The organism is Microbacterium mangrovi, assembly GCF_000802305.1.
GTDB lineage: Bacteria > Actinomycetota > Actinomycetes > Actinomycetales > Microbacteriaceae > Microbacterium > Microbacterium mangrovi.
Map to the genome: position 1 here is coordinate 1 of NZ_JTDK01000018.1, position 55903 is coordinate 55903.

Annotated in this window: 60 protein-coding genes (1 of these 60 cut by a window edge); 44 read left to right on the forward strand and 16 right to left on the reverse strand. The window is 71.1% G+C overall.

The features are described 5' to 3' along the window. Positions 1-149 precede the first annotated feature (149 nt). From LK09_RS17300 to LK09_RS17310, 3 genes are read left to right on the forward strand one after another with little or no spacing between them, the layout of a single operon-like run. Positions 150-1397 (forward strand): alpha/beta fold hydrolase, encoded by a 1248-nt coding sequence (locus LK09_RS17300; protein WP_039402409.1) that lies wholly within the window; start codon positions 150-152, stop codon positions 1395-1397. 1 nt (position 1398) lies between these two features. Next, the gene (locus LK09_RS17305) at positions 1399-2025 is read left to right on the forward strand and encodes a class I SAM-dependent methyltransferase (protein WP_039402411.1); all 627 of its coding nucleotides are present in this window, start codon (positions 1399-1401) and stop codon (positions 2023-2025) included. 43 nt (positions 2026-2068) lie between these two features. Further along, a complete protein-coding gene (locus tag LK09_RS17310; RefSeq protein WP_039402413.1) occupies positions 2069-3091 on the forward strand; it encodes a zinc-dependent alcohol dehydrogenase family protein in 1023 nt (340 codons plus the stop codon). Positions 3092-3263: 172 nt separating this feature from the next. Here LK09_RS17310 and LK09_RS17315 read toward each other — a convergent pair whose 3' ends face one another. Genes LK09_RS17315 through LK09_RS17325 form a run of 3 tightly spaced genes read right to left on the reverse strand, consistent with a single transcriptional unit; the run spans position 3264 to position 5585 of the window. Continuing rightward, on the reverse strand, positions 3264-4646 hold the full coding sequence (locus LK09_RS17315; protein ID WP_231563132.1) for an FAD-binding oxidoreductase: 1383 nt from the start codon (positions 4644-4646) through the stop codon (positions 3264-3266). Between the two features lie 29 nt (positions 4647-4675). Continuing rightward, positions 4676-4918 carry a hypothetical protein gene (locus LK09_RS17320; RefSeq protein WP_156138881.1) on the reverse strand — a complete coding sequence of 81 codons (243 nt, stop codon included), beginning with the start codon at positions 4916-4918 and terminating at the stop codon, positions 4676-4678. Between the two features lie 52 nt (positions 4919-4970). Further along, positions 4971-5585, reverse strand: a complete 615-nt coding sequence (locus LK09_RS17325; protein WP_039402418.1) for a DnaJ family domain-containing protein — start codon at positions 5583-5585, stop codon at positions 4971-4973. Positions 5586-5659: 74 nt separating this feature from the next. Between LK09_RS17325 and LK09_RS17330 the strand changes: the two genes are divergently transcribed. Beyond that, positions 5660-6385: an alpha/beta fold hydrolase gene (locus LK09_RS17330; RefSeq protein ID WP_052226946.1), complete on the forward strand. Its 726-nt coding sequence runs from the start codon at positions 5660-5662 to the stop codon at positions 6383-6385. 317 nt (positions 6386-6702) lie between these two features. On the opposite strand, the gene LK09_RS17335 is transcribed toward LK09_RS17330, so the two are convergent. Beyond that, positions 6703-9033: an ATP-binding cassette domain-containing protein gene (locus LK09_RS17335; RefSeq protein ID WP_231563133.1), complete on the reverse strand. Its 2331-nt coding sequence runs from the start codon at positions 9031-9033 to the stop codon at positions 6703-6705. A gap of 134 nt (positions 9034-9167) precedes the next feature. Here LK09_RS17335 and LK09_RS17340 point away from each other — a divergent pair, with 134 nt between their 5' ends. Next, positions 9168-9845, forward strand: a complete 678-nt coding sequence (locus LK09_RS17340) for a hypothetical protein (RefSeq protein ID WP_039402422.1) — start codon at positions 9168-9170, stop codon at positions 9843-9845. Further along, complete coding sequence (locus tag LK09_RS17345) at positions 9842-10255, forward strand: hypothetical protein (RefSeq protein ID WP_052226947.1); 414 nt, start codon at positions 9842-9844, stop codon at positions 10253-10255. Before LK09_RS17340 ends, LK09_RS17345 begins: the two co-directional genes overlap by 4 nt. 56 nt (positions 10256-10311) lie before the next feature. Here LK09_RS17345 and purB read toward each other — a convergent pair whose 3' ends face one another. Next, positions 10312-11691 carry an adenylosuccinate lyase gene (gene purB, locus LK09_RS17350; RefSeq protein WP_039402423.1) on the reverse strand — a complete coding sequence of 460 codons (1380 nt, stop codon included), beginning with the start codon at positions 11689-11691 and terminating at the stop codon, positions 10312-10314. Further along, positions 11688-12236 carry a low molecular weight protein-tyrosine-phosphatase gene (locus LK09_RS17355; protein ID WP_052226948.1) on the reverse strand — a complete coding sequence of 183 codons (549 nt, stop codon included), beginning with the start codon at positions 12234-12236 and terminating at the stop codon, positions 11688-11690. Before LK09_RS17355 ends, purB begins: the two co-directional genes overlap by 4 nt. A gap of 160 nt (positions 12237-12396) precedes the next feature. Between LK09_RS17355 and LK09_RS17360 the strand changes: the two genes are divergently transcribed. Together LK09_RS17360 and LK09_RS17365 are read left to right on the forward strand one after the other, a co-directional pair. Continuing rightward, a complete protein-coding gene (locus tag LK09_RS17360; protein WP_039402425.1) occupies positions 12397-12711 on the forward strand; it encodes a hypothetical protein in 315 nt (104 codons plus the stop codon). After that, entirely contained in the window at positions 12708-14069 is a 1362-nt protein-coding gene (locus tag LK09_RS17365; protein ID WP_039402427.1) for a lipase family protein, read from the forward strand. Before LK09_RS17360 ends, LK09_RS17365 begins: the two co-directional genes overlap by 4 nt. A gap of 1 nt (position 14070) precedes the next feature. Here LK09_RS17365 and LK09_RS17370 read toward each other — a convergent pair whose 3' ends face one another. Then, a complete protein-coding gene (locus tag LK09_RS17370) occupies positions 14071-14460 on the reverse strand; it encodes a phage holin family protein (RefSeq protein WP_039402429.1) in 390 nt (129 codons plus the stop codon). A gap of 81 nt (positions 14461-14541) precedes the next feature. Here LK09_RS17370 and LK09_RS17375 point away from each other — a divergent pair, with 81 nt between their 5' ends. The 6 genes from LK09_RS17375 to LK09_RS17400 are packed head-to-tail and all read left to right on the forward strand — an operon-like array spanning position 14542 to position 19838. Then, a complete protein-coding gene (locus tag LK09_RS17375; protein WP_231563135.1) occupies positions 14542-14748 on the forward strand; it encodes a ribbon-helix-helix protein, CopG family in 207 nt (68 codons plus the stop codon). Next, positions 14745-15119: a type II toxin-antitoxin system death-on-curing family toxin gene (locus tag LK09_RS17380; protein ID WP_039402431.1), complete on the forward strand. Its 375-nt coding sequence runs from the start codon at positions 14745-14747 to the stop codon at positions 15117-15119. Before LK09_RS17375 ends, LK09_RS17380 begins: the two co-directional genes overlap by 4 nt. Before the next feature lie 56 nt (positions 15120-15175). Continuing rightward, on the forward strand, positions 15176-16282 hold the full coding sequence (locus LK09_RS17385) for a histidinol-phosphate transaminase (protein ID WP_039402433.1): 1107 nt from the start codon (positions 15176-15178) through the stop codon (positions 16280-16282). A 4-nt stretch (positions 16283-16286) separates the two neighbouring features. Beyond that, positions 16287-17417, forward strand: coding sequence for a thiamine pyrophosphate-dependent dehydrogenase E1 component subunit alpha (locus LK09_RS17390; RefSeq protein ID WP_039402435.1), 1131 nt, complete (start codon positions 16287-16289; stop codon positions 17415-17417). Beyond that, on the forward strand, positions 17414-18421 hold the full coding sequence (locus LK09_RS17395; protein WP_231563136.1) for an alpha-ketoacid dehydrogenase subunit beta: 1008 nt from the start codon (positions 17414-17416) through the stop codon (positions 18419-18421). The genes LK09_RS17390 and LK09_RS17395 overlap by 4 nt, the downstream gene beginning before the upstream one ends. Before the next feature lie 37 nt (positions 18422-18458). After that, a complete protein-coding gene (locus LK09_RS17400; RefSeq protein WP_039402438.1) occupies positions 18459-19838 on the forward strand; it encodes a dihydrolipoamide acetyltransferase family protein in 1380 nt (459 codons plus the stop codon). A 132-nt stretch (positions 19839-19970) separates the two neighbouring features. Here the strand turns inward: LK09_RS17400 and LK09_RS17405 are convergent, their stop codons facing one another. Both LK09_RS17405 and LK09_RS17410 read right to left on the reverse strand, forming a co-directional pair. Then, positions 19971-21143, reverse strand: a complete 1173-nt coding sequence (locus LK09_RS17405) for a serine hydrolase domain-containing protein (protein WP_039402440.1) — start codon at positions 21141-21143, stop codon at positions 19971-19973. 105 nt (positions 21144-21248) lie between these two features. After that, positions 21249-22688 carry a purine-cytosine permease family protein gene (locus LK09_RS17410; protein WP_052226949.1) on the reverse strand — a complete coding sequence of 480 codons (1440 nt, stop codon included), beginning with the start codon at positions 22686-22688 and terminating at the stop codon, positions 21249-21251. An 86-nt stretch (positions 22689-22774) separates the two neighbouring features. Here LK09_RS17410 and LK09_RS17415 point away from each other — a divergent pair, with 86 nt between their 5' ends. The 15 genes from LK09_RS17415 (at position 22775) to LK09_RS17485 (ending at position 35798) form a co-directional block, all read left to right on the forward strand. Further along, positions 22775-23416: a TetR/AcrR family transcriptional regulator gene (locus LK09_RS17415; protein WP_231563137.1), complete on the forward strand. Its 642-nt coding sequence runs from the start codon at positions 22775-22777 to the stop codon at positions 23414-23416. A 113-nt stretch (positions 23417-23529) separates the two neighbouring features. Further along, positions 23530-24444, forward strand: coding sequence for a metal ABC transporter solute-binding protein, Zn/Mn family (locus LK09_RS17420; RefSeq protein ID WP_039402444.1), 915 nt, complete (start codon positions 23530-23532; stop codon positions 24442-24444). After that, complete coding sequence (locus tag LK09_RS17425; RefSeq protein WP_039402447.1) at positions 24441-25250, forward strand: metal ABC transporter ATP-binding protein; 810 nt, start codon at positions 24441-24443, stop codon at positions 25248-25250. The genes LK09_RS17420 and LK09_RS17425 overlap by 4 nt, the downstream gene beginning before the upstream one ends. Then, complete coding sequence (locus LK09_RS17430) at positions 25247-26110, forward strand: metal ABC transporter permease (protein ID WP_039402449.1); 864 nt, start codon at positions 25247-25249, stop codon at positions 26108-26110. Before LK09_RS17425 ends, LK09_RS17430 begins: the two co-directional genes overlap by 4 nt. A 46-nt stretch (positions 26111-26156) precedes the next feature. Further along, positions 26157-26588, forward strand: coding sequence for a Fur family transcriptional regulator (locus LK09_RS17435; RefSeq protein WP_039402451.1), 432 nt, complete (start codon positions 26157-26159; stop codon positions 26586-26588). Positions 26589-26775: 187 nt separating this feature from the next. Then, a complete protein-coding gene (locus LK09_RS17440) occupies positions 26776-27708 on the forward strand; it encodes a permease (RefSeq protein WP_082008374.1) in 933 nt (310 codons plus the stop codon). After that, positions 27701-28522, forward strand: coding sequence for a TIGR03943 family putative permease subunit (locus tag LK09_RS17445; protein WP_231563140.1), 822 nt, complete (start codon positions 27701-27703; stop codon positions 28520-28522). Before LK09_RS17440 ends, LK09_RS17445 begins: the two co-directional genes overlap by 8 nt. Beyond that, positions 28512-29960, forward strand: coding sequence for a hypothetical protein (locus LK09_RS17450; RefSeq protein WP_039402453.1), 1449 nt, complete (start codon positions 28512-28514; stop codon positions 29958-29960). Before LK09_RS17445 ends, LK09_RS17450 begins: the two co-directional genes overlap by 11 nt. Then, positions 29960-30625: a DNA-3-methyladenine glycosylase gene (locus LK09_RS17455; protein ID WP_156138901.1), complete on the forward strand. Its 666-nt coding sequence runs from the start codon at positions 29960-29962 to the stop codon at positions 30623-30625. Before LK09_RS17450 ends, LK09_RS17455 begins: the two co-directional genes overlap by 1 nt. Before the next feature lie 177 nt (positions 30626-30802). Then, entirely contained in the window at positions 30803-31039 is a 237-nt protein-coding gene (rpmB, locus tag LK09_RS17460) for a 50S ribosomal protein L28 (protein WP_039402457.1), read from the forward strand. Further along, a complete protein-coding gene (gene rpmG / locus LK09_RS17465; protein ID WP_039402458.1) occupies positions 31039-31209 on the forward strand; it encodes a 50S ribosomal protein L33 in 171 nt (56 codons plus the stop codon). Before rpmB ends, rpmG begins: the two co-directional genes overlap by 1 nt. A 3-nt stretch (positions 31210-31212) precedes the next feature. Next, positions 31213-31518, forward strand: a complete 306-nt coding sequence (gene rpsN, locus LK09_RS17470; protein ID WP_039402460.1) for a 30S ribosomal protein S14 — start codon at positions 31213-31215, stop codon at positions 31516-31518. A gap of 107 nt (positions 31519-31625) precedes the next feature. Further along, positions 31626-32768: an alpha/beta hydrolase gene (locus tag LK09_RS17475; protein WP_039402463.1), complete on the forward strand. Its 1143-nt coding sequence runs from the start codon at positions 31626-31628 to the stop codon at positions 32766-32768. A gap of 208 nt (positions 32769-32976) precedes the next feature. Then, entirely contained in the window at positions 32977-33264 is a 288-nt protein-coding gene (locus tag LK09_RS17480; RefSeq protein ID WP_039402651.1) for an HU family DNA-binding protein, read from the forward strand. A 560-nt stretch (positions 33265-33824) separates the two neighbouring features. Continuing rightward, positions 33825-35798, forward strand: coding sequence for a cytochrome c oxidase assembly protein (locus LK09_RS17485; protein WP_039402464.1), 1974 nt, complete (start codon positions 33825-33827; stop codon positions 35796-35798). A 113-nt stretch (positions 35799-35911) separates the two neighbouring features. Here the strand turns inward: LK09_RS17485 and LK09_RS17490 are convergent, their stop codons facing one another. The 3 genes from LK09_RS17490 to LK09_RS17500 form a co-directional block, all read right to left on the reverse strand. Continuing rightward, entirely contained in the window at positions 35912-36961 is a 1050-nt protein-coding gene (locus LK09_RS17490) for a hypothetical protein (RefSeq protein WP_052226950.1), read from the reverse strand. 62 nt (positions 36962-37023) lie between these two features. Continuing rightward, entirely contained in the window at positions 37024-37437 is a 414-nt protein-coding gene (locus tag LK09_RS17495) for a type II toxin-antitoxin system VapC family toxin (protein ID WP_039402466.1), read from the reverse strand. Further along, on the reverse strand, positions 37434-37667 hold the full coding sequence (locus LK09_RS17500; RefSeq protein ID WP_039402469.1) for a FitA-like ribbon-helix-helix domain-containing protein: 234 nt from the start codon (positions 37665-37667) through the stop codon (positions 37434-37436). The genes LK09_RS17495 and LK09_RS17500 overlap by 4 nt, the downstream gene beginning before the upstream one ends. Before the next feature lie 301 nt (positions 37668-37968). Between LK09_RS17500 and LK09_RS17505 the strand changes: the two genes are divergently transcribed. From LK09_RS17505 to crcB (LK09_RS17525), 5 genes are all read left to right on the forward strand, one after another. Next, entirely contained in the window at positions 37969-39381 is a 1413-nt protein-coding gene (locus tag LK09_RS17505) for an ATP-dependent DNA helicase (protein ID WP_039402471.1), read from the forward strand. Between the two features lie 188 nt (positions 39382-39569). Then, positions 39570-40853 (forward strand): serine hydrolase domain-containing protein, encoded by a 1284-nt coding sequence (locus LK09_RS17510; RefSeq protein ID WP_052226951.1) that lies wholly within the window; start codon positions 39570-39572, stop codon positions 40851-40853. Between the two features lie 40 nt (positions 40854-40893). Further along, complete coding sequence (locus LK09_RS17515) at positions 40894-41391, forward strand: universal stress protein (RefSeq protein ID WP_039402473.1); 498 nt, start codon at positions 40894-40896, stop codon at positions 41389-41391. Beyond that, complete coding sequence (crcB, locus tag LK09_RS17520; RefSeq protein ID WP_039402475.1) at positions 41388-41819, forward strand: fluoride efflux transporter CrcB; 432 nt, start codon at positions 41388-41390, stop codon at positions 41817-41819. The genes LK09_RS17515 and crcB (LK09_RS17520) overlap by 4 nt, the downstream gene beginning before the upstream one ends. Beyond that, complete coding sequence (gene crcB / locus LK09_RS17525) at positions 41819-42202, forward strand: fluoride efflux transporter CrcB (protein ID WP_039402477.1); 384 nt, start codon at positions 41819-41821, stop codon at positions 42200-42202. The genes crcB (LK09_RS17520) and crcB (LK09_RS17525) overlap by 1 nt, the downstream gene beginning before the upstream one ends. A gap of 16 nt (positions 42203-42218) precedes the next feature. On the opposite strand, the gene LK09_RS17530 is transcribed toward crcB (LK09_RS17525), so the two are convergent. After that, positions 42219-43154 carry an Lrp/AsnC family transcriptional regulator gene (locus tag LK09_RS17530; RefSeq protein ID WP_039402479.1) on the reverse strand — a complete coding sequence of 312 codons (936 nt, stop codon included), beginning with the start codon at positions 43152-43154 and terminating at the stop codon, positions 42219-42221. 146 nt (positions 43155-43300) lie between these two features. On the opposite strand from LK09_RS17530, the gene LK09_RS17535 reads away from it, so the two are divergent. Genes LK09_RS17535 through LK09_RS17560 form a run of 6 tightly spaced genes read left to right on the forward strand, consistent with a single transcriptional unit; the run spans position 43301 to position 50135 of the window. Continuing rightward, positions 43301-44164: a transporter substrate-binding domain-containing protein gene (locus LK09_RS17535; protein ID WP_039402481.1), complete on the forward strand. Its 864-nt coding sequence runs from the start codon at positions 43301-43303 to the stop codon at positions 44162-44164. A 33-nt stretch (positions 44165-44197) separates the two neighbouring features. Beyond that, the gene (locus LK09_RS17540; RefSeq protein WP_039402483.1) at positions 44198-44968 is read left to right on the forward strand and encodes an amino acid ABC transporter permease; all 771 of its coding nucleotides are present in this window, start codon (positions 44198-44200) and stop codon (positions 44966-44968) included. Further along, positions 44965-45747: an amino acid ABC transporter ATP-binding protein gene (locus LK09_RS17545; RefSeq protein WP_039402485.1), complete on the forward strand. Its 783-nt coding sequence runs from the start codon at positions 44965-44967 to the stop codon at positions 45745-45747. Before LK09_RS17540 ends, LK09_RS17545 begins: the two co-directional genes overlap by 4 nt. Further along, positions 45737-46747 carry a C-terminal binding protein gene (locus LK09_RS17550; RefSeq protein WP_039402488.1) on the forward strand — a complete coding sequence of 337 codons (1011 nt, stop codon included), beginning with the start codon at positions 45737-45739 and terminating at the stop codon, positions 46745-46747. The genes LK09_RS17545 and LK09_RS17550 overlap by 11 nt, the downstream gene beginning before the upstream one ends. Before the next feature lie 14 nt (positions 46748-46761). Beyond that, positions 46762-48456, forward strand: coding sequence for an amidohydrolase (locus LK09_RS17555; protein ID WP_039402490.1), 1695 nt, complete (start codon positions 46762-46764; stop codon positions 48454-48456). 2 nt (positions 48457-48458) lie between these two features. After that, positions 48459-50135 (forward strand): thiamine pyrophosphate-binding protein, encoded by a 1677-nt coding sequence (locus tag LK09_RS17560; protein ID WP_052226952.1) that lies wholly within the window; start codon positions 48459-48461, stop codon positions 50133-50135. A gap of 247 nt (positions 50136-50382) precedes the next feature. Here LK09_RS17560 and LK09_RS17565 read toward each other — a convergent pair whose 3' ends face one another. Continuing rightward, positions 50383-51348 (reverse strand): nucleoside hydrolase, encoded by a 966-nt coding sequence (locus tag LK09_RS17565; RefSeq protein WP_039402492.1) that lies wholly within the window; start codon positions 51346-51348, stop codon positions 50383-50385. Between the two features lie 33 nt (positions 51349-51381). Between LK09_RS17565 and LK09_RS17570 the strand changes: the two genes are divergently transcribed. The 4 genes from LK09_RS17570 (at position 51382) to LK09_RS17585 (ending at position 55045) form a co-directional block, all read left to right on the forward strand. Beyond that, a complete protein-coding gene (locus LK09_RS17570; RefSeq protein ID WP_039402493.1) occupies positions 51382-52218 on the forward strand; it encodes a ribokinase in 837 nt (278 codons plus the stop codon). A 228-nt stretch (positions 52219-52446) separates the two neighbouring features. After that, positions 52447-53217, forward strand: coding sequence for an ABC transporter ATP-binding protein (locus LK09_RS17575; protein WP_039402495.1), 771 nt, complete (start codon positions 52447-52449; stop codon positions 53215-53217). Next, complete coding sequence (locus LK09_RS17580) at positions 53199-54779, forward strand: hypothetical protein (protein WP_039402497.1); 1581 nt, start codon at positions 53199-53201, stop codon at positions 54777-54779. Before LK09_RS17575 ends, LK09_RS17580 begins: the two co-directional genes overlap by 19 nt. A 38-nt stretch (positions 54780-54817) precedes the next feature. Continuing rightward, positions 54818-55045 carry an RNA-binding S4 domain-containing protein gene (locus LK09_RS17585; RefSeq protein ID WP_039402499.1) on the forward strand — a complete coding sequence of 76 codons (228 nt, stop codon included), beginning with the start codon at positions 54818-54820 and terminating at the stop codon, positions 55043-55045. A gap of 80 nt (positions 55046-55125) precedes the next feature. Here LK09_RS17585 and LK09_RS21630 read toward each other — a convergent pair whose 3' ends face one another. Next, on the reverse strand, positions 55126-55296 hold the full coding sequence (locus tag LK09_RS21630; RefSeq protein ID WP_156138883.1) for a hypothetical protein: 171 nt from the start codon (positions 55294-55296) through the stop codon (positions 55126-55128). A gap of 24 nt (positions 55297-55320) precedes the next feature. Beyond that, a protein-coding gene (locus LK09_RS17590; RefSeq protein ID WP_156138884.1) for a hypothetical protein crosses the window boundary here: on the reverse strand, positions 55321-55903 show its 3' portion. Its footprint extends 131 nt past the window's final position; only the last 583 of its 714 coding nucleotides appear in the window; its start codon lies off the right edge, out of view — the gene reads right to left on this strand; it ends in the stop codon at positions 55321-55323.

A 55903-nucleotide genomic window follows, 5' to 3' on the forward strand; every position in this document is an offset into this window, starting at 1 on the left:
TGTGGGAGAGTAGGACACCGCCGGACTTCTTTTATAAAAGAGGCCACCCAATGCTGGGTGGCCTCTTTTGCGTTGGCGCGCCAATTCTGCGGCGCCGTCTTCGTCCGAGCCGACAGACACGGCATGCGTTCGCGTCCTAGGCTCGGATCATGACAGTCGTTGTGCGCCACCTGCAGGATCTCATCGTCGAAGAGCACACCATTCCGGTGCCCCTGGACTGGAAGAACCCCGCCGACGGCCGCACCATCGAACTCTTCGCGTCGGTCGTCAGCCGCGACGGCGGCGAAGGTCTGCCGTTCCTCGTCTTCCTGCAGGGCGGCCCGGGGCACGAAGCGCCCCGGGCGCTGCGCGCGCCGACCTCGCCCAGCTGGCTGGATGCCGCCCTCAGCGAGTACCGCGTCGTGATGCTCGACCAGCGCGGCACCGGCCGGTCGACGCCGCTCGGCGACCAGGATCTCGAGCGCGGCACCGAAGCGATCGTCGAATACATCCCGCACCTGCGGGCCGACTCCATCGTGCGCGACTGCGAAGCGATGCGCGAGCACCTCGGGGCGGAGAAGTGGAGTGTGCTCGGCCAGTCGTTCGGCGGGTTCACGGCCCTCGCGTACCTGTCGACGGACGCGGCATCCCTGTCCGAGGTGTACTTCACCGGCGGCCTCAGCGCCGTGGGCCGGCATCCCGACGACGTCTACGCGCTCACCTACGACAAGCTGCGCGACGCCTCCGAGCGCTACTACCGGCGCTTCCCCGCGCACCGCAACGCGTTCCGCCGGCTGGCCGACCTGGCCGCCGCCGGCGACCTGGTGCTGCCGGACGGCGAGGTCGTCTCGGTCTCGCGGCTGCGCTCCCTCGGCTTCCTGCTCGGCTCCAACGACGGCTGGCAGTCGCTCTGGCAGCTGCTCGAGACGGATCCCGGCACCAACGCCTTCCGGTGGGACCTCGCCGCCCACATGCCGTACGACGCCCGCAACCCGCTCTACTACGTGTTCCACGAGTCCAGCTACGCCGACGGCTTCGCGACGCGCTGGTCGGCGGAGCGCACGGAGCCCCAGGACTTCCGCGACGACGTGACGCTCCTCACCGGCGAACACGTCCGCCGCGAATGGGCCGACACGGTGCCGGGGCTCCGGCCGTGGCGCGAGGTGACGCTGCAGCTCGCGGAGTACGAGTGGCCGAAGGTCTACGACGCGGACGCGATCGCGGCATCCGGCGTCGAGGGAGCCGCCGCGGTCTACGTGAACGACCTCTACGTTCCCCTCGAATTCTCGCTCGAGACCGCGCGGCTGCTGCCCGGCGTGACTCCGTGGGTGACCAGCGAGCACGAGCACAACGGCCTGCGCGCCGGCGACGTGCTGCCGCACCTCATCGACCTGGTGCTCGGCCGTCGGGTGCGCTGACGTGGAGGCCCGGGAGGCGTACGACCTCGTCGCCGCCGAGTACGCGGCGCTCATCCCGGACACCCGGTACGAGACCGCGCTCGACCTCGCGATGATCGACCAGTTCGCCGAACTCGTCGGCACCGGCCGGGTGCTCGACGCCGGATGCGGGACCGGGCGGATGACCGCCCACCTGCGCGAGCGGCATCCGGAACTGTCGCTGACCGGCGTCGACCTGTCGGAGCAGATGCTCGTGCAGGCGAGCCGCGCCGTGCCCGGGGTGGACTTCGTGCAGGGCGAGCTCGCCGCACTGCCGTGCGCGTCGGCATCCTTCGACGGCGTGCTCGTCTGGTACTCCACGATCCACACGCCCGACGAGGGGATGCCGGCCGTCTTCGCCGAGCTGCACCGGGTGGTGCGACCGGGCGGTCCGGTGCTCCTCGGCTTCCAGGCGGGGCGCGGTGAGCGGCTCATCGAGCGCGCGTACGGGCACGACCTCGATCTGATCGCGTACCTGCACGACGTGGGTGCCGTCGCCGCCGGCCTGGGAGCCGCCGGCTTCACCGTGCACACGCAGCTGGAACGCGGACCGCGGCGGGAGTTCGAGCGGCATCCGCAGGGGTCCGTGCTCGCCGTGCGCGACGAGTGACCCGGCCGGCCTGCGCCGTCGACGCGCGCGTAGGCTCGGACGTATGCGTGCCACAGTGATGTACCGGGCCGGCGACGTGCGGCTCGAAGAGGTTCCCGATCCGCAGCTGCAGACCGGTCGCGACGCGATCGTCCGGGTCGTCGCGGCCTGCGTGTGCGGATCCGACCTGTGGGGCTACCGCGGCATCGCCCCGACCGACCGGCCGCGCCGCATGGGGCACGAGTTCGTCGGGATCGTCGAGAGCGCCGGAGCGGATGTCGCCCGGGTCCAGGTCGGCGACTTCGTCATCGGCGCGTTCTACGACTGCGATTACACGTGCGAGGTGTGCCGATCCGGTTTCAGCTCGTCGTGCCTCGAGCTCGGCTGGTACGACGGATGCCAGGCGGAGCTCGTCCGCGTCCCGCACGCGGACGGGTCGCTCGCGGTGGTCCCGGCGGACCGGCTCAGCGACGAGCTCGTCCCGCACCTGCTCACGCTGTCGGACGTGTTCGGCACCGGACACCACGCCGCGCACGTCGCCCACGTCGGCGAGGGCTCGCAGGTCGCCGTCGTCGGCGACGGCGCCGTCGGGCTGTCGGCGATCCTCGCGGCGCACCGGCTCGGGGCATCCCGCATCGTGGCGATGTCGCGCAACCCGCAGCGGCAGCAGCTCGCCCGCGAGTTCGGGGCGACCGACATCGTCGAGCAGCGCGGCGCCGAGGGCGCCGCGGTCGTCAAAGAGCTGTTCCACGGCATCGGGCCCGATGCCGTGCTCGAAGCGGTCGGCACGGCCGAGTCCATGGAGCAGGCCGTCCGGTCGGTGCGCCCCGGCGGCGTCATCGGCTACGTGGGCGTGCCGCACGGCGGACCGGAGCTTCCGCTGCGTCCGCTGTTCAGCAACAACACGGTGCTCGCCGGCGGGGTGGCGCCGGTGCGCAACTACATCGACGATCTGCTGCCCGACGTCCTGTCGGGTGCGGTGGAGCCGGGCCGGGTGTTCGACCTCGAGCTGCCGCTCGGCGAGATCGCGGAGGCGTATCGCGCGATGGACGAGCGCCGGGCCATCAAGGTGCTGGTGCGCCCCTGACCCTCGGCTGTCTGCCCTTCGACAGGCTCAGGGCGCACGCCCCGCGCGCTGAGCTTGTCGAAGCGCAGGGGACAGGACTCTTGCGCGCTGAGCTTGTCGAAGCGCAGGGCGCCGGCTCTTGCGCGCTGAGCTTGTCGAAGCGCAGGCCCCCGGCATCCGGAATCGCCGACGACTACCGCGGGGCGAAGATCGTACCGGGGTTCAGGATGCCGGACGGGTCGAGGGCGTCCTTGATGCGCTGTGCGACCTCGAGCACGTCGTCGCCGATCTGGTCGCGCAGCCAGGCGCGCTTCATCCGGCCGACGCCGTGCTCGCCGGTGATCGTGCCGCCCAGCGACACCGCGAGCGTCATCACCTCGCCGTAGGCGGCCTCGGCGCGTTCCGCCAGTTCGTCGTCGTCCCATGACGACAGCACGAGCGGATGCGTGTTGCCGTCGCCCGCGTGTGCGAGCATCGCGATCGTCACGTCGTGGGCGCGGGCGATGGCGTCCACCCCGTCGAGCAGGTCGCCGAACCGCGGCAGCGGCACGCCGACATCGGACAGCAGGAGCCGGCCCTCCGCCTCGACGGCGGGGATCGCGGCTCGGCGCGCGGCCGCCAGGGCCGCACCGGTCTCGGGATCGGTCTCGGTGACGGCGTAGGCGCCGTGGCGGGTGAACGCCTCCATCATGAAGCGCACGTCGCGGCGGGCGGGATCCAGGTCGTCGCTGCCGCCGAGCACGAGGGCCGCGGCGGTGGTGTCCAACCCCGGATGCAGCTGCGCCTCGACGGCGCGGATGCACGTGGCATCCATGTACTCGAGCATGCTCGGCCGGATCGATGTCGAGATCTCCGCGATCGCGGCCGCGGCGTCGTCGATGGTGCGGAACCAGGCGGCGACGATCCGAGCGGGAGGGGGAGCGGGGAGCAGACGCAGCGTGACCTCGGTGATCACCCCGAGGGTTCCCTCGCTGCCCACGAACAGCTTCAGCAGCGACAGCCCCGCGACATCCTTGATGAGCGGTCCGCCCAGGCGCAGCACCCGGCCGTCGGCGAGCACGACCTCCGCACCGAGGACGTAATCGGTGGTCACGCCGTACTTCACGCAGCACAGGCCACCCGCGTTGGTGGCGATGTTGCCGCCGATGGAGCAGATCTCGAACGACGCCGGGTCGGGCGGATACCAGAGCCCCTCGGCCGCGACGGCCGCCTTCAGCTCCGCGTTGAGGACGCCCGGCTGCGCGGTGACGGTGCGCGTCGCCGGGTCGATGCGCAGGCCCCGCATGCGCGTCGTGCACAGCACGATGCCGCCGTCGACGGCGGAGGCGCCGCCCGACAGTCCGGTCCCCGCACCGCGCGGCACGACCGGGACGCCGTGCGCCGCAGCAAGCCGCACGATCTGCTGCACGTCGGCGGTCGTCGTCGGTAGCGCGACGGCGAGCGGGAGGCCGGCATCCGGATCGAACGCGCGGTCCTGGCGGTACGGCGCGGTGGCGTCCGGGCCGGTGAGCACCGCGTCGGTCGGCAGCATCCCACGGAGTTCGGAGAGGATCCGGGATGCCGCGTCGTCTTCCACGCCGCCAGCCTACGCCCGGGCGATCGCGGTCATTTCCGGGTGCCGACGACGTAGACGAGGAACGAGGTATCGCTGTTCGCGCCCGTGCCGATGACGGTCATGCGCGCGGCATCCCGAATCGTGATCGTCTCGACGTGCGTCATCCGATCGCACGTGACCGGCCCGGTCTCGTGGACCCCGACCGGCGTCGCGCCGGCCTTCGTGGTGCCGAACACCGTGAGGCGCACGCGCATCGTCGGCGCACCGTAACAGGCGACGTGGACGGCGGTCACCGTGGCCGCCGGCGAGAACGAGGTGGTCAGGGAGGCTGCGGCCGAACGGCCCTCAGTCGGTGCCGGAGGCGCGTCGGAACAGACCACGACGCCGTCGCGGGGGCGGCTCGGTGGGCGCTGCCTGTGCGGCGGCACGGGCGCGGGTATCCCGGCGCTCCCGCCAGGCCGCCACCTCGTGCGCGGCATCCCGCGTGGGCGTCACCACCGGCGGGCCGCCGAGCAGCTGCCGCCGGGCCTCGACCACTCGGCGGTTGAAGTCCTCCACCGCCTCCCGCACGTCGGACTCGCGGTGCAGCGCGTCGAGGCGGTCGTCGAGCTCGCGGTCTTCGACACGCAGCATGAGCGCCGGAGGCCCGAGCCCGGTGAGCTTCTCGGTCTGGATCTTGCGGCGGATCCACCAGTCCGGGTCGTGCCGGTCGCCGAGTCCGGGAAGCGGTTTGCCGGCGCCCGGCAGGTTGTCGAACTCGCCGCGGCGGATCGCCTGCTGGATGGCCGTCTCGACGAAGGCGGCGCGCTCCAGCTCGGACGAACCCGCGTACGTGCGGCCGGTGTTCGTCGTGCCGGGTTCCCCGTAGAGGTCGGGACGCTCCCGTCGCAGCTGCTCGAGGCGGTACTCGGCGGCGGCCTCTCGGGGGTCGTGCGGCTCGTCGGTCGTGTGGTCGGGCATCCGGAATCCTCCCCTCGCGCCAAGACGGCCCATAGCTCGACCATACGCTCGCCACGTAGCCTGGGGCCGTGAGCATGGAACCGATCGAGCACCGCATCGGGGACATCCACGTCGAGGAGAGCGGCAGCGGGATGCCGGTGCTGCTCATCCACGGCAACTCCGGCGACCTGCACGACTTCGCCGGGGTCCTGCCGCGCCTGAGCAGTCGATACCGGGTGCTCGCGATGGACTGCCGCGGCTACGGCCGCTCGGCCCGCGGCCACGGACCGCTCAGCCTGGCGCGCATGGCGGCCGACGCCGCGACCGTCATCCGCACGCTGAGCCCCGACCGGCCCGTCGCGGTCGTCGGGTTCTCGGACGGCGCCAACATCGCGATGCTCCTCGTCGCCCGGCATCCGGAACTGGTCAGCGCCCTCGTGCTGAACTCGGGCAACATCGCCGTCAACGGCATGCGGTTCTGGCTGCGCTCCCGGCTGCGCCTGCTCGACGCCATCCTGCGGTCCGTGATCAAACGCGCCCCGGCGTTCGGCCGCGAGCACGAGATCCTCCGGCTGATGCTCGACCAGCCCGGCATCGACTCCGCAGACCTCGCAGGCATCCGCGTGCCGACGCTGGTGCTGGCCGGGTCGCGCGACATCATCCGGCCCGCGCACACGCACATGATCCACCGGCTCGTCGCGGGATCCCAGCTGCGAATCGTGCGCGGGGCGCCGCACACGATGATCAAGAGCCACGCCACCATCGTCGGCCCGATCCTGACCGCGTTCCTCGACGAGGAGGTCCCGGCCCGCGGCGCCTGAGGCCCGCGGCTCGGCTCGTCGCGATCTGCGGGTGCCGGTGCGCTTCGCGACGAGTGGGCGGAGGTCCGGCGGTTCGCTCGTCACGATCTGCCGGTGCGGGTGCGTTTCGTGACGAGCGAGCCGGGGTTCCGCTTCGGTCGTCACGATTCGCGGGTGCAGGCGCATTTCGTGACGAGTGGGCCTGGCCCTCCCGCTCGGCTCGTCACGATCTACGGATGCGGTCGCATTTCGTGACGAGCGAGCCGGGGTTCCGCTTGGCTCGTCACGATCTGCGGACACCGACGCATTTCGTGACGAGGGGGGCGGGCGCGGCGGCGCTACGCGCCGACGTACTCGGCGAGGTGCTGGCCGGTGAGGGTGCTGCGCGCGGCGACGAGGTCGGCGGGTGTGCCCTCGAACACGATGCGCCCTCCGTCGTGCCCGGCGCCGGGTCCGACGTCGATGATCCAGTCGGCGTGCGCCATCACGGCCTGGTGGTGCTCGATCACGATCACCGACTTGCCGGCATCCACGAGGCGGTCGAGCAGCCCCAGCAGCTTGTCGACGTCGGCGAGGTGCAGACCGGTGGTCGGCTCGTCGAGCACGTACACGTCGCCCTCTTCGCCCATCGCGATCGCCAGCTTGAGCCGCTGGCGCTCGCCGCCGGACAGCGTCGACAGGGGTTGTCCGAGCGCCAGATAGCCGAGCCCGACGTCGTCGAGGCGGGACAGGATGCCGGACACCGCCGGGATCCTCGACTCGCCCGCTCCGAAGAACTCCCGCGCCTGGGCGACCGGCAGGGCGAGCACCTCGGTGATGTCGAGCCCGGCGAGCTTGTAGTCGAGCACCGCCGCCTGGAACCGCTTGCCGCCGCAGTCCTCGCAGGGGGTCTCGACCGTGTCCATGAAGCCGAGCTCGGTGATGATCACACCCGCGCCCTTGCACGACGGGCAGGCACCCTCGGAGTTGGCGCTGAACAGCGCGGGCTTGACCCCGTTGGCCTTGGCGAACGCCTTGCGGATGGGTTCGAGCATCCCGGTGTACGTGGCCGGGTTGCTGCGACGCGACCCCTTGATGGCGCCCTGATCGATCGCCACCACGCCGTCGCGGCGCGACACCGATCCGTGGATGAGCGAGCTCTTGCCAGACCCGGCGACGCCCGTGACGACGGTGAGGATGCCGGTGGGGATGTCCACGTCGACGTTCTGCAGGTTGTTGGTGGTGGCGCCGCGCACCTCGATGACCCCGGTCGCCGAGCGGACGGCATCCTTGAGGCGTGCGCGGTCGTCGAGGTGGCGTCCGGTGAGGGTTCCGGATGCCCGGAGGCCGTCGACCGTGCCCTCGAAGCAGATCTCGCCGCCGCCGCTGCCCGCGCCGGGGCCCAGGTCGACCACGTGGTCGGCGATGGCGATCGTCTCGGGCTTGTGCTCGACGACCAGCACCGTGTTGCCCTTGTCGCGCAGCTGCTGCAGCAGCATGTTCATGCGCTGGATGTCGTGCGGGTGCAGGCCGATCGTCGGCTCGTCGAACACGTAGGTGACGTCGGTGAGCGACGAACCCAGGTGGCGCAGCAGCTTGATGCGCTGCGCTTCCCCGCCGGACAGCGTGCCCGACGGCCGCTCCAGGCTCAGGTACCCGAGGCCGAGGGTCACGAACGCGTCGAGGTTGGCGCTGAGGGCGGCCAGCAGCGGCCCGGCGCCCGGCTCGTCGAGCCCGCGCACCCAGGCGGCGAGGTCGGTCACCTGCATGCGGCAGGCATCCGCGATGCTGACTCCGTCGATCTTCGACGAGCGGGCGCCCTCCGTGAGGCGCGTGCCGTCGCACTCCGGGCAGCGTGCGAACGTCGCGACCCGCTGCACGAAGGCGCGGATGTGCGGCTGCAGCGCCTCGATGTCTTTCGAGAGCATCGACTTGGTGATCTTGGGGATGAGCCCCTCGTAGGTCATGTTGATGTTCTGGATCTTGACCTTGGTGACGCTGCCGTAGAGGAACAGGTCGCGCTGCTTCTCCGAGAACTGGGCGATCGGCTTGTCCGCCGGATAGAAGCCGGACTCGGCGAACCCGCGCACCATCCAGCCGTCGGCCGTGTAGCCGGGCACCAGGATGGCGCCTTCGAGCAGAGACTTCGACTCGTCGACGATCTGCGAGAGATCCAGCTCCGACACCTGCCCGCGCCCCTCGCACCGCGGGCACATGCCGCCCAGGTAGATGGCGTCTTTCACGATCTTCCTCTCGCCGCCCGGGCCCGTCATCACCCCGCTCGCCTTCTGCGTGGGGATGTTGAACGAGAACGCCGTCGGGCCGCCGATGTAGGGCTGCCCGAGCCTGCTGAACAGGACCCGCAGCATCGCGTTCGCGTCGGTGACGGTGCCCACCGTCGACCGCGGGTTGGCGCCCAGGCGCTCCTGGTCGACGATGATCGCCGTGGTCAGACCCTCGAGCACGTCGACGTCGGGGCGGGGCACCGAGGGCATGAACCCCTGGATGAACGCGCTGTAGGTCTCGTCGATCATGCGGCGCGACTCGGCCGCGATCGTGTCGAACACGAGACTCGACTTGCCGGAGCCCGACACCCCGGTGAACACCGACAGCCGGCGCTTGGGGATGTCGACGCTGACGTCTTTGAGGTTGTTCTCGCGCGCCCCCTGCACGCGGATCTGATCGTGCATGTCGGCAGTGTGCTGCGGCATCCGGAATCCCTTCGTCCGGTCCCATGATGCCGTGCAACCCCGACATCGGGCATGGGTCCAGGCAGACGACCTAGAATACGAGGGAAATCCCCCGATCGTCCGAAGGCTTCGTCGTGTCCACTGCACCTGCCGCCCGGCTCCTGCCGGTGCGCTACCTCCAGCTCGCGCGCGCCGTCGCCGCGGCGATCGCCGCGGCGCTGATCACGTTCTCGACCGTGCACTCGGCCGCCCTCGGGGTGAGCGTGTTCAGCGGCTTCGCCATCGTGACCGGCCTGCTCCTGCTGATGGGCGCGTGGACGGTGTATCCGAATGGCCGGCGCGGCACCGCGGTCGGCCTCGGCGTGGTCTCGATCGTCGCCGGCATGATCGGCGGGTTCCCGCCCATCCGCACCGTCACGATGTTCTTCGCACTGCTGATCGGCTGGGCGATCCTCAGCGGAGTGATCGAACTCGTCGACGGCGTGCGCACGCGTCGCGATCCGGATGCCGGGCCGCAGCGCCGATCCGAGGCGCGCGACGCCATCGTGGTCGGCATCCTCACCCTCGTCCTGGGCTTCGCCCTGCTCCTGGTGCCCGGCCAGTACGCGCTGCAGTACTACATCGCCGAAGCGCACCGCTCCTTCACCCTCACCGGCATCACGATCGGGGTCGGAATCTTCGGCGGATACGCCGCGATCCTCGCCGTGTACCTCGCCATCGCAGGCTTCTCGCCGCGCGCCGACGAGCCGGCACCGGATGCCGCCGCATCCGAGACCCCCACGACTCAACCTCACCCCGGAGGCGCCCGATGACCGAAGAACACCCCACTCGCCGCGAGCTGATGCGCCCCGTCCAGCTGCTGGGGCTCTCCGCACTGGCGGCGCTGTTCGCCGGGGTGGTCACGCTCGTGTCGATGGGCTTCTTCCAGCAGCGCTTCCGCACGCAGGCCGCGCACGCCCTCGATACGGCGCTCATCGTGGCCGGGATCACCTTCATCGCGACCATCGTGATCATCTCGCTGCTGCTGCTCGCGGTGAAGCCGGCCGAGTTCACCACCGTGATCGACAAGCCGGTGCTGATCGCCGAAGACGAGCGCGCCGCCGCGCGGGCCGCGAGGGATGCCGCGGGCCCGGCCGAGCCGGCCGCCGATGCTCCGGCATCCGACGCTCCCGAGGCGGAACGCGGAGAATCCGCCGAAGACGGACCCGCCGCGGCATCCTGATCCTCGTTTCGTCAGGTCTCCTCGATCGAACCGAGGAGACCTGACGGTTTCGCGTCTCAGGCGCGTGCGACGAGGGATGCCGCCAGGCCGACGTATCCGGCCGGGGTGAGCGCCAGCAGGCGGTCGCGGGCGGCCTCGCCGATGTCGAGTCCGCGCACGAACTCGGCGAGCTCCTCGGCACCGACGCGACGCCCACGCGTGAGGTCTTTGAGCAGGGCGTACGGGTCGCTGATCTGCGAGCGGCCCGCGACGATCTCGGCGCGCACGACGGTCTGGATCGCCTCGGCGAGCACCTCCCAGTTCGCGTCGAGGTCGGCCAGCAGCACGTCCTCACGCAGCAGGATCTCGCCGAGCCCGCGCAGGAGGTTGTCCAGGGCGAGCTGCGAGTGACCGAACGCGACGCCGATGTTGCGCTGCGTCGTGGAGTCGGTGAGGTCGCGCTGCAGGCGGCTGGTGACCAGCGTCTGCGCCAGCGTGCCGAACAGGCCCCCGGAGATCTCGAGGTTCGCCTCGGCGTTCTCGAACCGGATCGGGTTGATCTTGTGCGGCATCGTCGACGAGCCGGTCGCGCCGGCGACGGGGATCTGCGCGAAGTAGCCGAGCGAGATGTAGGTCCAGACGTCGGTGGCGAGGTTGTGCAGGATGCCGCCGACGTGACGGACCCGGTCGTAGAGCTCGACCTGCCAGTCGTGCGACTCGATCTGGGTCGTCAGCGGGTTGAAGCCGATGCCGAGCGACTCGATGAACTCCCGCGAGACGAGCGGCCAGTCGACATCCGGCTCGGCGGCCAGGTGGGCCGACCAGGTGCCGGTCGCGCCGGAGAACTTCGCGAGGAAGTCGGATGCCGCGATCTGCTTCGCGACCCGCTCCAGGCGCCACACGAAGACCGCGAGCTCCTTGCCCATCGTGGTGGGCGTCGCCGGTTGCCCGTGGGTGCGCGCGAGCATCGCGGCATCCTTGTGCTGCTCGGCGAGGGTGTGCAGCGCCGCGATGACCGCGTGGAGCTTGGGGAGCCACACGTCGTGCACGGCGCGCTTGACGGTCAGCGCGTACGCCGTCGAGTTGATGTCTTCGCTGGTGCAGGCGAAGTGGGTGAGCTCGGCGATGGAGTCCAGGCCCAGCGAGGAGAGCCGGTCGCGCACGAGGTACTCGACGGCCTTCACGTCGTGGCGGGTCACAGCCTCCTTCGCAGCCAGCCAGTCGATCGAGTCCTGCCCGAAGTCGAGGTACAGCAGCCGCAGACGGTCCTTCTGCACCTCGTCGAGGCGGGTGGTGCCGAACAGGGCGCGGTCGGTGAGGGCGATGAGCCACTCGACCTCGACCTCGACCCGCGCGCGGTTCAGGCCCGCTTCGGACAGGTAGTCGGCCAAGCCCGTCACCGCGGCGCGGTAGCGGCCGTCGAGGGGGCTGAGGGGCTGGGGAGGCAGGGCGCTCACGGGTCTCCGATGGGGTCGGCGTCGGCAGGAGGAGAGTGCCGGGTCGTGGTGCGCAGCGCGGGTTCGAGCTGCCGGAAGAGCGACCGGCACGCTCCCTCGATCATACCGAGCACATCGTCGAACATCTCCGGTCCCGCATAGTAGGGGTCGGGAACGTCCGGCCCGACGGCGTCCGGATCGAACGCGGACAGCAGGTGCACCTTCGCGGCATCCGCCTCGGTCGGGGCGAGGGCGTGCAGCACGCGCGCATGCGTGCTGTCCAGGGCGATGATGAGGTCGTTGGCGGCGAAGTCCGCGGGGTCGAACTGCCGGGCCCGATGGGTGGCTCCGTTGTAGCCGCGGCGGGCGAGGGCTTCGATCGTGCGCGGGTCGGCGCGTTCGCCGACGTGCCAGTCGCCGGTGCCGGCGCTCGTGGACGCGACGCGGTCGCCGAGCCCGACGGATTCGGCCAGGCTCCGGAACACGACCTCGGCCATCGGCGACCGGCAGATGTTGCCGGTGCACACGAACTCGACGCGGAAGGTCGAGTCCCCGGGTGTCGACATGCTCCCATTGTGGACCGAGTTCCCGAATCGACCTGGGATTTGCGGGGTGAGGCGGAATGCCGCGTGCGTCGTGTGTCCACAGGGTGCACGATGCGGGCGTGTCATCCACAGGCCGCGGGCGCGGCGGGCGGCCGGCGACGCGCCCTGGCACGGTGGAGGGATGCAGCCACTCGCCGGAGCCTCCGACCTGACCGCCCCCATCGCCGAGGTGAGGGCGGTGGGGGCCGCGCTCGCCGAGCTGCGGATGCAGGTGATCGAGGCGGGGCGGCGGGGCGCCGAGATCGCCGCCGACACGCGGTGGAAGTCGCAGGCGATGTCCGGGTACGAGCGCGCGGCGGGGGAGTGGCAGCGCGCCGTCGCCGACCTCGCCGTCGAGCTCACCGGTGCCGGCGACGCGGTGGACCGGATCGTCGACGAGCTGGTGCTGACCGAGCTGCTGCGGTCCGCCGCGCCGGGGATGGTCGTGGCGCGATGAGCGGCGACATCCAGATCACCAGCGGGGGCGCGGTCGCGGTCGACACGACGTCGCTGCGCGCGGCGTCCGACCGGTTCCACGGGGTCGCCCGTCAGCTGGGCGGGATCGCGGGCGGTCTGCGCGTCCAGTGCGCCCGGCTGGCGGCAACCGCAGACTCCGGCGGATGGACGCTGCCCGGGCGGACGCTGGCCGTGGGGGACGTCGCCGGATCCCTCGCCGACCGGGCCGACGGCCTCGGCATGCGACTGAGCCACGCCGCCGGCGTGTACGAGGCGGTCGAACTGCGGGTTGCGATGCAGCAGGCGGAGGCCGCCGGCGACGTGCCGACGCAGCAGCGGGCGCAGGCCGCGCTGGATGCCCTGACGGCGGCTGATCCCGGGGTGGTGGGCGAGGCGGACCGGATCATGGAGACGTTCGGCGACGGGATCGCGCAGGAGGACCGCCGCGTGGGGGCCTCCCTGATCCCGGTCGCGGGTGGGCTGATCGGCGCGACCGGAGGCTCGGTGGTGGCACTCCTCGGGCGCGGACGGATGCTCCCCGGGACCACCGGACCGGCGCCGGGGCCGGTGCGGGTCCACCAGGTCGGCTGCACCAGGACGGGGCGCCCGCCCACCGACCTGGCTGCCGTGGTCTCGCGCATCCCGCAGGGCGACGGACGGCCGCTGGTCCGGGTGGAGCGGTACACGATGCCCGACGCCTCGCGCCGGTTCCTCGTCTACGTCACCGGCACGCGCAATCCGGACCTCACGCGCACCACCGATCCGTCCGACATGGCATCCAACGTGCGGCTCTACACGGGCGCGAGCAGCGCCTCGCTCGTGGCCGTGCAGCGGGCCCTCACCGACGCCGGGGCGAAGCCGGGCGACATCGTGAACCCGGTGGGCCACTCGCAGGGCGGAATGATCGCCGGCCGCGTGGCACTCGACGGCGGCTATCGCACCACGATGCTGGTCACGGTCGGCTCGCCCACCGAGGCCCAGGTCTCCCGCGGCGTCCTGAGCGTGCAACTGCGGCATCCGGATGTCGTCTCCGACCTCGCCGGCGGCGGGTCGGCCGGGCAGGTCGGCGGCCCGGGCAGCGTGGTGATCCGCCGTGATGCCGCTCCGGACGCCGGGCCGATGGCCGCGCACGACCTCCGCCGGTACGAGGAGACGGCGCGGCTGGCCGACCGGTCCGGTGATCCGCGCCTGGCCGGCATCCGCGACCAGCTGGCGGAGCTGCGCACCTCGACCGCGGTCGAGGTGCGCGACTACGACGCCGAACAGCTCGTCCCGCCGGCGGATCCACCCGTGCGGGTCGCGGACCCGCGCATCGTGCCCGGCGTGGGCGGGCCGTTCGTCGGAGCCGATCGCGGATGAGTCAGCGGCGTGCGGGGCGCAGGAAGAGGCCGAGGATCCCGTTGATCACCGCGATGATGAGGGCCGCGACGACGCCCCACCAGAAGCTCTCGACGCGCAAGCCCCAGCTCCACCAGTGCGTCAGCCAGGCGGTCAGCCACAGCAGGAAGCCGTTGATGAGAAGAGAGATGAGGCCGAGCGTGAGGATGTACAGCGGGATGGCGACGATCTTGATGATCGTGCCGATGATCGCGTTCACGACGCCGAAGATCAGCCCGACGATCAGCAGGGTGAGCACGTACTGCAGGGTGCCGCCGGGAGCGAACGGCACGATCGAGACCTGCAGGGCCGGAATGAGCGTCACGACCCAGATCGCGAACGCGTTGATGACGATGCGAAGGAGGAACCTCATGCCCCGAAGTCTCCCACGTTCGAGGATCGATCGGTCGAAGACTCCCGACCGATACCAGTTTGATACCAGTACCCTGGAGGCATGGCCATGACAGTGCGACTTCCCGAAGACATCGACCGCGCTCTGGACGAGATCGCGGCGGCCGAGCACGTGTCCAAGCACGCCCTGATCGTGCAGGGCGCGGCGCTCGTCGTCGCGCGGCGCAGCCGCCGCGCCGCGGTGGATGAAGCTGTCGACTTCGTGCTGAGCCACGACGCCGAACTGCTTCGGCGACTCGAAGACGCATGACCGAATACCTCGCACTCGACGACGCGCTGCACATCTCGGCGCGACTGGGTTTCCACGTGCGGGATGCCGGGCTGCTCGCATCGGCCCTCGCCCGCCCGGCGACGACGCTGTTCGGCGATGACGCCTATCCGTCGATCGGGCTCAAGGCAGCCGCGCTCCTGGAGAGCATCGTCCGCAACCATCCGTTCGTCGACGGCAACAAGCGCAGCGGCTGGACGCTCACCATCACGTTCCTCTGGCTGAACGGGCACCGGCACACCATGGATGTCGACACCGGTTTCGCACTCGTCGTCGGCGTCGCCGAGGGCCGCCTCGGACTCGAGGAGTCCGCCGCGATCATCAGTGCGCACCTCGAGCGGAGGGACGCGTAGTGGGCGATCACCTCGAACCCGGGCACGGCCTGGCGCCCGCTCCTAGACTCGGGAGGGTGAGTGACGACATCCCCGTCCGCGTCCGGTCCGAGATCGCGGCCCTCCCGCCGTACAAGCAGGGCAAGCAGGCCGGAGCCGACGCCTTCAAGCTCTCCAGCAACGAGAACCCGTTCGGCCCGCTCCCGTCGGTGGTCGAGGCGCTGCAGCGTCAGACGGCGATCAACCGGTATCCGGATGCCACGGCCGCCCGCCTCCGGCACGCGCTCGCCGCGCGCTACGGCGTCACTCCCGACGAGGTGCACATCGGCTCGGGCTCGGTCGCGATCATCGCGCAGCTGATGCTCGCCGCCGCCGGTCCCGGCGACGAGGTGGTCTACGCCTGGCGGTCGTTCGAGGCCTACCCCGGCCTGGTGCTCATCGCCGGGGCGACCCCGGTCGAGGTGCCGCTGCTGCCCGACGCCCGGCACGACCTCGACGCCATGGCCGCCGCCATCACGCCGCGCACCCGCGCCGTCATCGTGTGCACCCCCAACAACCCGACCGGGCCCATCGTGACCCAGGCGGAGTTCGACGCCTTCATCCAGAAGGTGCCGTCCGACGTCCTGGTGCTGCTCGACGAGGCCTACGCCGAGTTCGTCACCCACCCTGACGCGGTTCACGGCCGCACGGTGCTGGCTTCCGGAGCCCACCCGAACGTCGTCGTGCTGCGCACGTTCTCGAAGGCGTACGGGCTCGCCGGGCTCCGCGTCGGCTACGCCATCGGACACCGGCGCGTGCTGGATGCCGCCCGCAGCACGGCGATCCCGCTCTCGGTGACGGCCCAGGCCGAAGAGGGGGCGCTGGCATCCCTCGCCGCCGAAGACGAACTGCTCGAACGCGTCTCGCACCTGGTCGCGCGCCGAGACGGGCTGGTCGCCGCGCTCCGCGCGCAGGGCTGGCGCATCCCCGATGCGCAGGGAAACTTCGTCTGGCTCGCCACCGGCGCCGAGACCACCGCGGTCGCGGCCGTGTTCGACGAGGCCGGACTCATCGTGCGGGCGTTCGCCGGCGACGGCATCCGCATCTCGGTCGGCGAGCCCGAGGCTGTGGACAAGGTCATACAGATCGCCGCCTCCGTTGTCGGCACCCTCCAAGCTGGGCACTCGGCGCGCGCGATAGCGTAGTACGGTGAGCCAGTCCGACGACCCGGCGCTCGTCCGCATTCTTGCGGCCGACGGCACCCTCGCGCCCACACCGGCGGCGCAACCGTACCTCGACCTCATCGACGCCCTGCCGCTCGAGCAGCTCGAGACGTTCTACCGCGACATGGTCGTGGCCCGCGCGTTCGACACGCAGGCCACCAACCTGCAGCGCCAGGGGCAGCTCGGGCTGTGGCCGCCGAGCTACGGCCAGGAGGCCGCGCAGGTCGGCTCGGTGCACGCCGCCCGCCCGCAGGACCACATCTTCCCGTCGTACCGCGAGCACATCGTCTGCATGGTCCGCGGCGTCGACCCGATCGGCATCACCGGGCTGATGCGCGGCATCACGCACGGCGGATGGAACCCGGCCGACCCGGCCAACGGCAACACCCACATCTACACGCTCGTGCTCGGATCGCAGACCCTGCACGCCACCGGGTACGCGATGGGCATGGCCTTCGACGGGCGCAGCGGCAGCGGTGACCCCGAGCGCGACGCGGCCGTCATGGTCTACTACGGCGACGGGGCATCCAGCCAGGGCGACGTCCACGAGGCGATGGTGTTCGCGGCCAGCTACCGCACGCCCGAGGTGTTCTTCCTGCAGAACAACCAGTGGGCGATCTCCGTGCCCGTCGCCACCCAGTCGCCCGCACCGCTCTACCGCCGCGGCGAAGGCTACGGGATGCCGTCCATCCAGATCGACGGCAACGACGTGCTCGCCAGCTACGCCGTCACCAAACGCGCCCTCGACGAGGCGCGCGCGGGACAGGGGCCGCGGGCCATCGAAGCGGTCACCTACCGGATGGGTGCGCACACCACGAGCGACGACCCCACGAAGTACCGCACCTCCGACGAGGAGCGGTCGTGGGCCGAGCGCGACCCGATCGCCCGCATGCGCACGTTCCTCGAGTCCCGGGGCTCGAGCGCGGAGTTCTTCGCCGACGCCGACGCTCAGGGTGCCGCCGCCGCGACCGACATCCGCGAGCGCACCACGGCGCTGGGCGGCATCCCCGTCGACAGCATGTTCGACCACGTGTACTCCGACCCGCACCCTTTGATCGACCAGCAGCGCGCCTGGCTCGCCGAGTACGAGGCATCCTTCGAGGAGGACGCACGATGAGCGACACGATGACCGCCCCGCAGACGTCGACCCAGACGATGCCGTTCGTGCGCGCCCTGAACGCGGGCCTGCGCCAGGCGATGAACGACGACGACCACGTCCTGCTCATGGGCGAGGACATCGGCCCGCTCGGCGGCGTGTTCCGCGTCACCGAAGGGCTGCAGGCCGAGTACGGCAAGAACCGGGTGCTCGACACCCCGCTGGCCGAGTCCGGCATCCTCGGCACCGCCATCGGACTCGCGATGGCCGGGTTCCGCCCGGTGTGCGAGATCCAGTTCGACGGCTTCGTCTTCCCGGCGTTCGACCAGATCACCACCCAGCTGGCCAAGATCACCAACCGGCACGAGGGCGCGCTGCAGATGCCCGTCGTGATCCGCATCCCGTACGGCGGCCACATCGGCGCCATCGAGCACCACCAGGAGAGCCCCGAGGCGTACTTCGCGCACACTCCCGGCCTGCGGGTGGTCTCGCCGTCGACGCCGAACGACGCGTACTGGATGATCCAGGACGCCATCGCCTCGAACGACCCCGTGGTGTTCCTCGAGCCCAAGGCGAAGTACTGGATGAAGGGCGAGGTCGACCTGTCGGCGCGCGCCCTGCCGCTGCACGCCTCGCGCATCGTGCGGCGCGGCACCGACGTCACGCTCGTCGGCCACGGCGCGATGGTCACCATGCTGCTGCAGGCGGCCGCGCTCGCCGAGGCCGAGGGCACCAGCTGCGAAGTCGTCGACGTGCGCTCGCTGTCGCCCATCGACTACGGCCCGATCCTCGAGTCGGTGCGCCGCACCGGGCGCATGGTCTACGCGCAGGAGGCCCCCGGCAACGTGTCCGTCGGCTCCGAGGTCGCCGCGACCGTCATGGAGCAGGCCTTCTACGCCCTCGAGGCGCCGGTGCTGCGGGTGTCGGGCTTCGACGTGCCCTTCCCGCCCGCCAAGCTCGAAGGCGTCTTCCTGCCCGATCCCGACCGGATCCTCGAAGCCGTCGACCGGGCCCTGGCCTACTGACATCCACCGCTCGTCGAGCGCCCCGAAAGGACCGTCCATGAGCACCCAGACATTCGTCCTTCCCGACGTGGGCGAAGGACTCACCGAGGCCGAGATCGTCTCGTGGCACGTCGCCCCGGGCGACACGGTGGCCGTCAACGACGTGCTCGTCGAGATCGAGACGGCCAAGTCGCTCGTCGAGTTGCCCTCGCCGTTCGAGGGCGTCGTCGGCGAGCTCCTGATCGCCGAGGGCGAGACGGTGGACGTCGGCACCGCGATCATCACGATCACGGCGGCCGGGGCATCCGCCGACGTCACCGCCGGACGCAGCGAGCACGGCGCCCCGGAGCCTGCCGCGCCGGACGAAGCCCCCGGCGCGGTGCTCGTCGGCTACGGCACCGGCGGCCAGGTGCAGTCCCGTCGCCGCCCCCCGCAGAAGCCCGCGGCAGAGCGAGTCGCGGCATCCGTCGGCGTCGTCGCCAAGCCTCCGGTGCGAAAGCTCGCCCGTGACCTCGGCGTCGAGCTCGCCGGCGTCGTGCCGACCGGCCCCGCCGGCGAGGTCACCCGCGACGACGTCGTGCGCCACGCCTCGCAGGCGAGCGTGTTCCGCAACGTGACCACGCCGGAGTGGCCCGAGGTGCGCGAAGAGACCATCCCGGTCGCGGCCGACCGCGCAGCGACCGCCGTGGCGCCGGTGCAGGCATCCGCGCCGTCGACACTCGCGGCCGCGGACCCGACCCGTGAAGAGACCATTCCGGTCAAGGGCGTGCGCAAGGCCGTCGCCTCCGGGATGGTGCGCTCGGCCTACAGCGCGCCGCACGTGTCGGTGTGGACCGATGTGGATGCCACCCGCACGATGGAACTCGTCAAGCGCCTGAAGGCCTCGCCCGACTTCGCCGACATCAAGGTTTCGCCCCTGCTGATCATGGCGCGCGCCGTGATCTGGGCCGTGCGCCGCACACCGATGGTCAACGCGGTCTGGGTCGACTCCGAGGACGGAGCCGAGATCCGGGTGCGCAACTACGTGAACCTCGGCATCGCGGCGGCGACCCCGCGGGGCCTCCTCGTGCCGAACATCAAGGACGCCCAGAACCTGTCGATGCGCGAGCTCGCCCGGGCCCTGGAGAAGCTGACGCTCACCGCGCGCGAGGGCAAGACGCAGCCTGCGGAGCAGCAGAACGGCACGATCACGATCACCAACATCGGCGTGTTCGGGATGGATGCCGGCACCCCGATCATCAACCCCGGCGAGACCGGGATCATCGCCATGGGCGCCATTCGGCAGAAGCCGTGGGTCGTCGACGGCGAGGTGCGCCCCCGCTGGGTCACGACCGTGTCGGGCTCGTTCGATCATCGTGTCATCGACGGCGACGGCATGAGCCGGTTCGTCGCGGACGTGGCATCCATCCTCGAAGAACCCGCCCTGCTCCTGGACTGACCGACCCCGGGCGTGCGCGCCCGGCATCCCGCCCCGGCGCGCCGTGCTCGCGCCGGGGCGTTCGCGTCTCTTCCGCGCCCGCGCCCTCGCCCCGCGCCCTCGCCCCGCGGGCGGGGGACGGCGGCCGGGGCGTCAGTCGAGGGCGGCGCTGACGTCGAGCAGGATGCCCGTCTGCACGGCGTTCCACTCGTCGGTGTCGGGGTCGGGCCAGGCCGAGAACTTCACGATCACCGAGTCGGTCGCCGGGTCCAGCCACAGGTTCTGCCCGTGGATGCCGATCCCGCTCACGTTGCCCCGCTCGTTGCCCATGCACCACCACTGGCGGGTGTACGAGCCGTCCGGGAACCTGCTCGTGAACCCTTCGTACGTCATCGCCTCGGTGCTGCCGCCGGCGAGGATCGCCTCCGTCCAGGCCGCCGACACGACCCGGCCGCCGGGCGCGACGCCGCGGTCGAGCACCATGCGGCCGACCCGCGCGAGGTCGCGCGCCGTGGTGCACACGCCGGCGTTGGGGAATCCGAAACCGCTCCGGTCGACGGTGACCGCGGCATCCCGGTCCGCGCCGATCCTGCTCCACAGCCGGCGGCTGAGCGCCGCCGAGTAGCGTTCGCCGGTGACGCGCTCGATGATCCAGCCGAGGATGTCGGTGTTCGCCGAGCAGTACTGGAACTCGCCCGTGCGGCCCGGGCCTCGCAGGGTCGTCAGGAACGCGTAGTCGTCGACCGGGTCGCCCGGGCGCCGTTCGCGCCAGCCGGCGGACCGGTCGTGGGTCTGCACCTCGCTGGTCGGGTCGGTGTACTCCTCGCGGTAGTCGATCGCGATCTGCATGTCGAGCACGTGCTGCACGGTCGGGCCGTCGTATGCCGAGTCCGCGAGCTCGGGGACGTAGTCGGTGACCGGGCGCCGCGGGTCGACGAGCCCGTCGTCGATCACCGACCCCATGACCAGGCCGCACAGGGACTTCGAGACGCTCATCAGCAGGTGCAGCTGGTCGGGGGCGAAGCCGGGCCGGTAGTGCTCGGCGACGACCTGGTCGCCGCGCAGCACGAGGAACGCATCGGTGTAGGTCGCGTCGAGCCGGGCGGCCAGGTCCGGCATCCCGAGCGCGTCGAGGTTCGAGAACCCGGATGCCGGCTCCGCACGTCGTGAGACCGTCGCCATCGGCAGCAGTTCGGCGAGGTTGCTGAACGCCCAGCGGTTGTCCGGCGGCGTCTGCCACGAGTCGAGGGTCGGATGTCCGGGCGCCGCGCCCGCGAAACGGGGCGGGTGCGGGCCGGTCGCGGCGGGGTCGTGCGGATCGATCATGGATGACTCCTTCGTCGTCGGTGGGGGATTCAGGATGAAGCGGGCGGCTCAGGACGATTCTCGCCGGGGCATCCTGAATCGCGGCGATCCGACTGAAGCCCGTCGTCAGCGGAGGGGGAGGCCGCGCCGTCCCAGTCGTGACCGCAGCAGCACGGCGTACAGCACGGCGGAGACGATCATGCCCACCTCGACCGAGAGATCGACCCCGCCGAGGGCCGTCGAGATCGCGCCCACCCACACCGTCGTCGACAGACACAGGGCGGTCGCGATGCCGCCGAGCACGACGGCGCTCATCCCCGCGACCGAGAAGCCGCCGGTGTACCAGAACGTCGCCCCGCGGCGCTCGTCGAACAGCTCCACGCCGTCGTAGCGATTGCGGCGCAGCACGATGTCGGTGACGAACACGGCCATCGCGGGCCCGGTGACGATGACGAGGAACTGCAGCATGAGGTTCACGGCCTCCAGCAGGCTCGTGGACATGACGAGGTAGATCGTCAGCGCGGTGCCGATCGCGCCCACGACGATCGCGGACGGGATGCGGCGGATCGGGATGCCGATGGCCTGCAGCGCCATCGACGAGCTGTACGTGGTCATGCCGTTGAGCGAGACCGTGTTGACGATGACGCCGACGACCAGCAGCACGCCGAGCCAGGCCGGCAGCATGTCGAGCAGGGCGACGTCGATGCCGGCATCCAGCTGGGCCTGCGTCACCCCGGTCGCGAGCAGCGCGCCGACGATCGTGAAGAAGGCGCTGGGGATCGCCCCGCCGAGCGCGGTGGCAGCGACGATGTGCGAGGGCTTGGCGTCCTTCGGGAGGTAGCGGGCCAGGTCGGGGCTGTTCGAGTACGACAGGGGAGTGGATGCCAGCAGCGTGATGCCGACGGTGACGGATGCCCACAGCGGCACGCCGTTCAGGGGCTGCGCCGGCCGGTAGCCCCAGTCGACGTTCGGCAGGATGAACGCCGTCACCGCGAGGAAGACCACCAGCAGGAAGATCGTGACCCACGAGTAGACGCGCAGGATCAGGCCGTGGCCGTAGACGGCGATGACCACCGTGATCGCCGACACGACGAGGGTGACCACGATCGGCCACACGATCGGGTTCGTGAGGCCCAGGCGGGCGAGGAGATCGGCGCCCATGAACGAGGATGCCAGCCAGTTCAGGGCCAGGAACACCGCGGAGATCAGCCAGCCGGTGAACGCGACGATCACCTTGTTGCCGATGATCCCGTACATCGCGCGGGTGATGACGGAGCCCGAGGTTCCGGCCGCGGGGCCGGCGATCGCGACGATGCCCGTGAAGATCCAGGGGAGGCAGCCGACGAGGATGACGAGGATCGCCTGCCAGAGCGTCAGGCCGAGCGTGATCATCGTGGCGCCGATCGTGAAGTTCAGCACGCTCACGTTCGGGGCGGCCCACACGAAGAAGAGATCGCGGGGCCGTCCGTGCCGGTCGGCTTCGTCGATGAGTTCGATGCCGCGCGTCTCGGGCTGGCTGGCGGAATCGACGAACGCCTCGTCGTCCGCGGGGCGGGTCAAGGACACGGTTTCCTCTCTGCCCGACGTCGTCGCCGGGATGCGAACACTATTGGTCGCTTGGCCAATGACTTATTGGTCGCTAGATTAATAAGGTGGATGCCGACCTGTCAACCGTGCCCGCGCCGCGCGTGCGCAAACGCCCCGAAGAGCGCCGCGCCGAGATCCTCGACACGGCCGCCGCCATCGCCCTCGAGGAGGGTCTCGAACGCATCACGCTGCGTGCGGTCGCCGACCGGCTGAACGTCGCTCCCGGGCTGATCAGCCACTACTTCCCGGCCGCGGAGGATCTGGTCGTCGAGGCGTTCTCGGCGGCGGCCACCGCTGAGCGCGCGCAGCTGTTCGCGGCATCCGGCATGCCCGTCGAGCGCATGGCGCAGTTCATCGTGCGCGTCGAGGATGCCCGCTCGCGCGACATGGCCCGGCTGTGGCTGAACGCCCGGCATCTGTCCCGCTTCCGGCCCGCGATCGGGCAGGCGCTCGCCGCCCAGGAGGAACTCGACCGCGCCCAGCTGCTCGAGATCATCGAGGCCGGCGTCGCCGAGGGGGTGTTCCCGACCGGCGACGCGTTCGCCGCCGCGGTGCGGATCCTCATCGCCGTCGACGGGGTCGGCAGCTACGTCAACGACGAGGCATCCTTCGAGCATCCGTCGTACGAGCACTTCGTGACGGATGCCGCGGAGTGGGCCCTCGGCGTCGAGCCCGGGCTGCTGCACGCCGCGATCGCCCGGCTCTGAGCCCCTTCGTCCCGCTTCGCTCGCTCAGGGACCGGGGGTGAGATCGCCCGAAGCGTCAGGGACCGGGGCCACCTCGGTTTGAGAATGATTATCAATAGCCGTAAGCTGGGGGCATGGCCCGCAAGTTCCTCGTCCTCGCCGTCGCGGCGGCATCCGTTCTCGCTCTCGCCGGATGCGCCGGCACCGCCACCGCGAAGGATGACGGTCGCATCCGGGTGACCGCCTCCACCGACGCCTACGGGCAGATCGTGCAGGCGATCGGCGGGAATGCCGTCGACGTGACGTCGATCATCAACAAGGCCACCGAAGACCCGCACGCGTTCGAAGCCACCGCGACCGACCAGCTCGCGGTCAACAACGCGCAGCTCGTGATCGAGAACGGCGCCGGGTACGACGGCTTCATGCAGCAGCTTCTGTCCGCACGACCGAAGCCGGCGGCCCCGGTGATCACGGCCGCGACCCTGTCGCCGGTGTGGCCCGGCGGGTCCGCGACGGCCACGCCCGACGGGTTCAACGAGCACGTGTTCTACGACCTGCGCACCGTGAAGACCGTGGCATCCCGCATCGCCGGCGAGCTCGGCACCATCGACCCGGCCAAGAAGAGCGAGTTCACCGCGCACCTGGCGTCGTTCACCGCCGGGGTGGACGCACTGCAGGCGAAGCAGACCGCCATCGCGAAGAAGCACACGGGGGATGCCGCGTTCGTCACCGAGCCGCTGCCCGTCTACCTGATCGCCGGGGCCGGGCTGACCAACGCCACGCCGCGGGCGTTCAGCGAGGCGGTCGAGGCGGGCAACGACGTGCCGCCCGCGACGCTGCTGCAGGGGAGGACGCTGATCCGCTCCCACGGCGTGCGCGTGCTGATCGCGAACGAGCAGGCCGGCGGCCCCGAGACGACCACCATGATCGCCGAGGCGAAGGCGACCGGCGTCCCCGTGCTCGAGTGGTCCGAGACGCTTCCGGCCGGACTGACGTACATTCAGTGGATGCAGCGCAACCTCGATCAGCTCGCCGCGGCTCTCAAGTGACGCCCGTCCTGTCGGTCCGCGGCGCATCGCTCGAGCGCGACGGCCGCACCCTGTGGGAGGGGCTCGACCTCGACGTCCGGCCCGGCGAGATGCTCGCCGTGCTGGGTCCGAGCGGCTCCGGCAAGACGACCCTGATGCGGGCGGTCCTCGGCCTCGACCGGCTGTCCGCGGGCACCATCACCGCGCTCGGCGAGCCGGTGCGTCGCGCCGGCAACCGCGCGATCGGCTACGTGCCGCAGCAGCGCCCGCTGCCGCGCGACACGGCGCTGCGCGGTCGCGACCTGGTGCAGCTCGGCGTCGACGGCCACCGGTTCGGCTTCCCGTTCCCGCGTCGGCGCACCCACGCCCGCGTCGACGAGCTGCTGGCCGCGGTCGGCGCCTCCGGCTTCGCGGACCGGGATGCCGGCACGCTCTCCGGCGGCGAGCAGCAGCGCCTCCGCGTCGCGCAGGCCCTCGCCGACGAACCCCGGCTCGTGCTCTGCGACGAGCCCCTGACGAGCCTCGACCTGGCCAACCAGCAGGCCGTCGTGGCGCTCATCGAGCGGCACCGCCGGCAGAAGGATGCCGGCATCCTCTTCGTCACCCACGACATCAACCCGGTGCTCGACAAGGTCGACCGCATCCTCTACCTGGCCGGCGGGCACTTCACCCTCGGCACTCCCGACGAGGTGCTCACGACCGAGGTGCTCAGTCGCCTGTACGGGGTTCCCGTGTTCGTGCTGCGCGCCGGCGGGCGCGTCGTCGTGGTCGGCGCGCCGGATGCCGAAGAGCCCCACCTCCACCACGACGAGGAGTCGCACGCATGAACTGGTCCGACATCGCGGGCGCCATGTTCGGCGGCATCGGCCAGTACGGCGCGATCCTGGCCCTGGTGTCCAACTCGGTGTGGGCGGGCGCGGTCCTCGGCCTCGTCGGCGGCCTCATCGGCGTCTTCGTCATCCAGCGCGACATGGCGTTCGCGGTGCACGGCATCAGCGAGCTCTCGTTCGCCGGGGCCGCCGCAGCGCTGCTGTTCGGCTTCGACGTCGTCACCGGGTCGATCGTCGGGTCGCTGATCGCCGCCGTGCTCATCGGGGTGCTCGGGGCGCGCGCCCGCGAACGCAACTCGATCATCGGGGTGCTGATGCCGTTCGGCCTGGGCCTCGGCATCCTCTGCCTGTCGCTCTACAACGGCCGAAGCGTCAACCGGTTCAGCCTGCTGACCGGGCAGATCGTGTCGGTCCAGAACGCGCAGCTGGGATGGCTCATCGCCATCTCGGCGGTGGTGATCCTGGCGCTGCTGCTCATCTGGCGGCCGCTGCGGTTCGACTCGCTCGACCCGCAGTCGGCGGCCGCGCGCGGCGTCCCGACCCGCGCGATCTCGCTGGGGTTCATGGTGCTGCTCGGCCTCGTCGTCGCGGTCGCGGTGCACATCATCGGCGCTCTGCTCGTCCTGGCCCTGCTGGTCACGCCCGCCGCCGCGGCGTCGCGGATCGCCACCGGACCGGTCGTGCTCCCGGCGCTGGCCGCCCTGTTCGGGGTGGTGTCGGCGGTGGGCGGCATCCTGCTCGCCGTCGCGGGCACGCTGCCGGTGAGCCCGTACATCACCACGATCTCGTTCGTGATCTACCTCGTGTGCCGCGGAATCGGCGCCCGGCGCGACCGGGTGGCGCGCAGCTTCGCCTGACCGGGCTCCCGGCTCCCGTGCGGGTTTCGCCGCTAACATCCCTCCCATGGCACAGCGGAACACCTGGCAGCGCGATCGCGTGCGCGAGGCGCTGGGCGACGCCCCCGGGTTCGTCAGCGCGCAGTCGCTGCACGCGACCCTGCGCGAGGCGAACACCGGCATCGGCCTCGCGACCGTCTACCGAGCCCTGTCCGGCCTCGCCGCGCAGGGGGATGCCGACACGCTGCACAGCCCCGAGGGCGAGGCGCTCTACCGCGCCTGCGCGTCGAGCGGCCACCACCACCACCTGATCTGCCGGTCGTGCGGCACCGCGGTGGAGATCGCCGCGACCGACGTCGAGCAGTGGGCCCGCCAGACCGCGGCCGCGCACGGCTTCACCGAGGCCGAGCACGTCGTCGACATCTTCGGGCTCTGCGCCGCCTGCACGGCCGCGCGCGCCGCCGACTCCGCCCGAGCGCAGGATGCCCCGCTGACATGACGGCCACGGTTTCGTGACGGGCACCGCCCCGCCCGGTCCGTCGCGCACGCGTCGCACCGAGGCTCCCGGAGCACGCCCGGCGCCGGCGGTCGCCCGCCCGAGCCAGTACCGGGTGCGCCGGACGCCAGCGCCGCGCGGCCGGATTCCGCGCTGGGCCACGGGCCTCGGCATCGGCATCCTGCTGCTGATGCTCGCCTTCGCGGTGAACGCCCTCGCTCCGGCCGCGATGCCGCCGCTGCCGTCCCGCGTGCAGGACGGCCTCACCCTCTCGATCAGCGTGCTGCTGGAGTCGCTGCCGTTCGTCGTGCTCGGCGTCGTCCTGTCGATCGTCGTGCAGGTGTGGGTGCCGCCGGGCGCGATCGAGCGGGTGCTGCCGCGCGCCGGCTGGGCCCGCCGTGCGGTGCTGTCGCTGCTGGGCATGATCGTGCCGGTGTGCGAGTGCGGCAACGTGCCGTTCGCACGAGGACTCCTGATGCGCGGCATCAGCGTTCCCGAGACGCTCACGTTCCTGGTGGCCGCGCCCATCGTCAACCCGATCGTGATCATCACGACCTACCAGGCGTTCGGGATGTCCGACGGCATCCTGATCGCGCGCCTCGTCGGCGGGTTCCTGATCGCGAACCTCGTCGGGTGGATCTACAGCCGGCATCCGAATGCCGACGGCATGCTGACCGGCCGGTTCCTCGATGCCCGGGACGTGGTCACGCACGAGCCGGGCGGCCGCTGGACGCGCAGCCTCGCCCAGTTCATCGTCGAGCTGCGCGCGGTGATGCCGGCGCTCGTCATCGGCTCCGCGATCGCGGGTGCGGTACAGGTGCTGATCCCGCGGGACGCGCTGCTGGCGATCGGGTCGAGCCCGGTGCTCTCGGTCGTGGCGATGATGCTGCTGGCGATGATCGTGTCGATCTGCTCCAACGTGGATGCCTTCTTCGCGCTGTCGTTCGCCTCGACGTTCACACCCGGATCCATCGTGGCGCTGCTCATCGTCGGACCCCTCGTGGACATCAAGATGCTGGCGCTGCTGCGCACCACGTTCACCGCGCGCGTGATCGCCGGCATGGTGGTCATCGTCGTGCTGGCGTCGTTCGTGCTCGCCGTGGGGGTGAACCTCCTTGCGTAGGGCCTGGATCGGATACCGCTGGCTCGGCGTGGGGCTCTCCGCCGTGCTGGCCATCGTCACGCTGACGCTGTGGGCCACCGGGCGTCTCGCCCTCTATCTCAACCCGTCCTCGGACTGGCTGGCGGTGCCGATGGCGGTGCTGCTGCTCGCCGGCGCCGTGCTGAGCTTCGTGCTGCCCCTCGGTTCCGAGGCCGAGCACGGGCACGACCACGGCGACGGGCACGGCCACGGCGACCACGACCACGCGCACGATGACCACGGGCACGAGGCGCACGAGCCGCACGGGACGCGGCCCGCGCGGCGCGCGGCGTTCGGCCGGGCGGTCGCCCTCACCGGCGGCGTCGCGGCCACGGCGGTGGCCGCCGGGGTGCTGCTGTGGCCGCCGGCATCCCTGTCGGCCGACATCGCGCAGACGCGCAGCACCGGATCCGCACCTCTGTTCGCCGGAGCCGACGTCGTGCAGCTCGCCTCCCACGGCGACACTGCGAAGTTCGGGGTCGGCGACTGGGCGAGCGTGTTCGCGACGGCGACCAACCCCGACTCGTTCGAGGGCTCCGCGGTGTCGCTCATCGGCTTCGTCACCCCCGGATCGGGTGGCACGTTCGGGCTCACCCGGCTGGTGATCACGCACTGCGTCATCGACGCGCAGACCGCGAAGGTCCCCGTCAGCGCCACGCTCTCAGGTCAGAAGTTCAAGACCGGCCAGTGGGTGAGCGTCACCGGCGTCGTGCGCACCTCGTCCGCGGGCGGACTCCAGGTGGATGCCCGCTCGGTCCGGCCCATCCCGCAGCCCAAGGACCCGTATGAGTACTGAGCCGGCGTCGCGGTCGCGCCGGGCATCCAGCCGCCGCCGCCGCGGGCGCGCCTTCGTCGTCACCCTGGTCTCGGTCGCCGCCGTGCTCGGGATCCTCGGGCTGTCCGGCGCGGTCGCGAGCAGCGTGCAGGGCCCCCGCGTCACCGCGGTGCAGGTCGATCCGCAGGCGGCGGTCGCGGCATCCGGATCCCGCCTCATCGTGACGACGAACCAGTCGCTGGAGAAGATCAAGCCCAGCCAGGTGCAGGTCACGCCGGCCGCCGCGTTCACCGTCGACACGGCCGGCCGCAGCGCCGGCGTGCGCTTCACGCTGCCCCTCCACGAAGACACCAGCTACACCGTGCGCGTGCGGGATGTCGCGGGTCTCGGCGGCGGGCCCAAGACGACGATCACCGAGACGTTCCGCACCCCCCGGCTGTCGCTCTACCTGCTGCGGCGCGGCGCCGGCACCGACACGATCTACCGCACGAACCTTGCGAGCGACGCCCTCACCCCGGTGTACACGCACCCGCACATCGAGGACTTCCGTGCCACCAGCGACCACCTCGTGGTCTCCGTGCTCGACACCCACCAGCACGGGCAGCTGCTGGTCACCGACCTCGCCGGCAAGCACGCGCGACGCCTGCGCCTGCCCGGCGTCGGCAACGTCACCAACATGCAGAGCGCCGACCGCGGCGACCTGATCGGCTTCGAGTGGACCGACGCGGTGCTCGGCACCCCGACCAGCCGTGAGAACGCGCTGTACACGATCTCGCTCCGCGCCCCGGCGGGCACGGCGCCGTCGCGCGTGGCCGTGCCGGGCAAGGACACCCGGGTGGCGGACTGGCGCTTCGTGCCCGACACCGACGCGATCCTGGTGCTGCCGTACACCGGCCGGATGCTGCTGACGGCATCCACCGGCAAGGATGCCACCGACCTCGGCGCGGGCGTCGACATCGAGGGCATCGCCCGCGGCTCGTCGGTGGCGGTCGTGCAGCGCGCGGACGGCGTGTTCGCGATCGACCTGGCCAGCGGCAAGCAGCACCGCCTGGCCAAGGCGATGGCCTCGAACGGGCAACCGGTGCGGGGGAGCGCGGGGCACATCGCGCCCGTTCCGGGCGTCGGCGGCGGCACGGTGCGGCTGTTCACGCTGCTGGGCGCCGGCGACCGCGACGAGGGGACCACCGCGTACCGGGTGACCGACACCGGGGCCGCGACGCCGATCTTCCACGTCTCGGGGGCGGATGCCGTGATGCAGACGTGCGTCTCGCCGAGCGCGCGGTACGCGGCGATCCTCGTCGATCCGAACGTCGTCACCGACTCGTACGACACCTACCTGGCGCCGATGCCGAAGCACCTGGTCACCCACATCGTCGAGCTCAGCACCGGCCGCGAGGTGCGTCAGTACCCCGGGTTCGCGGCATCCTGGTGCCAGCTGTCGCCGGTGGCGTTCCAGTGATCCCGGAGCTCGTCCCGGCGACGCGGGAGGCCCTCGGCGGCCTGCCGACCGAGGTGGCTCCGCGCCTCCTGGGCGGGATGCTGCGCGTCACCGTCGCGGGCGTCACCGTCGCGGCGCGCCTCACCGAGGTGGAGGCGTACCACGGGCTCGGGACGGGCGACCGGCCCGACCCGGGTTCGCACGCCCGCATGGGACGCACCGCGCGCAACGCGACGATGTGGGGCGAGCCCGGCCACCTGTACGTGTACCTGAGTCACGGCATCCACTCGTGCGTCAACGTCGTGAGCGGACCGGAGGGCCAGGCCGGCGGAATCCTGCTGCGCGCCGGCGAGATCGTCGAGGGCGTGGAGGATGCCTTCGCCCGGCGTCCCGCCGCCCGCACGGCGCGGGAGCTCGCGCGCGGACCCGGACGCCTCGGCGACGCCATCGGCCTCCGGCATCCCGTGCACGACGGCATCGACGCGGTCACCGGCGTCGAGCACGCGGGCGCCTCGGCCCGGCTGTTCCTGCCGGTGCAGCGGGTTCCCGGCATCGTGAGCGGCCCGCGCGTCGGGGTCGCGGGCCTCGCCGGGACGGATGCCTACCCCTGGCGGTTCTGGATCGACGCCGACCCCACGGTGTCCCCGTTCCGGTGGGGCCGCGGCGCCCAGGCCGCGGCATCCTGACCATCCGTGCTAGACTGACTCTTTGTCTGCGCGCACTCCAGCACGCAGTTCGCGTTTCGACTCGCTCCGCTCGCTCAACGACCGGTCCAACCGGGCGTCATTCGGCGGTGTCTCGAGATGCAGACAAGGGATCTTGGGTGCGACCGTCCGGTCGCACGGTACAGAAGGAGTTCACCAATGGCAGCAGTGTGCCAGGTGACCGGAGCGGTTCCCGGCTTCGGTCACAACATCTCGCACTCGCACCGCCGGACGAAGCGCCGCTTCGACCCGAACGTGCAGAAGAAGACCTATTTCGTTCCGTCGCTGGGCCGTAAGGTCACCCTGAACGTGTCCGCCAAGGGCATCAAGGTGATCGACGCCCGTGGCATCGAGTCGGTCGTGAAGGACCTCATCGCGAAGGGTGTGAAGCTCTGATGGCCAAGAAGGCACAGGACATCCGTCCGATCATCAAGCTGCGTTCGACCGCGGGCACGGGCTACACGTACGTGACCAAGAAGAACCGCCGCAACAACCCCGACCGCATCGTGCTCAAGAAGTACGACCCGGTTGTTCGCAAGCACGTCGAATTCCGAGAGGAGCGCTGATCCGTGGCCAAGAAGAGCAAGATCGCGCGCAACCACCAGCGCGAAGAGGTCGTCGCCCGTTACGCCGAGAAGCGTGCCGAGCTGAAGAAGGCCCTCGTCGACCCCAACTCGACCGACGAGCAGCGCGAAGCCGCTCGCGTCGGCCTGCAGAAGCTGCCGCGCAACGCGTCGCCGGTTCGCCTGCGCAGCCGTGACGCCATCGACGGCCGCCCCCGTGGCGTGCTGACGAAGTTCGGCATCTCCCGTGTGCGCTTCCGCGACATGGCGCACCGTGGCGAGCTGCCCGGTGTCACCAAGTCGAGCTGGTGAGACTTCGACAGGCACTGTCGAGCTGGTAAGCACCAGGTTCGTCGAGAGGCCGGCATCCCTTCGGGGGTGCCGGCCTCTCGCTTTGCGCGCCGACGTAGACTCCGAGCATGCCCCTGGACCCTCTGTTCGCGAAGCGGCTGCGGGTGCACCGCCGGTATCTGATCGGTCAGGCGCTGGAGGACGCGAAGCGGCGGCTGGTCCCGGCGTGGATCCGTCGCGGCGACAGCCCCCGAGCCGGTGCGGTCGCGGTTGCGGCCGAGGCCGTCGCGGCCGGCGCGGTCGCCGCCGGTGCGGATGCCGCCGGGGCCGACGCCTCGGGGCGCGCCGCCGCCGCCACCCGAGCGGCGGCCGGCACCCGGGCCCGGGCGAAGCACCGTCGCGACGTGTTCGCCTGGGACCGCAAGGAGCTCGCCGAGGTCGGCACCCCGGGCCCTGAGCTGCGGATCACCGAGCACACCGTGCCGGTGCCCGGGTATCCCGACGTCCGGGTGCGCATCTACCATCCGGACGCCGGGGCGGAGCGGCCGCCGGTGTGCCTGGCGTTCTACGGCGGGGCGTTCCGCGTGGGCGGGATCGATTCGCCGACGACGGATGCCGGCTATCGGCGTCGTGCTGCGGCATCCGGCGTCGCCATCGCCGCCGTGGACTACGCGCTCGCCCCCGAGCACCGGTATCCGACGCAGGTCGAGCAGGGCTGGGCGGCGTGGGAGTGGCTGGCCGCGCACGAGGACGAGGCCGAGGTGGATGCCTCCCGCCTCGCGGTGCAGGGCACGTCGGCCGGGGGATGCCTGGCCGCGGCGGTCACCCTCGTGAACCGCGACCGCGCCCGGCATCCCGTGCAACTGCAGATCCTCGAGGTTCCCGTCGTGGACCTCACCGGCCGGCACATCGACCTGCGCCCCACGTGGAAGATGGGCGTTCCGGCGTTCCTGATGCGGCGGGAGCTGCGCTCGATCCAGCGCACCTACCTCGGCGACATCGCGCGAGCCCGCGAAGCCTACGCCTCGCCGCTGCGCGCGGCGTCTCATGCAGGGCTGCCGCCCGCCGTCATCCTCACCGCCGAGTACGACGCGCTGCGCCGCAACGGGTCCGCGTACGCCACCGCGCTCCGGCGCGCGGGAGTGCCCGCGAGCGCGTCCCAGTACACCGGGGTCACGCACGACATCCCGATCTTCACGGGGGCGCTGGCGGCCGCACGACTGTGGGAGGCGGACGTCGTCTGGGCGCTGCGCACCCTGCACGGAAATTGACGATCGGTACTCACAGAAGCCCCATCTGCCACTCCAATCGCCCGATTTCGGTGCCCAGATGACCTGAAACCGCTCAGAAACCCCGGAATTCCGCGGAATGTCGGGGTTTCTTGGTATGTTCGTCGCGGTCGCACCGACCAGCCGGGGAGCAATCGGCATCCCGGTTCCCGACAAGAAGGCGGGTCCGCCCGCCTTGGAGGACAACCACATGGCCGACAAGTCCATCACCAAGACCGAACTCGTTGCGAGCATCGCCAGCGCGACCGGCCAGAGCCAGAGCACCGTCTCCGGCGTGCTCGACGCTCTGTTCGGCACCGTCGCCGAGGCCGTCGCCGCCGGCAACAAGGTCTCGATCCCGGGCTGGATCGCGTTCGAGCAGGTCGCCACCGCTGCGCGCACCGGCCGCAACCCGCAGACCGGCGAGGAGATCCAGATCGCTGCGGGCACGCGCGTCAAGGTCACCGCGGGCTCGAAGCTCAAGGCTGCGGTCAAGTAAGACCGTCACGAAGGGGGATGCCCCGGGCCTCGTGCCCGGGCATCCCCCTTTCGCGTGCCCGGGGCGTGCGCTCGGCGTCCGGCGCACTTGACCTTCGCTCGTCACGTTGTGCCGCTCGCGGTGCGTTTCGTGACGAGTGAAGCCGGGGCGGGATGCCGGGGCGGGATGCCGGGCAGCCGTACGGCGGGGTGATGGTCGCTCGTCACGTTGTGCCGCCGGGGGTGCGTTTCGTGACGAGTGAGCGCGGGCATCGGAGTCAGCTCGTCACGTTGTGCAGCTCGCGGTGCGGATCGTGACGAGTGATGCCGGGGCGGGATGCCGGGCAGCCGTGCGGCGGGGTGATGGTCGCTCGTCACGTTGTGCCGCTCACGGTGCGTTTCGTGACGAGTGAGCGCGGGCATGGGGGCCGGCTCGTCACGTTGTGCAGCTCGCGGTGCGGATCGTGACGAGTGAAGCCGGGGCGGGATGCCGGGTCCGGGAAGACGGGTCGGGATGCCGCCGCGGGATGCCGAACGGGTACTCCGGGCGGGGGCCCAGCCTGCGGGATTTAGGCTGGAAGGATGGATTCCCGAGCGCTGCGGATCGTCGGCCCCACGATCCTCGTGGCGGCCGCGCTCATCGCCGCCGCGATCGCGCTCACCTACGGCGGGGGTGCGGCGCCGCTGGCGCTCAGCGACCCCGGTCCCTTCGTGCGCACCGGCGTGCCGATCGCGACCCTGATCGTCGACCTGTCGGCCGCGGGCATGGTCGGCACGCTCATCACGGCGCTGTTCACCCTGCAGCAGGGCTCGAAGCCGTGGGAGATCGCGCTGAACACGGCATCCGCCTCGGCGGCCGTCTTCACTCTCGCGAGCGCCGCCGTCGCCTACCTCGGATTCCTCAACTTCTCGGCCGCCAAGGTCACCCTGCAGGCGCAGTTCGGCCAGCAGTTCGGGCAGTGGCTCACCACCACCGAACTCGGCCAGGCGTGGCTCATCACCACGATCGCGGGCGCCTGCCTGACGATCCTGATCTTCGCCGTGCGCAGCTGGACCGGCACCCTGATCGTCGCCGGCCTCGCCGCGGCATCCCTCATTCCGATGGGCACGCAGGGTCACTCCGGGGAGCTGGCCAGCCACAACATCGCGGTGACGTCGCTGATCCTCCACCTCGTCGCCGCGGCGACCTGGGTGGGCGGGCTCCTGCTGATGGTGCTGATCCGTCCCGCGATGCCGCGCGACAGGATGTCGGACGCGCTCGGACGATATTCGTCGATCGCCCTGTGCGCCTTCGTGGTGGTCGCGATCTCGGGCGTCGGGCGCGCGCTCATCGGGTTCACCCGGCCGTCCGACCTCTTCACACCGTACGGGGTCATCCTCCTCGTCAAGGTGGTGATGCTCGTCGCCCTCGGCGTGCTCGGCGCGATCTACCGCACTCGGCTCATCGGGCGCTACCGTGAGGACGCCAGAGCACGCCGGTTCTGGGCCCTGGTCGCCCTCGAGCTCGCGTTCATGGGCATCGCGTCCGGTGCCGGAGCCGCGCTCTCGGTCACGCCACCGCCGAACGCCGGCATCGTCGCGATCGCCAAGACTCCGGCCGAGGTGCTCACCAACGCGCCGCTTCCGCCGGAGCTGACCGTGCAGCGGTGGTTCACCGAGTGGAACATCGACCTGCTGTGGCTGGTCGCGTGCGGATTCGCCCTGTTCTTCTATCTCGCCGGGGTGTGGCGCCTGCGCAGCCGCGGCGACAAGTGGCCGGTGTACCGCACCGTGCTGTGGTGCCTGGGCATCCTGCTGCTCCTCTGGGTCACCTGCGGGCCGGTCAACGCCTACTCCGACTACCTCTTCTCGGTGCACATGGTCGGGCACATGCTGCTGACGATGGCGATCCCGCTGCTGCTGGTGCCCGGAGCGCCGGTGTCCCTCGCGGCGCGCGCGATCCGCAAGCGGCACGACGACACCCGGGGCGGGCGCGAGTGGATCCTCTGGGCGGTGCACACGCCGTTCGCCCGCGTCATCACGAACCCGTTCGTCGCCGCCGCGCTGTTCGTCGGATCGCTGTGGATCTTCTACTACACGGGCCTGTTCCGGTGGTCGCTCTACGACCACCTCGGCCACGAGTGGATGACGGTGCACTTCCTCATCACCGGCTACCTGTTCGTCCAGTCGCTGATCGGCATCGATCCGGTGCCGTTCCGGCTGCCGTACCCGTTCCGGCTGCTGACGCTCATCGCGGTGATGGCGATCCACGCGTTCTTCGGCATCGCGATCATGATGCAGACCGGGCTCATGGTGGCCGAGTGGTTCGGGTCGATGGGGCGCACGTGGGGGCCGACGCCGCTCAACGACCAGTACATCGGCGGCGGTGCGGCGTGGTCGATCGGCGAGATCCCGACGCTGATCCTCGCGGTCACCGTCGCGATCCAGTGGAGCCGCAACGACGACAAGGTGCAGAAGCGCCGCGACCGGCAGGCGGATCGCACGGGGGATGCCGAGCTCGAGGCGTACAACGCGCAGCTCGCCCAGCTCGCCGCCCGCGACGCCCGCCGCGGCTGACCCGCGCCGGGATGCCTCCCCGCTGCGGTTGACGCCTCGCCGGCCCTGTTCGGGTGTCAACTTCGGCGGGTTCAGGTGCCGGAACTTGGTACCTGAGCGAGCGCTGCTGCGGGTCAGTCGTTCGGGGTGGCGGTGATCTCGATCGTGGCCCGGCCGTCGGCGTCGACCGACACCGACCCGGTGACCCCGAACGGGACGTCGGCGTCGACGGTGCTCATCGAGCCGTCGAACAGGGACTGCACCGGAACGGTGACGTGCGCCGTGGCGTGAGCCCAGCGGATCGCCCAGTTCTCGCCGTCGGGGATCAGGGTGACGACAGGCTGCTTGACGATCGACCAGTCCGGGGGTTCGGCCACGCGGTCGTCGATCTGCGTGCCGAACGGGCATCCCGTGGGCTGCAGCACGTGCTGGCGCGCGCACGCCGTGAGGAACTCGTCCACCCGTTGCTGCACCACCGACAGGAACTCCGGAGTGGGCCGGGCCTGCACCTCGACCGCGGTGCGCCGGAACGGTGCGTCCGACAGCAGCGCCTTCGTCGGCGAGCTCATGGCCGACGTGTCGACGCGCACCGCGTACAGGCCGGGGGAGAACACGAGCAGATGCACGGGCGCGGCGAGATCCGCCCTGACACCCGCGGTGGAGACCTGCCGCTTGTCGATCGGGAATCCGTTGACCTGGAAGTCGGCGGAACCGTGCACGGTGAGGTCGACGACGGCCAGCGGGCTGGTCGCGAAGCGCCAGCCCGGGACGATGCCGATCCAGCCGTTGCGGACCACGTCGAAGGTCGTGCGTCCGGGGTATCCGCCGGCGCGGTACGCGACGGTGACCTCGGTGTGATCGCCTGCCTGCTTCTGCGAGACGACGTGGATGTCGGTGAGGGATGCCAGGGCGGCCTGGCGCAGCAGGGCGTCGGACGCATCCTGCGGGAGTCCGGCGGCGGAGAGCTGGCTGCGGTCGATGGCGACGCCCGGCACGGCGAGGGCTTCCACCGCGTGGCGGGATGCCAGCAGATCGAGGTAGTTCGTCACGAACGCGGCGGGACTGTACAGGGCGCGATACGCCGCGAAGCCGCCGAAGATCGTGGCCGCGACGATGACCGCGATCAGCCCCCCGATCGCGGTCAGGTCCCCTGCCAGGTGCGGGCGTGGCACCCCCGCGCTCACACGCTCAGTGTGTCATGGAACCGGCATCCTTCAGGCATCCGGATGCCGCGGAACCGGGTCGGTCAGCCCCACGGGTCGAGCAGGTCGATACCCGTCTCGTCGAAGTCCTGGGTGTTGCGGGTGGCCAGCGCCATGCCGTGCGTCAGCGCGATCGCCGCGATCTGCGCGTCCTGCAGTGCGATCGGCCGCCCGAGAGCACGACGATGCGCGGTGAGGAGGGCACAGGCCGCCGCGGCCTCGGCGTCGAACGGCAGGATTCGGGTGCCGAAGGACGCGATCTGCTTGGAGACGGCGGCCTCGAGAAGCTGCTTCCGGGCGCTCGGCGGAAGCAGCGCAAGCCCGAGTCTCATCTCGAACACGGTGATCGACGTGATGAACAGATCATCGCTCAGTTGTGCATCGAGCCAGGAGACCACGCGAGGCTCGGGAACCGACCGCGTGAACTCGGACAGGACGTTCGTGTCGAGGACGATCACCGGGGAAAGTCCACCGCGCGGGCGGCCTCCGTCCGCGGTTCGACGTCGAGGGGCCCGAGGTTCGCGTACAGCTCGGCGAATCGTGTGCCGAGACTCACCTCGGCGCCGCTCACAGCCGCCGTCAGGATCGCCCGCACCTCCGCTTCGGTGGATCGTCCGTGGCGGGCCGCACGCACGCGCAGCCGTGCCTTGGTCTCATCGTCGAGGTTGCGGATCGTCATGCTCGCCATTTCATCGCCCTTCGATGATTGCAATGATATCACTGCAATCATCGTCGTGCATCACGCCTCCCGCGCATGCATCCCGACCCGGCATCCCGCCCCGGCATCCCGACCCGGCGTCCCCACCGCGGGCTCACTCGTCACGATCTGCGCTCGCGTCTGCACATCGTGACGAGTGAGCGACCTCGTCGCGGTTCGCTCGTCACGGAATCCGGCCGCCCTCGCGAATCGCGACGAGTGCCCGGGTGCGAAGCGCCAGGTCCTGTGCAGAACGGGGCGATGCGGCATCCCCGGGCCTAGCATGGACGGGATGTCTCTTTCCCGGCCCGAACTCTCCGCAGAACAGCGCGAGGTGTTCGAGCTCATCGAGGGCACGCGCGAGCACGTGTTCGTCACCGGGCGCGCCGGCACCGGCAAGTCGACCCTGCTGAACCATCTCGCCTACAACACGCAGAAGCAGATCGCGGTGTGCGCACCCACCGGGGTGGCCGCGCTCAACGTCGAGGGCCAGACGATCCACTCGCTGTTCCGGCTCCCGATCGGCCTCATCGCGAACGGGCAGATCGAGCAGTCGGATGCCACCCGCAAGGTGCTCAACGCCATCGACACCCTGGTCATCGACGAGATCTCGATGGTCTCCGCGGACCTCATGGATGCCATCGACCGGTCGCTGCGGCAGGCTCGCGGCCGCCGCGGGGAGCCGTTCGGCGGCGTCCAGGTGGTCATGTTCGGCGACCCCTACCAGCTCGCGCCCGTGCCGCCGCGCGGCGACGAGGCGCGCTACGTGCAGGACCACTACCGCTCGTTCTGGTTCTTCGACGCGCACGTGTGGACCGGCAAGCCGGCGACCGACGGCATCCTCGACATCGGCGAGCACGGCGCCGAGCTGAACATCCGCGAACTGCGCGACATCCACCGTCAGTCCGACGACGGATTCAAGGCGCTGCTGAACGCGGTGCGCTACGGCCGGGTGACCGCCGACATGGCCAAGGTGCTCAACGACACCGGCGCCCGGCGCCCGCCCGAGCCCACCCCCGACGAGCCGCCGATCATCACGCTGGCAACCCGCAACGACATCGTCAACTCGATCAACAAGCGCCACCTCGACGCGCTCCCGGGACGCGCGCTGACCGCCCGCGCCGAGATCAACGGCGACTTCGGCCGCGGCGAGGCGAACTATCCGGCCGACTCGGAACTGCAGCTGAAGACCGGCGCGCAGGTGATGTTCCTGCGCAACGACACCGGCGCCGGATTCGGCGAGGTGCCGCGCTGGGTGAACGGCACGATCGGCACCGTCACGCGCATCGCGGGCGGCAGCGTGCTCGTCGACGTCGACGGCGAGGAGCACGAGGTCGAGCCGGCCGTGTGGGAGCGCATCCGCTACGCCTACGACCCCGGGTCCAAGACCCTGAGCCGGGACATCGTCGCCGAGTTCACGCAGTTCCCGCTGCGCCTCGCCTGGGCGGTCACGATCCACAAGTCGCAGGGCAAGACGTACGACCGGGCGATCGTCGACCTCGGATCGGGCGCCTTCGCCCCCGGGCAGACGTACGTCGCGCTGTCGCGGCTGACGACCCTCGACGGGCTGTATCTGTCGCGTCCGCTGCGGCCCCGCGACATCCAGGTCGACCCGGACGTGCGGCGGTTCATGGCCGGCGTGCATCGCCCGCCGGCGGCGCCGGATGCCGCATCCTCCCCGGCGGCTCCTCCCGTCACATCCTGAGCGCGAGAACCTCGCGCCCTGAGCTTGTCGAAGGGCATGAGCTGAGGGTTCTTGGGCTTCGACAGGCTCAGCCCGCGTGACGGAGGGCGGAACCGTTCGCCGTGACGGCGTTCCCGCCGGTCGTACAGGTAATCCTCGGCGTACCTTGTGTTTCAATGAGGGTGGACATCGTCGGGGGGAGGATGCCGATGACAGGCAGCGGTCGGCACATCGCTCGCATCATGGCCGTCGTCGCGTCCATCGCGGTCGCCGGCGTGGCACTGGCAGGGTGCACCGGCGGCGTGGGCGGCGCGGCCGCAGCACCCCAGCCGGTCACCACGAAGTCGCTTCCCGCCGACGTGCAGAAGCAGCTGAGCGGGGCCGTGCAGGCCGCGATGAAGGCCACCGATTCGTCGGGCGCGATCGTCACCGTGACGGCGCCGTGGGCGGGCACGTGGACGGCGGGCCTGGGCACGACCACCCCCGGCGGCAAGACTCCGGTGACGACCGACATGACCTTCCGTGCCGGGCAGATCACTCGCGCCATGACCTGCGACGCGCTGTACCGCGTCGCAGCATCCGGACAGATCAAGCTCACCGACAGCATCGCCGACTACATGGACGGCATCTCGTCCCTGAAGGACGCCACGCTGGGCGACCTGTGCGACAGCACGTCGGGCATCGGATCGTACGGCGGCCAGCTGTATCCCCAGGAGGTCGCCAACCCCGCGCGGCAGTGGAGCGCCCGTGAGCTGGTGTCGTACGGCCTCGGCAACGCGTCCAGCGCGGCGCCGGGCACCAAGTACGTCCCCTCGGATGCGGGTTACCTGCTGCTCGGTCTCGCCCTCGAACAGGCCACCGGCGAGACCCCGGCGCAGATCCTGCAGAACCAGGTGTTCCGTCCGCTGGGCCTGCAGCACACGACCCTGCCGGGGGATGCCGCGGCACCGCCCGTGGCGGGCGGCTCCGAGGCGCTGCCCGGGTACGCCGTGCAACGGAGCTCGAACGGCGCTCTGCAGTGCAAGGCGCCCACCGACGTCACGACGATGTCCGCGACGTACAGCTCCACCGATTCCGGGGTCGTCACCGACATCACCGATCTCAGCACCTACGTGCGCGCCCTCGCCACCGGCGCCCTCGTGTCCGACAAGAGCCGGTTCCAGAACGCCCTCGCGGTGAGCCCGACCAGTCCGGTCTGGTTCACGGCGGCCGGCGGTGCGCTCCAGGCCGGCAGCCTCATCGGCCAGTACGGCAAGTCGCCGGGCTACCTGACCGCGGCCTTCTCGGAGCCTGTGAGCGGACTCACGGTCGCGGTGGTGCTGAACAACTCGACCGCGACCTCCACGACGGCGCTGTCGCTCGCCTGGCAGCTCGCGGCCATCGCCTCGAAGGCCCCGGCATCCGGAAGCAGCACCGCACCCGCCGCGGGCCTGCCGTGGACGGCCGACACGTACGCCGCCGCCGTCCAGGCGAACGCCGTCTGCCGCAAGTGATCCCGGCGCCGTAGGCTGGCGTGTCACGGAGGGAGACGCGGTGGGCGCAGTGATCGTGGTCGGAGTGGAAGACCGGATGCCTCCCGCCGTGCTCGTCGAAGCCGGTCGTCTCGCGCGTGACCTCGGCGCGGAGCTCGTGTGCGGCCATGTCGACCGCGGGCAGTACGCGGTGTCGGAGGATCCGGACGGCACGGTGCACTCGCGCCCGATCGATCCCGACCTGCCCGGGCAGCCCGATGCGGTGTTCCCGGAGGAGCTGACCGCGCACATCCGCGAGGTGCTCGCCGCGTCCGGCTGCGGCGACGTGGCCTGGTCGGGCCGGGAGCTCGCGGGCGATCCCGCGCACGCGCTGGCGCACCTGGCGGACGTGCTGGATGCCCGCCTCATCGTCGTGGGAACCCACGAGCCCGGGGTGCGCGGCGGCCTGCGCGAGTTCTTCCAGGGGTCCGTCGCGACGCATCTCGCCCACCGGCAGCACCGACCTGTGCTCGTCGTCCCGGTCGGCGACCCCCACCCGGGCCCGGGTGCGGGCGCGTGAGTCCGCACCGGCCGCTTCATCTGCGGGGGACGGCGATCGGGCTCGTCGTGCTCGGCGGCGCCGTGGGGACCCTGCTGCGCTACCTGCTGTCGCTGGTGATCCCGTCGTGGCAGGGGATGCCGCTGGGCATCTTCGTCGTCAACGTGTCCGGCGCGTTCGTGCTCGGCTGGCTGCTGGAGGCGCTGTCGCGCAGTGGTCCGGACGAGGGCCGGCGCCGCACCGCCCGGCTTCTCGTCGGCACCGGCGTGCTCGGCGGGTACACCACGTACTCGACCTTCGCGGTGGACACCGACGGGCTGCTTCTGACGGCGCAGTTCGGGCCGAGCGCGCTCTACGGCCTGGCGACCGTGCTCGTCGGGGCGGCGGCATCCGTCGCGGGCATCGCCGTCGGCGCGGCGGTCGCGCGGCGTCGCGGAGGGGCGCGCTGATGGCGGCGCTGTGGGTGATCGTCGCGATGTCGGTCGCCGGCGGCGTCGGGGCCGGATGCCGGTTCGTGCTCGACGGGTTCGTCAAGGCCCGGGTGCGGCTCGCGTATCCCGTCGGCACGACGATCATCAACGTGACCGGCTCTTTTCTGCTCGGACTCGTGACCGGGCTGGCGCTGGCGCATGCGCTGCCGTCGGAGTGGCGGCTGATCCTCGGCACCGGGTTCCTGGGCGGCTACACGACGTTTTCAACGGCGAGCCTCGAGACGGTGCGCCTCGCCCAGGAGGGGCGGTGGCGGGCATCCGCCCTGAACGCGTTCGGGATGCTGGCCGGCTCCTTGATCGCCGCCGCCCTCGGACTCTGGCTGGGCGGCCTGACGGCCTGAACCTCAGGGGCCGGGATCAGAGCGCCCGGTCCGCCTCCGCGTCGCGGGCGGCGCGGATGCGGTGGAGGCTGTTCTGGTAGCGCTCCTGGTGGATGCGGGCATGCATCCACTGGTCGACCTGGCGCACGCCCGGGGTGGCGCGCAGGCGGGCGAGCAGATCGGTGAACTCGGCCAGCGAGTGGAAGGTGATGGTCGCGACCATGTCGTAGCGGCCGACGCCGCGCGCGCAGAACTCCAGGGTGGGCTCGGCGAGCAGCAGTTCGAGGGCGGCTTCGTCGTCGCCGTCGAGTCCGATGCCGAACCCGAACGCGAGGCCCTCGGCATCCGCCTGCTCGCGCAGCAGCACCGCGCCGATGCGCATCACGCCGGCATCCAGCAGGCGCGTGACGCGGGTGCGGCATCCGCTGATCGACAGCCCCACCTGCTCGCTCATCTCGGCGTAGCCGAGACGGCCGTCGACCTGCAGCAGCTCCATGATCTGCAGGTCGACCTCGTCGAGCGCCGGCGCGAAGAGGGTGGGCTCCTCGCCGAGGAAGAAGCTGCGCAGCATCCGCTCGTACAGCATCACCGCGACCTCCATGACCCCGGGCATGGCGCGGACCGCGCGGAGGTCGTTCTGCAGCTCGGTGAGGGTCGTGACGTGCAGTTCGACGACGAGCTGCATGGGGCCGGTGATCTCGGAGATGAACACCGTGGAGTCGATCTTGGCGATCTGCCGGGCGAGCTCCTGGGTGTCGCCCTCGGCCCGCACCATGAAGTGCGCGAGCACGTCGAGTCCGAGCAGGCGCGGGTGCACGGCGGCGATGACGCGGAGCGAGCCGTCGTCGAGCATCGGCCCGATCCGGCGGGTCACGTTGGCGCGCGTGGTTCCCAGGCGGCGCGCGAGATCGCTGAACGACGCGCGTCCGTCGCGCCGCAGCAGGCCGATCGCGCCCTCGGTGATCTCGTCCACGGAGACACCGTATCGCATGGCGGAACCGCAGGGATGCAACTTTGCGATACAAACGGGATGATTCTGCAAACATGTATTGACACACGGGTTTGAGCGGTGCATGATCGTCACCACACGGCATCCCGACTCTTCATTGGAGAAGAACCATGAATCTGCGTGTCCTCGGTCTCGCGGCGGTCGCCACCGCCGCACTCCTGCTCACCGGCTGCTCGGCCTCGTCGAACGGCGGCTCCGGCGCCGGCGCGGCGAACGCGAACTCGAAGGCCCCGGAGGGCCTGCTCGAAGCCGGCACCCTCACCGCGTGCATCGACCCCGAGTACGCCCCGCTCGAGTACTACAAGAACGGCTCCTCGGGCGACATCGTCGGCTTCGACGCCGACGGCGTGCGCGCTCTCGCCGCGCACTGGGGCGTCACCGCGAAGCTCAGCGCCACGTCGTTCGACGGCCTCATGCCGGCCCTGAACGCGAGCCGCTGCGACATCGTCTGGAGCGGGCTCTACCAGAGCGACAAGCGCAAGGCGATCTCCGACTCCTCGCCGGTGATGCAGGCCGGGCCCGCGGCCGTCGCCGCCCCCGCGCTGGCCGCCAAGCTCAGCACCGCCGAAGACCTCTGCGGCCTGCGCGTGGTGACCCAGTCCGCGTCGGCGAACTCGTCCGACGTCGCCGACCTGTCCAAGAAGTGCGTCGCCGACGGCAAGAAGGCCATCTCGCAGAGCAACTACCCGCAGACCGCCCAGACGGTGCTCGCGGTGCTCAACGGCAAGGCGGACGTGCTCGTCGAGACGAACGTCGGCGCCGCGTACATCGCGTCGCAGAACTCCGGCAAGCTCGCGGTGGCATCCAACAGCGTCTTCCCGTCCGAGACCACCTTCGGCGTGTTCACCCGCAAGGGCGACAAGCTGAGCGCGCCCGTCGCCGAGGCGCTGAAAGCCCTCTACGCCGACGGCACCCTCACGAAGATCGCCAAGCAGTACAACCTCGACCCGGCGACGCTCGAGGTCTCCAAGTGATCGCCCCGCCGATCACGAACGGAGTCTTCTGACATGGGTTTCGATCCGCACATCTTCTGGGAGCAGCTGCTCAATCCCCAGTACCTCTGGGGAGCCCTGCTCTCGATCGGGGTGGCCGCGGTGGCGCTTGTCATCGCGACCGTGCTGGGCTTCTTCCTGGCTCTCGGGCGCACGTCCGCGAACCGCTGGGGCAGCGCCGCGGCCGGCGCGTACATCTGGTTCTTCCGCGCGATCCCGGCACTTCTCGTGCTGCTGATCATGTGGAACGCGCTGCCGCAGCTGATCCCGATGTTCAAGGGCGACTGGTACTCGCCGTTCATCGCGGCCTCGGTGGGCCTCGGCCTCGTCGAGGCGGCCTTCATGGCCGAGATCATCCGGGCATCCCTCTCGAGCGTCGACGACGGACAGGGCCTGGCCGGCCGCGCCCTCGGGATGACGCCCGGCTCGGTGATGCGCAAGGTGATCCTGCCCCAGGCGATCCGCACGGCGCTGCCGCCGACGGGCAACGAGTTCATCGGCCTGGTGAAATACTCGTCGCTCGCGTCGGTGATCTCGCTGCAGGAGCTGCTGACCACGGCGCAGGTGGGCGTGAACGTCACGTTCCGCTATGCCGAGTACTACGCGGTCGCGATCATCTACTACCTGGTCATCGTCACGATCATCACGCTCATCCAGGGCCGCATCGAGAAGAAGTTCGCGTGGACCTCGCGCGCCGGCCGCAAGCTGCTGCGCACCACCGCCACCGAGACGCAGGTGATCGCGGTGCGAAAGGCCCGCGGCGAGCGAGAGGAAGTGAACGCATGACCACCGTCACCGCCACCGCGACCCCGACGCTGCAGGTGAAGGCGCTGCACAAGAGCTACGAGGGTCTCGAGGTGCTCAAGGGCGTCGAGTTCGAGATCCACCGCGGCGAGGTCAAGGCCGTGCTCGGCCCCAGCGGGTCGGGCAAGTCCACGATGCTGCGCCTGATGGCGCTGCTGGAGCCCGCCGACCGCGGCGAGGTGCTGCTCGAAGGCAGTCGTATCGGCTCCACCGGAGACGCCGGCAGGCCGCGGCACCACCACGAGCGCAAGCTCGCCGTGGAGCGCCGCGACATCGGCATGGTGTTCCAGCGGTTCAACCTGTTTCCGCACATGAACGCGCTCGACAACGTCGCCCTCGCCCTGACGAACGTGCAGAAGGCCGACAAGGCCGACGCCCGCGAGCGGGCGTACGGGATGCTGGAGCGCGTGGGCCTCGGCGAACGCGCCGGGCACTTCCCGTCGGAGCTGTCCGGCGGGCAGCAGCAGCGCGTCGCGATCGCCCGTGCCCTGGTGCTGAACCCGAAGGTGATGCTCTTCGACGAGCCGACGTCGGCCCTCGACCCGGAGCTGGTCGGCGAGGTGCTCGACGTCATGGAGAAGCTGGCCGCCGAGGGGATGACGATGATCGTCGTCACCCACGAGGTGCGCTTCGCCCGCCGCGCCGCCGACGAGGTGTCGCTGTTCGACTCGGGCGTGCTGGTGGAGCAGGCATCCCCCGACGAGTTCTTCGACAACCCGCAGCACGAACGCACGAAGAGGTTCCTCAGCCATGTCCACTGAAACGGCACTGTCCACTGAATCGCCGCTGGCCGTCTACACCGACACCGACGACATCGACCCCGCGCCGGGGATCGAGATCCTCGAGCAGGCCGGATTCCGGGTGGTGCGCCTGGAGACGCGCGACGCCGACGAGATCGTCGCGGCCGCGCAGGATGCCGAGGCCCTGCTCGTCGGGTACGCGCCGATCACCGCCGAGCTGATCGCGCGGCTTCCCCGGCTGCGGATCGTCGCGCTGCTGTCGATGGGCGTCGACAACGTCGACGTGCCGGCGGCGACCGATGCCGGCGTCTGGGTGGCGAACATCCTGGGCGCTGCGACCGACGAGGTCGCCGCGCACGCGCTCGGCCTCGCGCTCGCGGCGCGGTCGGTCGACCGTGCCGCACAGGGCGTGCGTGCCGGCGGATGGCGCTTCGACGAGGCGCCGAAGGTCACCACCGAGTGCACCGTGGGCATCCTCGGCCTCGGCCGGATCGGCCGCCGGTTCGCCGAGTTCGCCGCGCCGATGTTCGGCGAGGTGCTCGGCTCCGACCCGCACCTGCCCGATGATGAGGACACGCGCCGGATGCTCGCCGAGGTCGGCATCCGGCGCGTGGAGCTCGACGAGCTGCTGGCATCCAGCGACGTGCTGTCGCTGCACGTGCCGCTCACCGACGACACCGCGCGCCTCGTGGATGCCGGCTTCCTCGCGGCGCTCCCCGAGGGTGCGGTGCTGGTCAACGTCAGCCGGGGCGGGCTCATCGACGAGGACGCCCTCCTCGCCGCCCTCGACTCCGGGCACCTCGCCGGTGCCGGACTGGACGTGCTCACCACCGAGCCGGCCGCCGCCGGCCACCCCTTCCGCACCCACCGGCGCGTCGTGCTCACCCCGCACGTCGCCTATCTGTCGACGCGCACCAGCCGCACCTACGCGACCATGCAGGCGCAGAACGTCGTCGCGTGGCTCACCGGCGGCACGCCGAACACCCCCGTCAACCGACCCGTCGCGCTCGTCGCCGACTGACCCGAAAGCCTCCCATGCGCAAGCTCTCCCTGCCCGATCGCGCGCTCGACGACCAGGGCGCGAAGATCGTCGTCGCCCGCCGCATCCGCATCCTCGATGACGCCGACACCGTGGCCACCGCGATGCTCGTCGTGAACGGCCTCGTCGCCGCGGTCGGCACCCTCGCCGACTGCCGGGACGCCGCGGCCCGCTACGCCTCGCAGGAGCCCGAGGTGCACGACCTCGGCGACGCGGTCGTCGTTCCCGGGTTCATCGACGCGCACGCCCACCCCCTGATGCTCGGCCAGATGATGAGCTGGGTGGACTGCGGACCCGAGAAGGCCGGCAGCATCCCCGAGATCGTCGCGCTGCTGCAGGATGCGGCGGCACGGACACCCGCGGGGCTTCCGGTGCGCGGGTACGGCTACGAGCAGCGCAACCTCGCCGAGCGCCGGCATCCCACCCGCTTCGAGCTCGACGAGGTCGCCACCGACCGCGAGGTGTACCTGATGAACGCCTCGGGCCACGGCGGGGTCGTGAACAGCTTCACGTTCGAGACGTACGGCGTGACCCGCGACACCCCCAACCCGCAGGGGGGAGAGTTCTTCCGGGATGCCGACGGCGAGCTGACCGGCGAGCTGTCGGACGCCGCCTGCAACATCCTCACCGGCGTGCGGGGTGTGAAGATCGGGCATCACGGCCCGAACTTCCACCTCGGCGACGCCCCCGAGGAGCACGTGCGCCAGCTCGAGGCGGCGCAGCGCAACTTCCTCGAAGGCGGCGTCACCGCGATCGGCGACTGCCAGGTCTCCAGCCGCGAGTTCGACACCTACCTGCGCCTGGCCGAACGGCAGGGCCTGCACCTGCGGGTGTCGATGTATCTCCTGTCGCACCTGCTGGACGAAGCCCTCGACATGGGCCTGCGCGGCCAGTTCGGCAACGCGCAGCTGAGCTTCGCCGGCATCAAGCTGTACGCCGACGGCACGCTCGGCGGCTGGACGGCGTACTTCCCCGACGGCTACGTCGGCGACCCGTGCCGCACCGGCCAGCTCTACCACGAGCCGGCCGAGTACGCGGAGCTCATCCGCCGCGCCCACGAGGTCGGGCTGCAGACCGCGACCCACGCCCAGTCGCCGACCGCCATCGAGATGGTGGTCGCCGCGATCGAGGCCGCGCAGGCGGCGGACCCCCGGCCGGATGCCCGCCACCGCATCGAGCACTGCGGGCTGCCGACCCCCGAGCAGATCGCGCGGATGGCGTCCGCCGGCATCCGTCCGGTGAACCAGCCGCAGCACTACTACAACTGGGGCGAGGGCGTGGAGCAGGCGATCGGCACTCCGGGCGAGCGGTTCAACCCGCTCGGCGAATTCGTGCGTGCCGGCGTCCCGGTGACGATCTCGTCGGATGCCCCGGTGGCCGAGCCCCGGCCGCTCGAGGCGATCCAGGCATCCGTCACCCGGATCACCCGGCGCGGGCACAAGCTCGGACCCGACGACCTCGCGATCGACGTGCGCACCGCCCTGCGCGGACACACGATCGAGGCCGCGCGATCCATCGGGCGGGAGGACGACCTGGGATCGCTCGAGGTCGGCAAGCGCGCCGACTTCGCCGTGCTCGACATCGACGTGGACGAGGTGGTGCCCGACGAGATCGGCCGCATCGCCGTGCTGCAGACCTGGGTCGACGGAACTCTCCGGTTCGAGGCCGCACGCGTGGAAGCGGGGGTGTGACCATGTCGACAGTGACTCTCCTCGACGGGGTGGATGCCGCCGAAGCGCACGCCGCGGCATCCGCCGGCGTCGCGATCGACAACGCCGGGCTGGCGGTGCTGCAGACGATCCGCGCGTACGGCGTGGACACCGTGTTCGGCATCCCCGGCACCCACAACCTCGAGTTCTACCGGCACCTGGGCCGCCTCGGCATGCACGCGGTGACCTCGCGCCACGAGCAGGGGGCCGGATACGCGGCCGACGGCTGGGCGCAGCGCACCGGGATGCCGGGCGTCGTCGTCACCACGTCCGGGCCGGGGCTGCTCAACGCCCTGTCGGCGGCGGGCACCGCGTACTGCGAGTCGCGGCCGCTCATCATCCTGTCGCCGGGCGTCCCGCTCGGCGCCGAGTTCGCCGACATCGGCACGCTGCACGAGACGAAGGATGCCTTCGCGGCATCCGGCGCGATCGTCGAGTGGAGCCGGCGCGTGACGACGGCGGCCGAAGCCGTCGCCGCCGTGCACGACGCGTTCGACCTGTTCCGCACCGAGCGCCCGCGTCCGGTGCACATCGAGATCCCGCTCGACGTGCTGGAGTCCGCGGCCGACGTGCCCGCCGCGGATCGGGAGGCGCGGCCGCATCCCGGATTCTCCCCGGCCGACGCCGACGCCGTGGCGCGGGCCGCGGCCCTGCTGGCCGGGGCGGAGAAGCCGGCGATCATCGTCGGCGGCGGGTCAACGCGGGCCGCGGCATCCCTGACCGCGCTCGCCGAGCGGCTCGGCGCCCCCGTCGTGAGCACCCTCAACGGCAAGGGCGTGGTGCCGGAGTCCCACCCGCTCGCGGTGGGCGCGGAGCTGCGGCTCGACGCTGCGCGCGAGGTCGTGAACGGCTCCGACGTGCTGCTGATCGTCGGTGCGAAGATCGGCGAGGCGGAGCTGTGGGGCGGCGTGGTCCGCCCGGCCGGACGCGTGGTGCGCGTCGACGTGCTGGCCAGCCAGGGGAACAAGAACGTGCTGTCCGACGTCGTGCTCGTCGGCCACGCCGAGGCGGTCGTCATGCAGCTGCGGGATGCCGTCGGCCCCGGAACGGGCGAGGTCTGGACCGACCTCGACGCGGTGCGCGCCGCGTGCGCGGCGGAGGCATCCGCGTTCCACCCGGAGACCGACCGGGCCGCGCGGGCGATCGCGGCGGCCCTGCCGGCGGACGCCGTCGTGGCGGGGGACTCGTCGCAGATCACCTACCTCGGCATGGCGAGCGCCGTGCGCCAGGACGAGCCGCACGCCTTCCTCTACACCCCGGCCTACGCCACCCTCGGCTACGGCCTGCCCGCGGCGATCGGCGCCGCCGTCGCCGAACGGGCGCGCGGCGAGCACGCGCAGCCGGTGGTGTGCGTCGTCGGCGACGGTGCGCTGATGTTCGCCGTGCAGGAGTTCGCGACCGCCGTGGAGCAGAGCGTCGACATCACCGTGGTCTGCTACGACAACGGCGGGTACGCGGAGATCCAGCAGAACGAAGCCGACCGCGGCATCCCGCCCGTCGGAGTGCGCCTCGCCCAGCCCGACTGGGCGGCGCTCGCCGACGCGTTCGGCGGTCGCGGCCGGCGCGTCGAGGCGGCGGCGGACCTGGACGGTGTCATCCGCGACGCGCTGGATGCCGGCGGCGTGAACCTCGTGCACGTCCCCGCCCGGCTGTTCGCGTAGCGCGCGGTCCGCGCCCCGCTCGCGGCCCGCGGGTCCCGCGCGCGCGGGCTCCGCTGTCCTGAAACGCGCGGTCGTGTGCAATCCAGGACAGCGGAGCGCAGGGAGGCGCGGAGCACCGCGACGGCAGTTCGCGAACGGGCTCGCGAGGATCCGTCACGAACGCACCGTTGAGACCGCCGCTCGTGACGGATCGGCGCCCTGAGCCTGTCGAAGGGCAGAACCCCGGCCCAACCCCGGGCGCCCGGCGTCAGCGGAGGATCGTGTCCAGCAGCACGTCGATCACGGGCCGGTCGACCGCGCGCACGATGCGAACCCCGCCGCGCGAGGAATCCCCGGTGCCGCGATGGATGCCGCGGAGGTCCGCGATCGTCGCGCCGCGCGCCGGGCCGTCGGCGGTGTCGATCTCGAGCGGCACCCGCGGCGCGTCGGACAGGCCGATCTCCCCGGCGGCGATGACGGCGGCGAGGGGGTCGTGCAGCGCGCACGTGCGGCGCCCGAAGATCGGGCGGTAGAAGTCCATGTAGTGGTCGAGCATCTCGGCGAGCACCCGGGCGAGGGGGTCGTCGGATGCCGCGAGTGCGTGCTGGTGCTGCTCTTCGAGCGTGTGCTGCATGGTCACGTCGAGCGGGACGAGCGTGGCATCCCACTGCGCGGTGACCTCCGCCGCGAACGCGTACGCGGCCGCTTCGGGGTCGTTGTGGATGTTGGCCTCCGCCGCCGCGGTGATGTTGCCGGGCGCGAGGCAGGCGCCGCCCATCACGGTGAACGCCTTGACCCGGGAGGGGAGCGTCGGATCGGCCTGCAGCGCCAGGGCGATGTTGGTGAGCGGGCCGACGGCGAGCACGTGCAGGGTGCCGGCGTATTGATGCGACAGGTCGATCAGCAGCTCGACGGCGGTGCGGGCATCCGGTTCCTGCTCGGAGCGCGGAAGCTGCATCCCGCCGATGCCGTTGTCGCCGTGCACGTGCGCCGCGCCGCCGCGGTAGTCCTGCGAGAAGTGGTGGTGGGCGCCGACGGCGACCGGGATGCCGGTCACCCCGGCGATCCCGAGCAGGTCGAGCGTGTTGCGCGCCGCCTGCGATGAGTCGGTGTTTCCCGACACGGCTCCGATGCCGACGAGGTCCACCGCGGGGGAGCGCAGCAGGTATCCCAGTGCGACGGCATCGTCGATGCCCGTGTCGCAGTCGAGGAAGACGGGGATGCGCTCGGTCATGTGCTCTCCTGAGGTGCGTGGTGGAATGGGCTCATGGCATCATTTCGCCCTTTGTGCGTCGTCGGCAGCGTGAACGCCGACATCACGGTTTCGGTCGCGGAGCTCCCGCAGGCCGGTGAGACCATTCTCGGGCATGCGCTGCGCCGGGATGCCGGCGGCAAGGGCGCGAACCAGGCGGTGGCGGCGGCGCGCCTGTCGGATGCCCCGGTGCGGATGATCGGTGCAGTCGGCGACGACCCCGACGGGCAGGCGATGCTGCAGAACCTGATGGATGCCGGGGTGGATGCCGCCGGCATCTGGCTCGGCGAGGAGCCCACCGGCACCGCGCTCATCACGGTGGATGCCGCCAGCGAGAACCACATCGTGGTGGTCCCCGGTGCGAACGCCGCGGTCGCGATCGACGGCGTGCGGTTCGATCCCGACGAGGCCGTGCTCGCGCAGCTCGAGATCCCGCTGCCGACGGTCGAGGCGCTGGCGTCGGCGGTGCCCGGCTTCCTCGCGATCAACGCGGCACCGGCATCCCACCTGTCCGCGGAGCTCATCGAGCGCGCCGACCTCATCATCGTGAACGAGACCGAGTACGCGGCCCTGCCCGAGGTGGCGACCGCACGGCTCGTGGCGGTGACCCACGGATCCAAGGGCGCGATCATGCTCGAGCGCGGCGTGCAGGTGGCGTCCGCCGCGGCGCCGACGGTGGCGGCGGTGTCGTCGGTCGGGGCGGGCGATGCGTTCTGCGCGGCGCTGACCCTCGCGGTGCATGCCGGATGGGCGCACGAAGACGCCCTGCGCGCCGCGTGCGCGGTCGGGGCGGATGCCGTCACCCACGTCGGCGCCCAGCCCCCGCTGCGCGGACTCGCCAGCTACGCCTGAGTCGGCGCCACCGCCGCCACCCCCGTCGCCGCGGCCGCCGCCGCGCTCGCGCGGGTGTTCGGTGTCGCCGCGGGTGCTGCGTTTTCGCGCGGGTGTTCGGAACGGGTGCGGATGCATCGGCGACCCGCGTGAGCCGAGCCCCGCCGACGTGGCGCCCGCGACACAGAGCCGGACGCGGGGCTGTGGATAACTCGGGAGCGGCCCGCGCGGATCGTTAGGGTCGAAAGTGTGGAAGAAGCACCAGCGGTACCCGCCCTGCGATTGTCGGGGCTCGTCAAGCGGTTCGGTGACAAGGTCGCCGTGGCCGGCCTCGACCTCGACGTGCCGCCGGGCTCCTTCTTCGGGCTCGTCGGTCCGAACGGCGCGGGCAAGACGACGACCCTCTCCATGGCCACAGGGCTGCTGCGGCCGGATGCCGGCACAGCCCAGGTCCACGGCATCGACGTCTGGCAGCATCCCGTCGAGGCCAAGCGCACGATCGGCAACCTCGCCGACGGGGTGCGGCTGTTCGACCGGCTCACCGGGGAGCAGCTCATCACGTGGACGGCGACGATGTTCGGCATCCCGCGTCCGCAGATCGCACCGCGGGTCAGCGACCTTCTCGACCTGATGGACCTTCGAGGTGCCGCCGGAACCATGGTCGCCGACTATTCGGCCGGCATGACGAAGAAGGTCGCGCTCGCGTGCGCGCTGGTGCACGCGCCGCGCCTGCTCGTACTCGACGAGCCGTTCGAGTCCGTCGATCCGGTGTCGGCCGCGAACATCGAGGACGTCCTGCGCAGTTACACCTCGACCGGTGGCAGCGTCATCGTCTCGAGCCACTCGATGGATCTCGTGCAGCGCATGTGCGACCACGTCGCGATCATCGTCGCCGGAGGCGTCCGCGCCGCCGGAACGATCGACGAGGTGCGTGCGGGCGAGAGCCTGCAGTCCCGGTTCGTGTCGCTCGTCGGCGGCCGTCACACCACGGAGGGGCCGGAGTGGTTGCGGCAGTCCTGAGGCTCCGGTACCGCCTCCTCGGCAACACCCTCGCCCGCAGCCCCTGGCAGCTGGTGGGTTTCGTCTTCGGCATCCTGGGCGCCGTGTGGGTGTTGGGCGCGGTCATCGCCGGTCTGGTGGCGGCCAGCATCCTGCAGGGCCTCGACACCGCACGAGGGATCGCCGTGGTCGGCGGTTCGGCCCTGCTTCTCGGTTGGGCGCTCGGCCCGGTTCTCGTCGCGGGCGCGGATGCCACGGTGGATGCCGAACGGCTGGCGCCGCTCCCGATCTCGTCGCGCCAGATCATGGTGGCGCTGACCGGGACGGGACTGACCGGCATCCCCGGAATCGCGACCTGCATCGCCGCCCTGTCGTCGGTCGTGCTGTGGATCCGCTGGCCCGTGGCCGCCATCGTGGCCGTGCCGATGGCGGTGATCGCGGTGCTGACCTGCGTCCTGGTCAGCCGGCTCGTCACCACGCTGTCGTCGGGATTGTCGGGCCGACGTCGGGGGCGCGAGATCGTCGGCACGGTCGTGCTCGGCCTCGTGATCATGACGGGTCCGATCACGACGGGCATCCTCAGCCTGCTCGACGCGGCCGGCGACCTGCCGACACAGCTCGGCACAGCGGGCACGGTCCTCGGATGGACGCCGATCGGCGCCGCATGGGCGGTGGCCGGCGATGTCGCCGCCGGTTCGTGGCTGCCGGCCCTCTTTAAGGTCGTGATCGCGGTCGGCACCCTGGCTGCCCTGTGGTTCGGGTGGGCGCGGGCGTTGCACGCGTCGACGGGGACGCGACCGGTGCAGACGACGAAGGCCGTCAAGGCGGGCACACTCGGACTCTTCGGTGTGCTGCCGACGGGCGGCGTCGGCGCGACGTGGGCGCGCTCGCTCACGGGCTGGCTGCGGGATCCCCGCTACCTGCGCCAGCTCATCTTCGTCCCGCTGTTCCCGGCCCTGTTCGCGTTCACCGGGGGAGTGGACGGCGGAGGGTTCGGCGCCTCTGCCATCATCGTCGCGATGACCCTGGCGATCGCCGGCTACGCAGACGTCTCGTACGACGGCACGGCGTTCGCGGCGGTGCTGTCCTCGGGGATCACCGGACGAGTCGACCGGTGGGGCCGCGTGCTGGGTGCCGCCTCCGTGGGCGTGCCCGCGGTCATCGTCGTGGCGGTCGTCGTCGCGGCGGTCGGCGGCGGCTGGGATCATCTGCCCGCCGTGCTCGGCGGTGCGCTCGGGCTACTCCTGGTCGGCTACGGCGTCAGCGCGGTGTCGTCCGCACTGATCGTCGTGCCGGTTCCCCGCGCGGGCGACAGTCCCTTCAAGACGGTGCCGGGTCAGACGTTCGCAAGCGGGATGCTGGTGTTCGCCGTGCTCGGCGCCTCGCTCGTGCTGGGAGCACCCGCCCTGATCCTCGCGGTGGTCGCGACGGCGACGGCATCCGCATCCCTCGGCGTCGTCGCCCTCGTCACGGGCGTCGTGGTCGGGGCGGGCGTCATCGTCGCCGGCGTGTTCATCGGTGGTCGCATCCTCGACCGCACCGGGCCGAGTCTTCTGCAGCGGATCAAGGCATTCCCGATCTGATGTGCGGTGCGGGGCGCCGCCTCGGCTAGCATTCGGGGATGGCAGATCCGGGTTCCATCCAAGACATCCCGATCGGCGGTGACGGCATCCGCCTCGGGCAGTTCCTGAAGTTCGCCGGGCTCCTGGACTCCGGCGGGATGGTGAAAGAGGCCATCGCCGACGGCGACGTCCTGGTGAACGGCGAGGTCGACCGCCGGCGCGGACGCCAGCTGCAGCCTGGCGACATCGTCACGTTCATGGAGCGCAGCGTCCGCGTCACCCGCTGAGGATGCCGAGTGCTCAGCCACCGGGTGGCGTGCGCCTGCGCGTGACAGAACTCCAGACCGGCGAGCACGCCGCGACCAGTTCATTCCAAGTCCGCCTCGTGGTCGGGCCGATCAAAACCACGTCCGTCATACCGGCGCGGACGCTTCATCCGCACGCTCTTGACGACGACCCAGATGAGCGCGGCTATCACGGCAATCGCAAACAACAGCGTGACCAGGTGCGCCGCCGAGTAGGTGTTCATAGTGCTCATGGCTATCCTCTTTGAGCTCCGCGACTATTCCCAGGCCAGCGGGCTCTTCACTGTGTAGCTTCCCGAAGAGTACGAGCACGAGGCGTCGACGTAGATCGTGAAGTACACCTCCAACGCGCTGTACGAGCCAGACCGATTGAAGTAATAGGAACTTGACGTCGTAGTCACTCTCGGAGTCGAAGAGTAGACCAGTCCGATGCCGTGGCTTCCGATGATGCCGTACCCACGCGCGTAGGCATGGAGCGTAGCCGCCTTGATCCCAGAGCCCCTGGTGAACTTGGTGGATGCCTTCCACGAGTAGTTGATCGGGCCACCGTAGTGCCCGACAGTCCCACCTATCTTGCAGGTGTGCGTCCCGCTGCCGCGGGAGACGCTGAATCCCTGCGTCCCCGCCAGCTCGGCGGTCGTGCCGGATCCAAGCACATCCTGGTTGGGCGCCGCATACGCCCGTATGAACTCCGTGTCCACGGCGTCGAAGGCTTGCCCAACCTTGTACCGAGCGTCGATCGCCTCCAATCGATCCTTGACCCGAGCCGCATCCAGGTTGCGGTTCTGCGAGTAGGTAACGGACGTCTCTGGGAGAGGAGCAAGCTTCTCCTTCTGCTCG

What these genes read in the sequence shown, in the direction of transcription:
- LK09_RS17400 (WP_039402438.1), top strand. Translation starts at nt 18,459, where the DNA reads ATGAGCACCCAGACATTCGTCCTTCCCGACGTGGGCGAAGGACTCACC.
- LK09_RS17300 (WP_039402409.1), top strand. Translation starts at nt 150, where the DNA reads ATGACAGTCGTTGTGCGCCACCTGCAGGATCTCATCGTCGAAGAGCAC.
- LK09_RS17505 (WP_039402471.1), top strand. Translation starts at nt 37,969, where the DNA reads ATGTCTCTTTCCCGGCCCGAACTCTCCGCAGAACAGCGCGAGGTGTTC.
- LK09_RS17440 (WP_082008374.1), top strand. Translation starts at nt 26,776, where the DNA reads ATGCTCGCCTTCGCGGTGAACGCCCTCGCTCCGGCCGCGATGCCGCCG.
- LK09_RS17560 (WP_052226952.1), top strand. Translation starts at nt 48,459, where the DNA reads ATGTCGACAGTGACTCTCCTCGACGGGGTGGATGCCGCCGAAGCGCAC.
- LK09_RS17485 (WP_039402464.1), top strand. Translation starts at nt 33,825, where the DNA reads ATGGATTCCCGAGCGCTGCGGATCGTCGGCCCCACGATCCTCGTGGCG.
- LK09_RS17395 (WP_231563136.1), top strand. Translation starts at nt 17,414, where the DNA reads ATGAGCGACACGATGACCGCCCCGCAGACGTCGACCCAGACGATGCCG.
- LK09_RS17535 (WP_039402481.1), top strand. Translation starts at nt 43,301, where the DNA reads ATGAATCTGCGTGTCCTCGGTCTCGCGGCGGTCGCCACCGCCGCACTC.
- LK09_RS17420 (WP_039402444.1), top strand. Translation starts at nt 23,530, where the DNA reads ATGGCCCGCAAGTTCCTCGTCCTCGCCGTCGCGGCGGCATCCGTTCTC.
- LK09_RS17405 (WP_039402440.1), bottom strand. Translation starts at nt 21,143, where the DNA reads ATGATCGATCCGCACGACCCCGCCGCGACCGGCCCGCACCCGCCCCGT.
- rpmB (WP_039402457.1), top strand. Translation starts at nt 30,803, where the DNA reads ATGGCAGCAGTGTGCCAGGTGACCGGAGCGGTTCCCGGCTTCGGTCAC.
- LK09_RS17360 (WP_039402425.1), top strand. Translation starts at nt 12,397, where the DNA reads ATGCAGCCACTCGCCGGAGCCTCCGACCTGACCGCCCCCATCGCCGAG.
- LK09_RS17325 (WP_039402418.1), bottom strand. Translation starts at nt 5,585, where the DNA reads ATGCCCGACCACACGACCGACGAGCCGCACGACCCCCGAGAGGCCGCC.
- LK09_RS17370 (WP_039402429.1), bottom strand. Translation starts at nt 14,460, where the DNA reads ATGAGGTTCCTCCTTCGCATCGTCATCAACGCGTTCGCGATCTGGGTC.
- LK09_RS17500 (WP_039402469.1), bottom strand. Translation starts at nt 37,667, where the DNA reads ATGGCGAGCATGACGATCCGCAACCTCGACGATGAGACCAAGGCACGG.
- rpmG (WP_039402458.1), top strand. Translation starts at nt 31,039, where the DNA reads ATGGCCAAGAAGGCACAGGACATCCGTCCGATCATCAAGCTGCGTTCG.
- LK09_RS17430 (WP_039402449.1), top strand. Translation starts at nt 25,247, where the DNA reads ATGAACTGGTCCGACATCGCGGGCGCCATGTTCGGCGGCATCGGCCAG.
- LK09_RS17450 (WP_039402453.1), top strand. Translation starts at nt 28,512, where the DNA reads ATGAGTACTGAGCCGGCGTCGCGGTCGCGCCGGGCATCCAGCCGCCGC.
- LK09_RS17355 (WP_052226948.1), bottom strand. Translation starts at nt 12,236, where the DNA reads ATGTCGACACCCGGGGACTCGACCTTCCGCGTCGAGTTCGTGTGCACC.
- LK09_RS17570 (WP_039402493.1), top strand. Translation starts at nt 51,382, where the DNA reads ATGGCATCATTTCGCCCTTTGTGCGTCGTCGGCAGCGTGAACGCCGAC.
- LK09_RS17540 (WP_039402483.1), top strand. Translation starts at nt 44,198, where the DNA reads ATGGGTTTCGATCCGCACATCTTCTGGGAGCAGCTGCTCAATCCCCAG.
- LK09_RS17555 (WP_039402490.1), top strand. Translation starts at nt 46,762, where the DNA reads ATGCGCAAGCTCTCCCTGCCCGATCGCGCGCTCGACGACCAGGGCGCG.
- LK09_RS17550 (WP_039402488.1), top strand. Translation starts at nt 45,737, where the DNA reads ATGTCCACTGAAACGGCACTGTCCACTGAATCGCCGCTGGCCGTCTAC.
- crcB (WP_039402477.1), top strand. Translation starts at nt 41,819, where the DNA reads ATGGCGGCGCTGTGGGTGATCGTCGCGATGTCGGTCGCCGGCGGCGTC.
- LK09_RS17435 (WP_039402451.1), top strand. Translation starts at nt 26,157, where the DNA reads ATGGCACAGCGGAACACCTGGCAGCGCGATCGCGTGCGCGAGGCGCTG.
- LK09_RS17330 (WP_052226946.1), top strand. Translation starts at nt 5,660, where the DNA reads ATGGAACCGATCGAGCACCGCATCGGGGACATCCACGTCGAGGAGAGC.
- LK09_RS17545 (WP_039402485.1), top strand. Translation starts at nt 44,965, where the DNA reads ATGACCACCGTCACCGCCACCGCGACCCCGACGCTGCAGGTGAAGGCG.
- LK09_RS21630 (WP_156138883.1), bottom strand. Translation starts at nt 55,296, where the DNA reads ATGAGCACTATGAACACCTACTCGGCGGCGCACCTGGTCACGCTGTTG.
- LK09_RS17585 (WP_039402499.1), top strand. Translation starts at nt 54,818, where the DNA reads ATGGCAGATCCGGGTTCCATCCAAGACATCCCGATCGGCGGTGACGGC.
- LK09_RS17380 (WP_039402431.1), top strand. Translation starts at nt 14,745, where the DNA reads ATGACCGAATACCTCGCACTCGACGACGCGCTGCACATCTCGGCGCGA.
- LK09_RS17565 (WP_039402492.1), bottom strand. Translation starts at nt 51,348, where the DNA reads ATGACCGAGCGCATCCCCGTCTTCCTCGACTGCGACACGGGCATCGAC.
- LK09_RS17375 (WP_231563135.1), top strand. Translation starts at nt 14,542, where the DNA reads ATGGCCATGACAGTGCGACTTCCCGAAGACATCGACCGCGCTCTGGAC.
- LK09_RS17345 (WP_052226947.1), top strand. Translation starts at nt 9,842, where the DNA reads ATGACCGAAGAACACCCCACTCGCCGCGAGCTGATGCGCCCCGTCCAG.
- LK09_RS17480 (WP_039402651.1), top strand. Translation starts at nt 32,977, where the DNA reads ATGGCCGACAAGTCCATCACCAAGACCGAACTCGTTGCGAGCATCGCC.
- LK09_RS17310 (WP_039402413.1), top strand. Translation starts at nt 2,069, where the DNA reads ATGCGTGCCACAGTGATGTACCGGGCCGGCGACGTGCGGCTCGAAGAG.
- LK09_RS17475 (WP_039402463.1), top strand. Translation starts at nt 31,626, where the DNA reads ATGCCCCTGGACCCTCTGTTCGCGAAGCGGCTGCGGGTGCACCGCCGG.
- LK09_RS17510 (WP_052226951.1), top strand. Translation starts at nt 39,570, where the DNA reads ATGACAGGCAGCGGTCGGCACATCGCTCGCATCATGGCCGTCGTCGCG.
- LK09_RS17335 (WP_231563133.1), bottom strand. Translation starts at nt 9,033, where the DNA reads ATGCACGATCAGATCCGCGTGCAGGGGGCGCGCGAGAACAACCTCAAA.
- LK09_RS17365 (WP_039402427.1), top strand. Translation starts at nt 12,708, where the DNA reads ATGAGCGGCGACATCCAGATCACCAGCGGGGGCGCGGTCGCGGTCGAC.